The 56,715-nt window shown below is 60.4% G+C and carries 53 protein-coding genes (2 of these 53 cut by a window edge); 20 read left to right on the forward strand and 33 right to left on the reverse strand.

The window, feature by feature from the left end:
• Window positions 1-247: the 5' portion of a peptidoglycan editing factor PgeF gene (gene pgeF, locus AC0Z5Z_RS14520; protein WP_485611242.1), read on the reverse strand. Its footprint begins 476 nt before the window's first position; 247 of the gene's 723 nt are visible here — the first part of the coding sequence; its start codon is at window positions 245-247; its stop codon lies beyond the left edge, outside the window.
• Window positions 244-1,206 (reverse strand): 23S rRNA pseudouridine(1911/1915/1917) synthase RluD, encoded by a 963-nt coding sequence (gene rluD, locus AC0Z5Z_RS14525; protein WP_016773140.1) that lies wholly within the window; start codon window positions 1,204-1,206, stop codon window positions 244-246. Before rluD ends, pgeF begins: the two co-directional genes overlap by 4 nt.
• Window positions 1,207-1,357: 151 nt before the next feature.
• On the opposite strand from rluD, the gene AC0Z5Z_RS14530 reads away from it, so the two are divergent.
• The 4 genes from AC0Z5Z_RS14530 (at window position 1,358) to AC0Z5Z_RS14545 (ending at window position 5,655) form a co-directional block, all read left to right on the forward strand.
• Entirely contained in the window at window positions 1,358-2,374 is a 1,017-nt protein-coding gene (locus AC0Z5Z_RS14530; protein WP_056790462.1) for an outer membrane protein assembly factor BamD, read from the forward strand.
• 125 nt (window positions 2,375-2,499) lie between these two features.
• Entirely contained in the window at window positions 2,500-2,733 is a 234-nt protein-coding gene (locus AC0Z5Z_RS14535; RefSeq protein WP_016773138.1) for a PP0621 family protein, read from the forward strand.
• On the forward strand, window positions 2,723-4,312 hold the full coding sequence (locus AC0Z5Z_RS14540; RefSeq protein WP_305381549.1) for a sensor histidine kinase: 1,590 nt from the start codon (window positions 2,723-2,725) through the stop codon (window positions 4,310-4,312). Before AC0Z5Z_RS14535 ends, AC0Z5Z_RS14540 begins: the two co-directional genes overlap by 11 nt.
• Window positions 4,309-5,655: a sigma-54-dependent transcriptional regulator gene (locus AC0Z5Z_RS14545; RefSeq protein ID WP_375122703.1), complete on the forward strand. Its 1,347-nt coding sequence runs from the start codon at window positions 4,309-4,311 to the stop codon at window positions 5,653-5,655. The genes AC0Z5Z_RS14540 and AC0Z5Z_RS14545 overlap by 4 nt, the downstream gene beginning before the upstream one ends.
• Before the next feature lie 92 nt (window positions 5,656-5,747).
• On the opposite strand, the gene thiO is transcribed toward AC0Z5Z_RS14545, so the two are convergent.
• The 7 genes from thiO to AC0Z5Z_RS14580 are packed head-to-tail and all read right to left on the reverse strand — an operon-like array spanning window position 5,748 to window position 12,518.
• A complete protein-coding gene (gene thiO, locus AC0Z5Z_RS14550) occupies window positions 5,748-6,848 on the reverse strand; it encodes a glycine oxidase ThiO (protein WP_252878916.1) in 1,101 nt (366 codons plus the stop codon).
• A gap of 57 nt (window positions 6,849-6,905) precedes the next feature.
• Window positions 6,906-7,307, reverse strand: a complete 402-nt coding sequence (locus tag AC0Z5Z_RS14555) for a type IV pilin protein (RefSeq protein ID WP_375122704.1) — start codon at window positions 7,305-7,307, stop codon at window positions 6,906-6,908.
• A 15-nt stretch (window positions 7,308-7,322) separates the two neighbouring features.
• Window positions 7,323-10,412: a pilus assembly protein gene (locus AC0Z5Z_RS14560; protein WP_485611243.1), complete on the reverse strand. Its 3,090-nt coding sequence runs from the start codon at window positions 10,410-10,412 to the stop codon at window positions 7,323-7,325.
• On the reverse strand, window positions 10,399-10,878 hold the full coding sequence (locus AC0Z5Z_RS14565) for a pilus assembly PilX family protein (RefSeq protein ID WP_095181844.1): 480 nt from the start codon (window positions 10,876-10,878) through the stop codon (window positions 10,399-10,401). The genes AC0Z5Z_RS14560 and AC0Z5Z_RS14565 overlap by 14 nt, the downstream gene beginning before the upstream one ends.
• 10 nt (window positions 10,879-10,888) lie before the next feature.
• Window positions 10,889-11,602, reverse strand: a complete 714-nt coding sequence (locus AC0Z5Z_RS14570) for a PilW family protein (protein ID WP_056790483.1) — start codon at window positions 11,600-11,602, stop codon at window positions 10,889-10,891.
• Window positions 11,599-12,048, reverse strand: coding sequence for a type IV pilus modification protein PilV (pilV, locus tag AC0Z5Z_RS14575; protein WP_071173641.1), 450 nt, complete (start codon window positions 12,046-12,048; stop codon window positions 11,599-11,601). The genes AC0Z5Z_RS14570 and pilV overlap by 4 nt, the downstream gene beginning before the upstream one ends.
• On the reverse strand, window positions 12,045-12,518 hold the full coding sequence (locus AC0Z5Z_RS14580) for a GspH/FimT family pseudopilin (protein WP_041477800.1): 474 nt from the start codon (window positions 12,516-12,518) through the stop codon (window positions 12,045-12,047). The genes pilV and AC0Z5Z_RS14580 overlap by 4 nt, the downstream gene beginning before the upstream one ends.
• Window positions 12,519-12,648: 130 nt before the next feature.
• On the opposite strand from AC0Z5Z_RS14580, the gene AC0Z5Z_RS14585 reads away from it, so the two are divergent.
• Complete coding sequence (locus AC0Z5Z_RS14585) at window positions 12,649-13,218, forward strand: GspH/FimT family pseudopilin (protein WP_375122706.1); 570 nt, start codon at window positions 12,649-12,651, stop codon at window positions 13,216-13,218.
• Here the strand turns inward: AC0Z5Z_RS14585 and ispH are convergent.
• The 6 genes from ispH to murJ form a co-directional block, all read right to left on the reverse strand.
• Complete coding sequence (gene ispH / locus AC0Z5Z_RS14590) at window positions 13,175-14,119, reverse strand: 4-hydroxy-3-methylbut-2-enyl diphosphate reductase (RefSeq protein ID WP_016773129.1); 945 nt, start codon at window positions 14,117-14,119, stop codon at window positions 13,175-13,177. The genes AC0Z5Z_RS14585 and ispH overlap by 44 nt on opposite strands.
• A 206-nt stretch (window positions 14,120-14,325) precedes the next feature.
• Complete coding sequence (gene fkpB / locus AC0Z5Z_RS14595) at window positions 14,326-14,778, reverse strand: FKBP-type peptidyl-prolyl cis-trans isomerase (protein ID WP_122698534.1); 453 nt, start codon at window positions 14,776-14,778, stop codon at window positions 14,326-14,328.
• Window positions 14,771-15,283: a signal peptidase II gene (gene lspA, locus AC0Z5Z_RS14600; protein WP_323621407.1), complete on the reverse strand. Its 513-nt coding sequence runs from the start codon at window positions 15,281-15,283 to the stop codon at window positions 14,771-14,773. Before lspA ends, fkpB begins: the two co-directional genes overlap by 8 nt.
• On the reverse strand, window positions 15,276-18,107 hold the full coding sequence (ileS, locus tag AC0Z5Z_RS14605) for an isoleucine--tRNA ligase (protein ID WP_122693089.1): 2,832 nt from the start codon (window positions 18,105-18,107) through the stop codon (window positions 15,276-15,278). The genes lspA and ileS overlap by 8 nt, the downstream gene beginning before the upstream one ends.
• Before the next feature lie 13 nt (window positions 18,108-18,120).
• Entirely contained in the window at window positions 18,121-19,059 is a 939-nt protein-coding gene (gene ribF / locus AC0Z5Z_RS14610) for a bifunctional riboflavin kinase/FAD synthetase (protein ID WP_016773125.1), read from the reverse strand.
• 129 nt (window positions 19,060-19,188) lie between these two features.
• The gene (gene murJ, locus AC0Z5Z_RS14615; protein ID WP_485611244.1) at window positions 19,189-20,727 is read right to left on the reverse strand and encodes a murein biosynthesis integral membrane protein MurJ; all 1,539 of its coding nucleotides are present in this window, start codon (window positions 20,725-20,727) and stop codon (window positions 19,189-19,191) included.
• A 252-nt stretch (window positions 20,728-20,979) separates the two neighbouring features.
• On the opposite strand from murJ, the gene rpsT reads away from it, so the two are divergent.
• On the forward strand, window positions 20,980-21,252 hold the full coding sequence (rpsT, locus tag AC0Z5Z_RS14620) for a 30S ribosomal protein S20 (protein ID WP_003228351.1): 273 nt from the start codon (window positions 20,980-20,982) through the stop codon (window positions 21,250-21,252).
• Window positions 21,253-21,437: 185 nt separating this feature from the next.
• On the opposite strand, the gene AC0Z5Z_RS14625 is transcribed toward rpsT, so the two are convergent.
• The 5 genes from AC0Z5Z_RS14625 to rplU all read right to left on the reverse strand — a co-directional run bounded on the left by AC0Z5Z_RS14625 (window position 21,438) and on the right by rplU (window position 25,193).
• Window positions 21,438-21,905 (reverse strand): CreA family protein, encoded by a 468-nt coding sequence (locus AC0Z5Z_RS14625; RefSeq protein WP_041477794.1) that lies wholly within the window; start codon window positions 21,903-21,905, stop codon window positions 21,438-21,440.
• A gap of 10 nt (window positions 21,906-21,915) precedes the next feature.
• Entirely contained in the window at window positions 21,916-23,034 is a 1,119-nt protein-coding gene (gene proB, locus AC0Z5Z_RS14630; RefSeq protein ID WP_039761700.1) for a glutamate 5-kinase, read from the reverse strand.
• A 137-nt stretch (window positions 23,035-23,171) separates the two neighbouring features.
• Window positions 23,172-24,395, reverse strand: a complete 1,224-nt coding sequence (gene cgtA / locus AC0Z5Z_RS14635; RefSeq protein ID WP_016773122.1) for an Obg family GTPase CgtA — start codon at window positions 24,393-24,395, stop codon at window positions 23,172-23,174.
• A gap of 193 nt (window positions 24,396-24,588) precedes the next feature.
• Complete coding sequence (gene rpmA / locus AC0Z5Z_RS14640; protein ID WP_016773121.1) at window positions 24,589-24,846, reverse strand: 50S ribosomal protein L27; 258 nt, start codon at window positions 24,844-24,846, stop codon at window positions 24,589-24,591.
• 35 nt (window positions 24,847-24,881) lie between these two features.
• Complete coding sequence (rplU, locus tag AC0Z5Z_RS14645) at window positions 24,882-25,193, reverse strand: 50S ribosomal protein L21 (RefSeq protein ID WP_007924746.1); 312 nt, start codon at window positions 25,191-25,193, stop codon at window positions 24,882-24,884.
• Between the two features lie 241 nt (window positions 25,194-25,434).
• Here rplU and AC0Z5Z_RS14650 point away from each other — a divergent pair, with 241 nt between their 5' ends.
• The 3 genes from AC0Z5Z_RS14650 to AC0Z5Z_RS14660 all read left to right on the forward strand — a co-directional run bounded on the left by AC0Z5Z_RS14650 (window position 25,435) and on the right by AC0Z5Z_RS14660 (window position 27,388).
• The gene (locus AC0Z5Z_RS14650) at window positions 25,435-26,403 is read left to right on the forward strand and encodes a polyprenyl synthetase family protein (RefSeq protein WP_016773120.1); all 969 of its coding nucleotides are present in this window, start codon (window positions 25,435-25,437) and stop codon (window positions 26,401-26,403) included.
• 181 nt (window positions 26,404-26,584) lie between these two features.
• Window positions 26,585-26,926 (forward strand): zinc ribbon domain-containing protein YjdM, encoded by a 342-nt coding sequence (locus AC0Z5Z_RS14655; protein WP_016773119.1) that lies wholly within the window; start codon window positions 26,585-26,587, stop codon window positions 26,924-26,926.
• Window positions 26,927-27,130: 204 nt separating this feature from the next.
• Window positions 27,131-27,388 carry a PA4570 family protein gene (locus AC0Z5Z_RS14660; protein WP_016773118.1) on the forward strand — a complete coding sequence of 86 codons (258 nt, stop codon included), beginning with the start codon at window positions 27,131-27,133 and terminating at the stop codon, window positions 27,386-27,388.
• A 139-nt stretch (window positions 27,389-27,527) separates the two neighbouring features.
• On the opposite strand, the gene bamJ is transcribed toward AC0Z5Z_RS14660, so the two are convergent.
• The 3 genes from bamJ to AC0Z5Z_RS14675 all read right to left on the reverse strand — a co-directional run bounded on the left by bamJ (window position 27,528) and on the right by AC0Z5Z_RS14675 (window position 29,190).
• Entirely contained in the window at window positions 27,528-28,145 is a 618-nt protein-coding gene (bamJ, locus tag AC0Z5Z_RS14665) for a BamJ family beta-barrel-assembly machinery protein (RefSeq protein ID WP_039761705.1), read from the reverse strand.
• Window positions 28,146-28,265: 120 nt separating this feature from the next.
• Window positions 28,266-28,571 (reverse strand): DUF6482 family protein, encoded by a 306-nt coding sequence (locus AC0Z5Z_RS14670; protein WP_252878921.1) that lies wholly within the window; start codon window positions 28,569-28,571, stop codon window positions 28,266-28,268.
• 130 nt (window positions 28,572-28,701) lie between these two features.
• Window positions 28,702-29,190 carry a TIGR00645 family protein gene (locus AC0Z5Z_RS14675; protein WP_016773116.1) on the reverse strand — a complete coding sequence of 163 codons (489 nt, stop codon included), beginning with the start codon at window positions 29,188-29,190 and terminating at the stop codon, window positions 28,702-28,704.
• Between the two features lie 160 nt (window positions 29,191-29,350).
• Between AC0Z5Z_RS14675 and AC0Z5Z_RS14680 the strand changes: the two genes are divergently transcribed.
• Window positions 29,351-31,180, forward strand: coding sequence for a hypothetical protein (locus tag AC0Z5Z_RS14680; protein WP_485611245.1), 1,830 nt, complete (start codon window positions 29,351-29,353; stop codon window positions 31,178-31,180).
• Here AC0Z5Z_RS14680 and AC0Z5Z_RS14685 read toward each other — a convergent pair.
• Both AC0Z5Z_RS14685 and AC0Z5Z_RS14690 read right to left on the reverse strand, forming a co-directional pair.
• Window positions 31,177-31,497, reverse strand: a complete 321-nt coding sequence (locus tag AC0Z5Z_RS14685) for a PA4575 family protein (protein ID WP_016773114.1) — start codon at window positions 31,495-31,497, stop codon at window positions 31,177-31,179. The two genes, AC0Z5Z_RS14680 and AC0Z5Z_RS14685, sit on opposite strands and share 4 nt — an antisense overlap.
• Before the next feature lie 324 nt (window positions 31,498-31,821).
• Window positions 31,822-34,260 carry a Lon protease family protein gene (locus AC0Z5Z_RS14690; protein ID WP_016773113.1) on the reverse strand — a complete coding sequence of 813 codons (2,439 nt, stop codon included), beginning with the start codon at window positions 34,258-34,260 and terminating at the stop codon, window positions 31,822-31,824.
• Window positions 34,261-34,562: 302 nt separating this feature from the next.
• Here AC0Z5Z_RS14690 and AC0Z5Z_RS14695 point away from each other — a divergent pair, with 302 nt between their 5' ends.
• The 4 genes from AC0Z5Z_RS14695 to AC0Z5Z_RS14710 all read left to right on the forward strand — a co-directional run bounded on the left by AC0Z5Z_RS14695 (window position 34,563) and on the right by AC0Z5Z_RS14710 (window position 38,144).
• The gene (locus tag AC0Z5Z_RS14695; protein WP_016773112.1) at window positions 34,563-35,051 is read left to right on the forward strand and encodes a DUF3015 domain-containing protein; all 489 of its coding nucleotides are present in this window, start codon (window positions 34,563-34,565) and stop codon (window positions 35,049-35,051) included.
• Window positions 35,052-35,149: 98 nt separating this feature from the next.
• Window positions 35,150-37,003, forward strand: coding sequence for an Lnb N-terminal periplasmic domain-containing protein (locus AC0Z5Z_RS14700; protein ID WP_485611246.1), 1,854 nt, complete (start codon window positions 35,150-35,152; stop codon window positions 37,001-37,003).
• 219 nt (window positions 37,004-37,222) lie between these two features.
• Window positions 37,223-37,579, forward strand: coding sequence for a hypothetical protein (locus AC0Z5Z_RS14705; protein ID WP_252878923.1), 357 nt, complete (start codon window positions 37,223-37,225; stop codon window positions 37,577-37,579).
• Window positions 37,580-37,649: 70 nt separating this feature from the next.
• A complete protein-coding gene (locus AC0Z5Z_RS14710; RefSeq protein WP_056790514.1) occupies window positions 37,650-38,144 on the forward strand; it encodes a GreA/GreB family elongation factor in 495 nt (164 codons plus the stop codon).
• Here AC0Z5Z_RS14710 and gdhA read toward each other — a convergent pair.
• Complete coding sequence (gene gdhA, locus AC0Z5Z_RS14715) at window positions 38,141-39,478, reverse strand: NADP-specific glutamate dehydrogenase (protein WP_236168705.1); 1,338 nt, start codon at window positions 39,476-39,478, stop codon at window positions 38,141-38,143. The two genes, AC0Z5Z_RS14710 and gdhA, sit on opposite strands and share 4 nt — an antisense overlap.
• 349 nt (window positions 39,479-39,827) lie before the next feature.
• Window positions 39,828-41,492 (reverse strand): energy-dependent translational throttle protein EttA, encoded by a 1,665-nt coding sequence (gene ettA / locus AC0Z5Z_RS14720; RefSeq protein WP_016773108.1) that lies wholly within the window; start codon window positions 41,490-41,492, stop codon window positions 39,828-39,830.
• A gap of 287 nt (window positions 41,493-41,779) precedes the next feature.
• Between ettA and morA the strand changes: the two genes are divergently transcribed.
• The 5 genes from morA (at window position 41,780) to AC0Z5Z_RS14745 (ending at window position 50,237) form a co-directional block, all read left to right on the forward strand.
• Window positions 41,780-45,628 (forward strand): cyclic di-GMP receptor MorA, encoded by a 3,849-nt coding sequence (morA, locus tag AC0Z5Z_RS14725; protein WP_150742263.1) that lies wholly within the window; start codon window positions 41,780-41,782, stop codon window positions 45,626-45,628.
• A 231-nt stretch (window positions 45,629-45,859) separates the two neighbouring features.
• Window positions 45,860-47,113 carry a serine hydroxymethyltransferase gene (gene glyA / locus AC0Z5Z_RS14730; protein ID WP_041477786.1) on the forward strand — a complete coding sequence of 418 codons (1,254 nt, stop codon included), beginning with the start codon at window positions 45,860-45,862 and terminating at the stop codon, window positions 47,111-47,113.
• A 333-nt stretch (window positions 47,114-47,446) separates the two neighbouring features.
• Complete coding sequence (locus AC0Z5Z_RS14735; protein ID WP_150742265.1) at window positions 47,447-48,760, forward strand: C4-dicarboxylate transporter DctA; 1,314 nt, start codon at window positions 47,447-47,449, stop codon at window positions 48,758-48,760.
• Between the two features lie 49 nt (window positions 48,761-48,809).
• Window positions 48,810-49,514, forward strand: a complete 705-nt coding sequence (locus AC0Z5Z_RS14740; protein WP_016773102.1) for a FadR/GntR family transcriptional regulator — start codon at window positions 48,810-48,812, stop codon at window positions 49,512-49,514.
• Window positions 49,515-49,532: 18 nt separating this feature from the next.
• Window positions 49,533-50,237: a GntR family transcriptional regulator gene (locus AC0Z5Z_RS14745; RefSeq protein ID WP_485611247.1), complete on the forward strand. Its 705-nt coding sequence runs from the start codon at window positions 49,533-49,535 to the stop codon at window positions 50,235-50,237.
• Window positions 50,238-50,351: 114 nt separating this feature from the next.
• Here AC0Z5Z_RS14745 and yjiA read toward each other — a convergent pair whose 3' ends face one another.
• From yjiA to AC0Z5Z_RS14760, 3 genes are all read right to left on the reverse strand, one after another.
• Entirely contained in the window at window positions 50,352-51,329 is a 978-nt protein-coding gene (yjiA, locus tag AC0Z5Z_RS14750) for a GTPase (RefSeq protein WP_207808204.1), read from the reverse strand.
• 152 nt (window positions 51,330-51,481) lie between these two features.
• Complete coding sequence (locus tag AC0Z5Z_RS14755; protein ID WP_003228401.1) at window positions 51,482-51,679, reverse strand: YbdD/YjiX family protein; 198 nt, start codon at window positions 51,677-51,679, stop codon at window positions 51,482-51,484.
• A gap of 15 nt (window positions 51,680-51,694) precedes the next feature.
• Window positions 51,695-53,761 carry a carbon starvation CstA family protein gene (locus AC0Z5Z_RS14760; protein ID WP_041477781.1) on the reverse strand — a complete coding sequence of 689 codons (2,067 nt, stop codon included), beginning with the start codon at window positions 53,759-53,761 and terminating at the stop codon, window positions 51,695-51,697.
• Between the two features lie 159 nt (window positions 53,762-53,920).
• Between AC0Z5Z_RS14760 and AC0Z5Z_RS14765 the strand changes: the two genes are divergently transcribed.
• Window positions 53,921-54,289: a PilZ domain-containing protein gene (locus AC0Z5Z_RS14765; protein WP_041477779.1), complete on the forward strand. Its 369-nt coding sequence runs from the start codon at window positions 53,921-53,923 to the stop codon at window positions 54,287-54,289.
• A 99-nt stretch (window positions 54,290-54,388) separates the two neighbouring features.
• Here AC0Z5Z_RS14765 and radA read toward each other — a convergent pair whose 3' ends face one another.
• The 3 genes in view from radA to katB are tightly spaced (at most 60 nt apart) and all read right to left on the reverse strand, a layout consistent with a single transcriptional unit that may run on beyond the window.
• On the reverse strand, window positions 54,389-55,756 hold the full coding sequence (gene radA / locus AC0Z5Z_RS14770; RefSeq protein ID WP_007909773.1) for a DNA repair protein RadA: 1,368 nt from the start codon (window positions 55,754-55,756) through the stop codon (window positions 54,389-54,391).
• Between the two features lie 47 nt (window positions 55,757-55,803).
• The gene (locus tag AC0Z5Z_RS14775; RefSeq protein ID WP_460138355.1) at window positions 55,804-56,349 is read right to left on the reverse strand and encodes an ankyrin repeat domain-containing protein; all 546 of its coding nucleotides are present in this window, start codon (window positions 56,347-56,349) and stop codon (window positions 55,804-55,806) included.
• A gap of 60 nt (window positions 56,350-56,409) precedes the next feature.
• Window positions 56,410-56,715 carry the 3' portion of a catalase KatB gene (gene katB / locus AC0Z5Z_RS14780; RefSeq protein ID WP_485611248.1) on the reverse strand. It continues 1,236 nt past the right edge of the window, so only the last 306 of its 1,542 coding nucleotides appear in the window; its start codon lies off the right edge, out of view; it ends in the stop codon at window positions 56,410-56,412.

Genomic DNA, 56,715 nt, shown 5'->3' on the forward strand with positions numbered 1-56,715 from the left:
CAGTCGCAACGATGCCCGGATCAGCATGCGCAACGGTGATCCCGTGCACTTGCTGCAACCAGGCAGGCTGTATGGAGAAGTGTTCGGTCAGACGCCGACGGTTCTCGGCAACGTCCTGCGGACGATCATCGACATGATCGCCCAGATTCAGGCTGTCGAACGGCGCCTCGCTGACACCACCCTCGCGGGTGGTGACACAGGCCCTGACGCTGGCCGGCGCAGGCCAGTCCGGCGTCAGCCAGTTCATCCGACGAAGGCCTCGCGATCCTGCTTGAGCAGGGTCAGCAGCCAGACGAAATCTTCCGGCAGCGGCGATTCCCAGCTCATGCGCTCACCGCTCGTCGGGTGATCGAGTTCAAGGAAACGCGCGTGCAGCGCCTGACGCGGGAAGTGCTTGAGCGATTCCACCATGGTCGGGTTGGCCGCAGGCGGAATGCGGAAACGCCCGCCATACGCCGGATCGCCGACCAATGGGAAGTTGATGTGCGCCATGTGCACGCGGATCTGGTGGGTCCGACCGGTTTCCAGTTTCACCCGCACGTGGGTGTGCGAACGGAAACGCTCGAGCACGCGGTAATGGCTGACGGCAGGCTTGCCGCCTTCCATCACTGCCATGCGCTGGCGTTGCTGGCCGTGACGACCGATCGGCGCATTGATCTTGCCGCCGGCGGTGACCACGCCGATCACGATGCACTCGTAGATACGGCTGACGCTGCGGCTCTGCAATTGTGCGACCAGCTTGGTCTGCGCCTGAATGGTCTTGGCCACCACCATCAGACCGGTGGTGTCCTTGTCCAGACGATGCACGATACCGGCGCGCGGGACATTGATGATGTCCGGCACATGGTGCAACAAAGCGTTGAGCAGGGTGCCATCGGCGTGACCGGCGGCCGGGTGCACCACCAGGCCCGCAGGCTTGTTGATCACCAGGATGTCGTCGTCTTCATAGACGATGTCGAGCTCGATGTCCTGGGCGATCCACTCGCCCTGGGCTTCCTGCTCGGCAGTCAGCTCAAGGACGGCACCGCCATGCACAATGTCGCGCGGGCGGATCACCGCCCCGTCCACAGTCAGGCGACCTTCTTTGATCCAGGCGGAAAGGCGCGAGCGTGAGTGCTCAGCGAAGAGTTGGGCGGCGACTTGATCGAGGCGTTGGCCGCCCAATTCGGACGGCACCTCTGCGCGAAGTTCAATTTTATCGGACATGCTCGGACTGGGCGTCGGCACAGCCTTTGGTTTCGGCTGCGCGCTTGTGGTTAAATACGGCGTCTTTTGCCCCGAGGCTTTTCAACGGGGCGCTCATCATAACAGGACGGCCCCGCCCAAGACAGCGGCCGTCATAGGGACGCAAGCCGCCATGCAAGTGAAACACCTGCTGCTGATCGCCATCCTCGCATTGACCGCTGCTTGCTCATCGAAGGAAGTCGTAGACGAAAACCTCAGCGAAGCCGAGCTGTATCAGCAGGCTCAGACTGACCTGGACAACAACAGCTACACCAGCGCCACAGCCAAGCTGAAGGCTCTGGAGTCGCGTTATCCGTTCGGTCGCTACGCCGATCAGGCTCAGCTGGAGTTGATCTACGCCAACTACAAGAACGCCGAGCCGGAAGCTGCAAAGTCTGCCGCCGAGCGTTTCATTCGTTTGCATCCGCAGCATCCGAACGTGGATTACGCGTACTACCTCAAGGGTCTGACTTCGTTCGACCAGGACGTCGGCCTGCTGGCGCGCTTCCTGCCGCTTGACATGACCAAGCGTGACCCGGGCGCCGCCCGCGACTCGTACAACGAGTTCGCGCAGCTGACCAGCCGCTACCCGAACAGCCGCTACGCGCCGGACGCCAAGCAGCGCATGATCTATCTGCGCAACCTGTTGGCCGCCTACGAAATCCACGTCGCTGACTACTACCTGACCCGTCAGGCTTATGTAGCCGCTGCCAACCGTGGCAAGTACGTCGTGGAGAACTTCCAGGAAACCCCATCGGTCGGCGACGGCCTGGCGGTGATGACTGAAGCCTACCAGCGTCTGCACCTCGACGATCTGGCGGCCACCAGCCTGGAAACCCTGAAGCTCAACTACCCGGACCACCCGAGCCTGGAGGATGGCCAGTTCGTGCCACGCGTAGCCGAAGCTGACAACCGTTCGTTCCTGAGCAAGGCGACTCTGGGCCTGATCGAATCGCGTCCACCGCTGCCGCCGGGCGAAACCCGCGCCAACCAGGACGTGCAGAAGCAGTTCCAGGACGCGAAAGATGCGATCCCGAACGAGCTCAAGCCTAAAGACGAAAACGGCGACGTGATCGAAGAGCCAGAGCCGGAATCCAGCGACACCGACCGCTCGTGGTTCAGCTACATGACCTTCGGCGTGTTCGACTGATCACACCGGCTATGTGAAAAGGGAGATCTGCGGATCTCCCTTTTTTATTGCCGCGCTTTAATAGGCTGTGCGCTGATCGGGTCCTTGGCTAAACTGCCGGATCATCAGTCGAAAAGCCGCTCATCATGCTTCGTTTATTGTTCTGGATTGCCCTGATCTTCGCCGCCATCTGGCTCTGGCGCAAATTCAAGGCCCCCGCCTCGTCCACCCGATCGCCGCGCGAACAGGACGCGCCGCCGATGGTGCGTTGCGCCCACTGCGGGGTGCACCTGCCGCGCGACCGCGCGCTGGGCAACCAGCAACTGTGGTATTGCAGCCAGGCTCATCTCGAGCAAGGCCCGGGCGCCAGTGGTCGCTGAGGCCGTCAACGCCGACCAGAAACAGGCGCAGCGTCTGCTGCGCCTTTATCACCTGTACCGTTTAAGTGTCGGCATCACTCTGGTGTTGCTGATCTCCAGCAACATGGACAACCGCCTGCTGACGTCGGCCAACGACGATCTGCTGCGCGGTGGCAGCTGGCTGTACCTGATCATCAATATGCTGCTGGTGGTGTTCCTTGAAAACACCCGGCGCCCGGCGCAGTTGTTCACCCTGGCGCTTGTCGATGTGCTGCTGTTGTGCGGCCTGTTCTACGCGGCCGGCGGCGTGGCCAGTGCGCTGGGCAATTTGCTGGTGGTCTCGGTGGCGATCAGCAACACCCTGCTGCGCCGACGCATCGGCCTGCTGATTGCCGCCATTGCGGCGATCGGCATTGTCGGCCTGAGTTTTCTGCTGGGACTCAGCCGCCCCTTGAGCGCCAACGCGTACCTGCAAGCCGGCACCCTCGGCGCGCTGTGCTTCGCCGCCTCACTGCTGGTGCAAGGGCTGATTCGTCGCCTCGAAGTCAGCGAGAACCTGGCCGAACAACGCGCCAGCGAAGTGGTCAGCCTAGAGGCGTTGAACGCGTTGATCCTACAACGCATGCGCACGGGGATTCTGGTGCTCGACGAACAACGCCGGGTGCAACTGGCCAATCACAGTGCGCAGAGTCTGCTCGGCCATAGTCACCTGCAAGGTCATTTGATCGACGAATATTCGCCAGCACTCGTCGAGCGCCTGCAACTGTGGCGCAACAACCCGACCTTGCGCCCGCAGAGCCTGAAAATCCCCGGCAATGGCCTTGAGCTGCAACCCAGCTTCATCGCTCTCGAGCAGAGTCCGAACCAGCAGACACTGGTGTTTCTCGAAGACCTGGCGCAAATCACCCAACAAGCCCAGCAACTCAAGCTCGCTGCGCTCGGGCGTTTGACCGCCGGCATCTCCCATGAAATTCGCAATCCACTGGGCGCGATCAGTCATGCCGCGCAGCTGTTGGCCGAGTCCGAGGAACTCGATAGCGCAGATCGACGTCTGACGCAGATTATTCAAGACCACTCCCAGCGCATGAACCGAGTCATCGAAAACGTCCTGCAACTGTCCCGCCGCCAGCAAAGCGCGCCGCAACGGCTGGACCTCAAGCCGTGGCTGGAAGACTTCGTCGGCGAAACCCGCGAGCAGGCCACCGAACGCCAGCACATTCATCTGCGAATCAATTCCGGCGATTTCACCACACTGATGGACCCCAACCAGCTGCGGCAGATTCTCGACAATCTGATCCGCAACGCCTGGCGTCACAGTGCCCAACTGCACGAGCAGGCCGACGTCTGGCTGGCACTGTTCGTCGACCCCGACAGCCAATTGGCAGTGCTCGAAGTGCAGGACAACGGCCCCGGCGTGTCGGCCGATGAACAGGCGCATCTGTTTGAGCCGTTCTTCACTACGAGCAGTCAGGGCACCGGTCTTGGCCTTTATCTGTCCCGTGAGCTGTGCGAAAGCAACCAGGCACGCCTAGACTTCAAATCACGCCAAGGCGGCGGCTGCTTTTGCATCACTTTTGCTCACGGACGGAAACAAAGTTGAATACAAGCCCACGGCAAAAAATTCTAATCGTCGACGACGAACCGGATATCCGCGAGCTCCTGGAAATCACCCTGGGACGGATGAAACTCGAGACCTTCAGCGCACGCAATCTGGGCGAGGCTCAGGCGCTGTTGCAGCGCGAGCACTTTGACCTGTGCCTGACCGACATGCGCCTGCCCGACGGCACCGGGCTGGAGCTGGTGCAACACATTCAGCAACGCGATCCAAACCTGCCAGTGGCGATGATCACTGCGTACGGAAGCCTGGAAACGGCCATCAATGCATTGAAGGCCGGGGCGTTCGATTTCCTCACCAAACCGGTGGAGCTGCCGCGCCTGCGTGAACTGGTCAGCTCGGCGCTGCGCCTGCCGACAGCGGGCGGCTTGAGCACGGCAATCGAGCGACGCTTGCTGGGCGATTCGCCGCCGATGGCCAATCTGCGCAAGCAGATCGACAAGCTCGCACGCAGTCAGGCGCCGGTGTACATCAGTGGTGAATCCGGCAGCGGCAAAGAACTGGTCGCGCGTCTGATTCACGAACAAGGCCCGCGCGCCAGCCAGCCGTTTGTGCCGGTGAACTGCGGGGCAATTCCGTCGGAACTGATGGAAAGCGAATTTTTCGGCCACCGCAAAGGCAGCTTCACCGGTGCCGTCGAAGACAAGCCGGGGCTATTCCAGGCGGCCCATGGCGGCACTCTGTTTCTCGATGAAGTCGCCGACCTGCCGCTGTCGATGCAGGTAAAACTGCTGCGGGCGATTCAGGAAAAAGCCGTGCGCAGCGTCGGCGGCCAGCAAGAAACGGTGGTCGACGTACGCATCCTTTGCGCCACGCACAAAGACCTTGAAGCCGAAGTTTCGGCCGAACGCTTCCGCCAGGATCTGTATTACCGGCTCAACGTCATCGAACTGCGCGTGCCGTCCCTGCGCGAACGCCGCGACGACATCGAGGCGCTTGCCATGCACGTACTCAAGCGCCTGGCCAAAGACACCGGACAACCCGAAGCGCGCCTGCACCCGCAAGCGCTGGAGGCGCTGAAGAACTATCGCTTTCCCGGCAACGTGCGCGAACTGGAGAATGTTCTCGAACGCGCGCACACCTTGTGTGAAAACCGCACGATCGAAGCGCAGGATCTGCGTTTGAGCGAAGGCAATTGCACGGCGGATGGCGCGATGGCCGATCTGACGCAGGTCGACAATCTTGAGGATTATCTGGAGAGCGTCGAGAGGAAGCTGATTTTGCAGGCGCTGGAGGAAACCCGCTGGAACCGCACGGCGGCGGCGCAGCGGTTGAGTCTGTCGTTCAGGTCGATGCGTTATCGGCTGAAGAAATTGGGACTGGATTGAAGGCCCCTTCGCGAGCAGGCTCGCTCCCACATTTGGAATGAGTATTCCTGTGGGAGCGAGCCTGCTCGCGAAGGCGGTCTACCAGCCTCTGACTAAATCCGGCCCTCAGGCGCATACGGCGCCGGATCAATAATCGGCGCCCGCCCCAGCATCACGTCAGCAAACAACTGACACGACGCCGGCGCCAACACCAGCCCGTTGCGGTAATGCCCGCAGTTCAGCCACAACCCCTCGAACCCCGGCACCCGGCCAATAAAGGGAACCCCTTCCGGCGACCCCGGCCGCAGCCCGGCCCAGTGCCCGACCACTTCGGCGTCCGCCAGCGCCGGCAACAATTCGATCGCCGAGGCCTTGAGGCTTTGCAGCGCTAAATCGGTCGGGGTCTTGTCGTAACCTTCGTGCTCCAGCGTGCTGCCGATCAGAATGTGACCGTCGCGACGCGGGATCGCATAACGTCCCTTGGCCAGCACCATGCTCGGCAGGAAATCAGCCGCGCACTTGTAGAGAATCATCTGGCCTTTGACCGGTTCGACCGGCAGCGTCAGGTTCAGCGTCTTGAGCAGATCGCCGCTCCACGCCCCCGCCGTCAGCACAAACTCGTCGCCGCTCATCACCCCAGTGGAGGTTTGCACGCCAACCACGCGCTCGTCCTCGCGGACGAAACCACTGACTTCGCATTGCTCGTGAATCGTCACGTTCGGCAGCGCCAGCAGCGCGGCTTTCAGCGATTTGACCAGCCGTGGATTGCGCACGTTGGCGACATCGGCCATGTAGATCGCTCGGCTGAAACCGCTGCCGAGCACCGGCACCGCGTCATGTGCCGCCGAGATATCCACAGCCCGCAGCGGCCGATTTTCCCGCGCGGCCCAGGCCATGGCTGCGGCTTCATCGTCCAGATCCAACCAATACAGACCAGTGGTGTGCACTTCAGGATCAACCCCAGTGTCAGCAAACAAGCGCTCGCCGAGCTGTGGATAAAAATCCTGCGACCAATGCGCCAGCGCGGTGACTGCCGGACTGTAGCGCCACGGGTATAACGGCGAGACGATGCCGCCGCCAGCCCAGGACGATTCCTGGCCGACATTCGAGCGATCCAGCAGCACCACGCTGCGCACTTCGGAGGCGAGATTGTAGGCAGTGAGCAGGCCAATCACCCCGCCGCCGACAATCACCACTTGCTGTTGCCTGGTCATGTTTGATCCAACCGTAAAAAAGACAGTGGGCGCAAAAGGCGCCCGAAAAAGAATGCGTCAGCGGCCCCAGCAATCCTTGGCGGTCACTCCGGTGGTCGCGCTGTTCATGCTTCGCACGCCGGTGTTGGTCAGGGTGAAATCCCCGCACTTGTCGGTGGCCATGGCCGAGCCGGTTTTACGAATCGCGGTGAGCACAAAGGTCTGGTCGGTCAGCGTCGGGGTGATGGTGTAGAAATCATTGCCCGTGCTCAGTCCGGTGACGCCGGTGTAGACATTGTTGCGGGTGTAGAAGCGTTCGAGGGTCTGCGCCTGCTCCGAGAGCAGCGAGACCACTTCGGCGCGACGGCCCTTCTTCACGTATTCGTTATAGCTGGGGATACTGATGGTGAGGATGATCCCGATAATCGCGATGACGATCATGATCTCGATCAGGGTAAAACCTCGGCTGGTTCTGCGCATGCCTCAAATTCTCGCTTACTGGATTTGTCGCCACATGATACGACGGCTGCCGCCGCCACCCTTTTCCACAATGACCGTGACCGCGCCGCTGGTGTCAGTCGTGCCCTTGCGCTCGCCGTTAGCGGAGATGAAGTTCAGGGTCGGAATGCCGCCGGTAAAAATCACGCCGCTGGATATCGTATCGTTGCTGTCGACCAAACGGTCGCCGGTGGTGTCGATCACGGCGTAGTTGAGCATCTTACCGTTGAACGCATCGAGTTCGACCAACCTGCCCGTACCAAAACTCGAACAAGGGTCGGTGGTATCGACGCTGGCAGTGGTGAAAACAACTCGCCCCAATACAATACTGGCCTGATTGATCACGCGTTCACCGGTCAGCACGTTGTTATACACCAGCGGCAGATACCAGCCTTTCTCTGCCGGATACGTCGTTTCATTCTGGCTGGTGGTCAGAAACTGCCCGGAACTGCCGGAGAACGAGCCGGTAATCGCCTGTGCCTGCAAGCTGCTAACGGTGATTTGCCCTGAGCCTCCTTCCGCATCCCAGATCGAATAGAACGCCTGCAGATCCTTGTTGGTCTTGTCGGCAGTCTCGTTGAACTTGCCGGTGCCAAAGAACACTTGCTTGCCGCCCTGCGGATTATCCGCCAGCAGCGGTTGCGCGGTGATCGGCTGCGTTGCCCCGCCCGGGGCGGTGAACAATGGCTTGCCGGCAAACGCCACGCCCCAGCTTTCTGCCCCGGGTGCGCTCAAGTCGAATTTCCACATACGCCCCTTCAGGTCACCAGCGTAGGCAGCCTGCACTACGTTCGAGGAATTGACCCTGAGTTTTACCGAAGACAGACCGTTAGTGGTTTCCGTGCTGTCGATGACGATTTTCCTGATCAGCGAACCATCCAGCGCATCCAGCACATACAACGCTGCAACCCCCGAATTGCTGCCGTAACCATTGGCGATGAATGTCGCCCAGCGACCATTGGCCAAGCGTGCGACTTCCGGACGGGCGTAGGCGTAACCCAGATCATTGAAAGCATTCGACGCATTGGCCGTAGCCGGCGCACTGACTTCCCACAGTGCCTTGATCACGTTGCCTGCCGAGGCATCGAACAGTTGCAGCCCATAGAAGGTTTTGCCGCCGGCCCCCGTTCCGCCAATGGCCAGGGTTTTCCAGGTGGTACCGGCCTGCGCATCGAACACGCCGACCTGACCATCCACCAGAAATTTGTGGCTGACGCCGTTGATGTAGTTGGTGTCCGCGATCAGTCGCAGGGAAGGCAGCACGCTGGAGGGCATATAGGCATAACGGCGGGTGCCATTCGCCGAATTGATCACGTTGACGAAACCGTCGTTGGCGTTCACCACCAGACTGGTGTTCATGTTCGCAGCCTTGGTCGTCAGGTAGTTGGTGTAACTGCTGTCACCCGTCAGATCGGATGCGGTCTTGTCCGAAGGCGACGCGAGCACCAGCGGCGAATTGATGATGTCGCCCAGCAGCGCAGTGCGCACTTTGAGCCCGGCCCTGTTGGTCCCTTTGCTCCACTCCACCAGATCATTACCGTTGATTCCGGCGGGCAACCCCTGATTCAGCGTAGTCTGCTGCGCCGGGGAAAAGTTGAGGAGTGCCAGGGCAATAGGCGTGTTGCTCAAGGTGTTCCATGACTGGAAAGTCGGCGCTGTGGCAGAGGGCACGATGGTGGTGTCGGTCGACCATTGCGCCGCCGAGGTATTTACCGTGCCGGTCGAGGTAAAGCCGAACGACCTGATCGTGCCCCGCCAATCCTTGGGATCGTAAGTGGTCTGGTAAAAACTGCTGCCACTGCTCAAGGTGCTGCTGCTGGCGACGCCGGCACCACCGGAGCCGGCCTTGGAAGTGATATCGCTCAATGCCGACGATAACGCCGCATTGAGCCCGGAGCTGTCGGTCGCCTGGTAGTACCTGCCCTGCCCGTAACTGGCGGCGTCGGACAACATGTCGTTATCCGCCGCGAAACCCACGGTGTAGGTGTTCATGTTCTGCCGGGGAAAATCCACCGCGTTCCAGCTCTTGCCTGCTGCGTCAGTACCGGTCGAACGCATGTCGATGTCGAAGGCGAATTTGGCGATGTCATCCAGATAAAGCGTGTCGCCTTCACCGTCACCGTTGAGGTTGTCGCCATCGTTATTCACGCCATCCCAGTTCGGTAGCCGGCTGCCTCCCAGCGGATCGTTGGTCGGGAAGGTACGGTCATAGGTTGGCAAGCCATCGGTAATCACCACGCCGTAGTTTTTCTGGCAGCGGTATTGAATCGGACTGGTATAGCTCGCCGGTGTGCCGTTGTAGTAAGGCGCCAAGCCACGCATGTAGCGCGTGACTTCGTAGTAGCTCTCGGCCAACGGAGTGTTGGCCACGGCGTTCAAGCCGTTGATCGATGAAATCAGCGCGTTGTAGTTGGTGTCTGCCTGGGCCTGGGTGACGCTGCCCGCGACGGGTGACAAATCGGTGATCGAGCGGGCGATGAAACCGCCGTTGCCCGGGTTGCTGCTGGTCGCCGGATTGAATGTCGACAGGCCCATGCGCAAAGTGCGGTTGCTGCTCACCAGTGCGGTGGAAACGTTGCGCGCCACGTTCATCCGGTAATCGTTGGGAATCGCCCCCGTAGTGAAGTCGCGGGTGCCGGTGCTGTTGGCGAGGCTGACTATGTAGGAAATGTAATCGGCGGAATACCGAGTGCTCTCGTTGCCTACCGGGTCGGGGAGCTTGAGGCACAACGGCGCCACGCTGTTGTTGTAGAACGCATAGGCGCCTCCCGAGCACCCGGAAGTCGGCAGGCTCGATAGAAACACTGTGTCGCCAGTAATCTGCGGCGCATTGAGTGCAGAGCACAAGCCGAGGAAGGCATTGCACTGCCGGGCGGGAGTGCGGTTGACGTTCGGGTCGAATCCGGCGGCGTAGATGATGCTGTTCATACTCCCCGAGTCATCGATCAGCAGCATCACGTTGGGCGCCACCGCAGCCGCGCTCAGCAATGGCGAATCGGAAGGCGTGAAAGCCCAGGCCGGTGCCGCCAGGTAGCAACTCAGCAGCATGCCGATCAGCAGCGACAGGCCGCGCTCAATACTTCGCATAGACACTCTCCACCACGCTACGCGAATTGCCGGCGATGCCGACCGCAGTGACTCGATACAACGTCGCCGAAGTGTTACTCGGCACGTTCACCGCCGTCAGGGTCGTGCCGATGTTCTGCACGCCATAAAAGCCATTACCGGCGGCGATCCAGGTCACCCCGGAGGTCGAATTGAAGCCGGCCGAGCTGACCACTGACGACTCCGCCGGCGGCAGACATTGGGTCGTGCCGCTGCACACCGCCAACGAGTAACTGTCCAGCTGCACCGCACTTTCGCCGATACGCAACGCCGCTTCCGCAGCCTGAAACGATTGATTGCGCAGGCTTACGCTGCCGGCCATTTTCTCTTGCAGGTTGGCGCTCTGCATCGAGGACAAACCGATCAATGTGAGCAACAGCAGAAACACCAGGCTCACCAACAGGACCATGCCGCGCTGGGCCTGACGTTGTTGCAAGGAAATCCTCATCGCCGCCCCCTCATGGCAAGCGGTTGCGCAATGCCGCAACCACGTTGAAGGTTTGATTGCGCACCCGATTGTTCGGGTCGGTGAGGGTCAGGCTCAGGCGCACGCTGCGGATGCGCGCCGGATCGCCGGGGTTGCTGCTGTACGTTGAAGCTGCGACGTCGGTCGCGGAGCTGGCCAGACCGAATGTGACGTTGAAGGCGCTGACGTTGTTCACCAGCACTTGCTGCGCCGGATTGCCGCTGCCAGTGCCCATGAGGATCTGGTTATTGCTGAAGCTGTAGATCAGGCGCCGGATCGGGAACGCGATCTGCCCCGTGGTCGGGCTGCGCAATCCGCTGTAGGCGACCGCGCTGTTGCGACAATCGGAAATCACCGTCCAGGTCGGCGTTCCCCCGCCGCTGCCGACATCGGCGGTGACCATGGTCAGCTTGAGACTGGCGTTATCCCAGTTGATCGGGATGAGTTGCGCGGTGTTGAAATCCCCTGCAGAACTGGAGTCGACGATGGTGCCGAGGCAGCCGAACATGCCGACCATACGGATTTCCTGAATCATTTTGCTGAGAACGAAGCGCGCATCTTCCTGCATCGCTGCGGCGCTGTTCTGACTGACGTAAGTGTTTTTTGCGGCGATGAAAATCTGTACCACGCCGAGCACGACGATCAGCCCCAAAGCCAGGGCAATCAGCAGCTCAATCAGGCCGAAACCACGGCTGGCGTACTTCATGGTGTGGCCACCGGATCGACCGCCGCCCGGCTGCTCAGCACGAAACTGCGCTGTGCACTGGCAGCGTTCGCCGCGCGCGCATCGCTCCAGGTAATGGTGATGGTGTAGACCCGCTGATTGAGGGTGATGCTGCCCGTCGCGGTCGGGCCGCCGAAGTTGGCGATGTTGGTGGTGAAATCGTAGAGATCCTGATCCCGCGCATTACTCAGATTGCCCGAGGTCGGTGGCGTGACGGTGTAGTTGGCGCCGGAATTGGCGCGGATGCGATCCATCATGTCATAGGCGATGAAACTGGCCTGACTGGTCATCCGCGAACTGTCGGTGTACTTCAGCGCATTGAGCTGCACCGCCGCTGCGCCCAACAGCCCGACGGTAAGAATCAGCAACGCGACCAGCACTTCGATCAGCGTCATGCCCTCCTGTGCGTTTTTGCTCCCTGCCCTCATCCGCAATTTCCACCCAATTGAATGCGTCCGTTCAAACACACGTTCAGCGTCCTGCTTTGCGTGCCCAGCGTGTAACCGATGACCACCGCCGTCGACGGTGCCGCCAGACCGCCGAGATTGTTGAAATCCAGTGCGGTCACTCCTGAGGGTAGCGTCAGAGTCGCGCCACTGCTCATTGCTGGAACAACCCGCAACACATTGGCCGGATTGCCAGTACTGTCGTAGACCGCCAGCTCACCGGTCCAGACACTGCCGCCAGCGGTCGGACGCAGACGTGTCGTGACGCCGCGGTTGATTGCCTCGAGGCGAGCGAAATTGATTGCCCGCTGCAAGTCGCCGACTTCGGTATCCGCCTTGCTGCTCTGGATCGTACGGGTAAAGGCCGGCACCGCCAGCGTGATCAGTATCAGGAACACCGCAATGGCGACCAGCAACTCGACCAGCGTGAAACCTTTTGTACGAAGATCCATCGGTGCCCTCCGTTGCCGTCGGCTATACCTGCTTTTACACGCTAGAACATTCGCTCGGCACGCGCCGACTGATTTGCCCTGCGCGGCGCACGGATTGCGCTGCTCATACCATTCCACGGAGGGATTTTTCATGCCGCAACACGGTTTCAGCCTGATTGAACTGCTTATGGGACTGGCGATTGGCGCAATTGTTCTGCTGCTGGTCAGCCCGGTGTTCGCCGCGCTCAAGCAAGCGACTCAGCGCGACCACGCAGCGCAGTCGCTGCTCGAGGGCATCCGCCACGCTCGCACCCTGGCTATGACCCACAATCAAAGTGTGGTGATCCATGGCATTGACGGCGACTGGAGTCAGGGTTGGCGAATCATTCTGGATCTTAGCGGCAAGGGGCCGGAGGACAGCAGCAATCCGCTGCTGGTTGAACGCGCCAGTGAGGCGAAGGTGGCGATTGTCGGCAACTGGTGGGTGAGCCGCTACGTGCGGTTCAGTCATCTGGGACAGCCGCTGATGCCGGGACGGCGATTTCAGGCGGGGACAATACACGTCTGCTCGCCGCGCGAGCCGGTCAGCCAGCGGCAGATCGTGCTGGCGGCAACCGGTCGCGTGCGCCTGAACAGTCAGGAAACCGAGCAGGCGCTGTGCGACAAAGGCAGAAGCGTCAGATCGAACGGACGCGCAGCTCTTTCGGCATCGAGAACGTGATGTTCTCCTCACGGCCAGCCAGCTCGTCGGCACCAGTCGCGCCCCAGGCCTGCAATTGCTGGATCACGCCCCGGACCAGCACTTCCGGTGCGGAGGCGCCAGCGGTAATACCGATGCGCTCGACGCCGTCGAACCAGCTCTGTTGCAGGTCCTCGGCACCGTCGATCAGGTAGGCCGGAGTCGCCATGCGCTCAGCCAATTCGCGCAGGCGATTGGAGTTGGAGCTGTTCGGGCTGCCGACCACCAGTACCACGTCGCACTCGTCGGCCAGTTGCTTGACGGCGTCCTGGCGGTTTTGTGTGGCGTAGCAGATGTCGTCCTTGCGCGGGCCACCGATGGCCGGGAAGCGCGTGCGCAGGGCATCGATCACACGGCTGGTATCGTCCATCGACAAGGTTGTCTGAGTCACGAAAGCGAGTCTTTCCGGATCGCGCACTTGCAAAGCGGCCACGTCCTTTTCGTCTTCGACGAGGTAGATCGCGCCGCCATTGCTGGCGTCGTACTGGCCCATGGTGCCTTCGACTTCCGGGTGACCGGCGTGGCCGATCAGGATGCATTCACGACCGTCGCGGCTGTATTTGGCGACTTCGATGTGCACCTTGGTCACCAGCGGGCAGGTTGCATCGAAGACTTTCAGGCCACGACCTGCAGCTTCGTTGCGTACGGCTTGGGAAACACCGTGGGCGCTGAAGATGACGATCACGTCATCGGGCACCTGATCGAGCTCTTCGACGAAAATCGCGCCACGGCTGCGCAGGTCTTCGACGACGAACTTGTTGTGCACCACTTCATGACGCACATAGATCGGCGGCCCGAAGACTTCCAGGGCGCGGTTGACGATTTCGATCGCCCGGTCCACACCGGCGCAGAAGCCACGGGGGTTGGCGAGTTTGATTTGCATGCTGTGCCTCGTGTCTTGCGCGCGAAAACAATGGAAAACAGACTGTGGAGACCTGCTTGTTGTGGCGAGGGGAATCATCCCCGCTCGGCTGTGTAGCAGTCGCAGACCTTCAACGGACTTATCTCAGAATCCGTTGACTGGTCTGGGGGCGCTTCGCACCCCAGCGGGGATGAATCCCCTCGCCACAGAAGCTCACTCCTGCATTTTTAGATCGCTTTGACGGAAATGATTTCCACGTCAAAGGTCAGCGTCTTGCCGGCCAGCGGGTGGTTGAAGTCGACGGTCACTTGCGTGTCATCGAATTCCTTCACCACACCTGGCAATTCAGTATTGGCCGCATCGTTGAAGATCACCAGCAGACCCGGTGACAACTCCATGTCGTTGAACTGCGAACGCGGGATGGTCTGCACGTTCTGCGGGTTCGGCTGACCGAAAGCGTTTTCCGGCTCGACGGTCAGGGTGCGCTTGTCGCCGGCCTTGAAGCCGAACAGTGCGGCTTCGAAGCCCGGCAGCAGGTTGCCATCGCCGACCTTGAACGTCGCCGGGGCCTTGTCGAAGGTACTGTCGACGGTGTCACCGTTTTCCAGGCGCAAGGCAAAGTGCAGGGTGACTTCGGTGTTCTGGCCGATGCGTTGCTCAGTCGATAGCGGTTCAGTCATGAGCAGCCTCTTCGGTTTTCTTCGATTTGAACATGTCCAGTGCCAGCATGATCGCGCCAACGGTGATCGCGCTGTCGGCAATGTTGAACGCCGGGAAATACCAGCGGTTCTGCCAGTGCACCAGAATGAAGTCGATCACATGGCCCAGGGCAATGCGGTCATACAGGTTGCCCAGCGCGCCACCCAGCACCAGTGCCAGGGCGACGGCCAGCCAGGTTTCGTTGCGACCCAAACGCTTGAGCCAGACCACCAGCACGGCACTGACGACAATGGCGATCAGCGCAAACAGCCAGCGCTGCCAGCCCGAGCTGTCGGCGAGGAAGCTGAAAGCAGCGCCAGTGTTGTAGGCCAGCGTCCAGCTGAACAGATCGGGAATGATCACGATCTGCTGGAACATTTCGAGCCTGGCTTCGAAGTAGAACTTGCTGGCCTGGTCAATGACCAGGACCAGCAGGCTCAACCACAGCCAGCTCAGCCGTCCGAAACGGCCAATGGCATCAGGCATAGTGACGAACCTCGCCAGCACCGCTGATGTTGTCGACGCAACGACCGCAGATTTCCGGATGCTCCGGGTTCACGCCGACGTCTTCGCGGCAATGCCAGCACCGCGCGCATTTCGGGAACGCCGATTTGACGATCTTCAGTTTCAGACCGCTGACTTCGGTGGCCACTGCATCGGCCGGAGCCTGAACGAATGGCGCGACGCTGGCAGTCGAGGTGATCAGGACAAAGCGCAGCTCGTTGCTCAGCTTGGCCAGGTCGGCGCTCAGCGCCTCTTCGGCAAACAGCGTCACTTCGGCCTGCAGGTTGCCACCGACGGCTTTCGCCGCACGCTGGATTTCCATCTCTTTGTTGACCGCGACTTTCACTTCCATGATGCGATCCCAGTAGGCGCGACCCAGCTCGAAGCCTTCCGGCAGCTCGGTCAGGCCTTCGTACCAGGTGTTGAGCATGACCGACTCGTTACGCTCGCCCGGCAGGTATTGCCACAGCTCGTCGGCAGTGAAGGCGAGGATCGGCGCGATCCAGCGCACCAGCGCCTCGGAGATGTGGAACAGCGCGGTCTGGCACGAGCGACGGGCCTTGCTGTCGGCACCGGTGGTGTACTGGCGGTCCTTGATGATGTCGAGGTAGAAACCGCCCAGCTCCTGCACGCAGAAGTTGTGGATCTTCGAGTACACGTTCCAGAAACGGTATTCGCCGTAGTGCTCTTGCAACTCGCGTTGCAGCAACAGCGTACGATCCACCGCCCAGCGATCCAGCGCCAGCATGTCTTCGGCCGGCAGCAGGTCGGTGGCCGGGTTGAAACCGGTCAGGTTGGAAAGCAGGAAGCGCGCGGTGTTACGGATACGACGATAGGCATCGGCGCTGCGGGTCAGGATCTGATCCGACACAGCGATTTCGCCAGAGTAGTCGGTCGACGCGACCCAAAGACGCATGATGTCGGCGCCCAGCGTATCGTTGATCTTCTTCGGCTCAATCACGTTTTTCAGCGACTTGGACATCTTGCGGCCGGACTCGTCGACGGTGAAGCCATGCGTCAGCAGTTCGCGATACGGTGCGTGGTTGTCGATGGCGCAACCGGTCAGCAACGACGAGTGGAACCAGCCACGGTGCTGGTCGGAACCTTCCAGGTACAGGTCGGCACGCGGGCCGCTCTCGTGGCCCATCGGGTGCGAACCGCGCAGGACGTGCCAGTGCGTGGTGCCGGAGTCGAACCAGACGTCGAGGGTGTCGCTGATCTTGTCGTATTGCGGCGCTTCATCACCGAGCAGTTCGGCGGCGTCGAGTTTGAACCAGGCTTCGATGCCTTCGACTTCAACGCGTTTGGCGACTTCTTCCATCAGCTCGACGGTGCGTGGATGCAGCTCGCCGCTTTCCTTGTTGAGGAAGAACGGGATCGGCACGCCCCAGTTGCGCTGACGCGAGATGCACCAGTCCGGACGATTGGCGATCATCGAGTGCAGGCGCGCCTGGCCCCAGGCCGGAACGAACTTGGTGTCTTCGATGGCTTTGAGCGAGCGCACGCGCAGGGTGTCGCCGCTGGTTGGCTCCTTGTCCATGCCGATGAACCACTGCGCAGTAGCGCGGTAGATCAGCGGGGTCTTGTGGCGCCAGCAGTGCATGTAGCTGTGTTCGATGACGGTGGTGTGCATCAGCGCACCGACTTCGGTCAGTTTTTCGACGATGGCCGGGTTGGCCTTCCAGATGAACTGGCCGCCGAAGAATTCCAGCGACGGCACGTACACGCCGTTGCTCTGTACCGGGTTGAGGATGTCGTCGTTGACCATGCCGTATTTCTTGCAGGTCACGAAGTCGTCCACGCCATAGGCCGGGGCGGAGTGAACCACGCCGGTGCCTGCGCCCAGTTCGACGTAGTCAGCCAGGTACACCGGCGACAGACGATCGTAGAACGGGTGACGGAAGTTGATCAGCTCCAGCTCTTTACCGGTGGTGGTGGCGATGACCGAACCTTGCACGCCATAGCGCGCCAGGCAGGCTTCGACCAGCTCTTCAGCCAGCACCAGCAGCTTGTCGCCGATATCGACCAGGGCGTAGTTGAATTCCGGGTGCACGTTCAGCGCCTGGTTGGCCGGGATGGTCCACGGGGTGGTGGTCCAGATCACGATCGCAGCAGGTTTGCTCAGCGAGGCCAGACCGAAGGCCGCAGCCAGTTTGGCTTCGTCGGCGATCGGGAACGCAACGTCGATGGTCGAGGACTTCTTGTTCTCGTACTCGACTTCCGCTTCAGCCAGAGCCGAACCGCAATCGAAGCACCAGTTCACCGGCTTGAGGCCCTTGAAGACAAAACCACCCTTGACGATTTCGGCGAGGGCGCGGATTTCACCGGCCTCGTTCTTGAAATCCATGGTCTTGTACGGATTGGCGAAGTCGCCCAGCACGCCGAGACGGATGAACTCGGACTTCTGCCCTTCGATCTGCTCGGTGGCGTAGGCGCGGCACAGCTCGCGGGTCTTATCCGCGCCGAGGTTCTTGCCGTGGGTCACTTCCACCTTGTGCTCGATCGGCAAGCCGTGGCAATCCCAGCCCGGGACATACGGCGCGTCGAAACCCGACAGGGTTTTCGAGCGGATGATCATGTCCTTGAGAATCTTGTTCAGTGCGTGACCGATGTGGATCGTGCCGTTGGCGTACGGAGGGCCGTCGTGCAGGACGAACTTCGGACGATCCTTGCCAATCTCGCGCAACTTTCCGTACAGGCCAATACTGTCCCAGCGCTGCAGGATCTGCGGTTCGCGCTGTGGCAGGCCGGCCTTCATTGGGAAGGCGGTGTCCGGAAGGTTTAGCGTGGCTTTATAGTCGGTCATTTAAGGCTCTTCATTAGCGATGGGCGCTAGGTGCGGCTAGTGCACGGGCGGTGGCGACATCCGCATTGATCGCCGTTTTCAATGCCTCCAGAGAGGCGAAGCGCTGCTCTTCACGCAGCTTTTGGTGGAAAACCACCGTCAAACGCCGGTCATACAGATCGCCGGCAAAATCTAACAGATGGACCTCGAGGTGGGCTTTGCCATCTCCTTGCACCGTGGGGCGCACGCCGATATTGGCGACGCCGGGCCAGGTCTTGCCGTCGATGTCGACATTCACCAGATAGACCCCGGTGAACGGCACGCGACGACGCTTGAGTTGAATGTTGGCAGTGGGCGTGCCCAGTTGCCGGGCCAGTTTCTGCCCATGCAGCACGCGACCGGCGATGCGGTACGGACGGCCGAGCAAGCGTTCGGCCAAGGCAAAATCGGCCGCAGCCAAGGCGTTGCGCACCTGCGTGCTGCTGACGCGAATGCCGTCCAGCTCGACGGTTTGCGCCGCTTCGACGGTGAAACCGTGAACCTGCCCGGCCTGCATCAGAAAATCGAAATCGCCGAGGCGGTCGCAACCGAAACGGAAATCGTCACCGACCTCCAGATGCTGCACGCCAAGGCCATCGACCAGAATGGTATCGACGAATTCACTGGCGCTGAGCTTGCTCAGCCGCTGGTTGAAAGCCAGGCACAACACCCGGTCGACGCCTTCAGCGGCCAGCAATTGCAGCTTGTCGCGCAACCGCGCCAGACGTGCCGGTGCGGTGTCGGGGGCAAAGAACTCCCGTGGCTGCGGCTCGAAAATCACCACGCAGCTGGGTACGCCCAACTCAAGCGCACGCTCACGCAGCCGGGCCAGGATAGCCTGGTGACCACGGTGAACACCGTCAAAGTTGCCAATAGTGGCGACGCAGCCCCGATGCTGGGGGCGCAAGTTGTGGAGGCCTCGAACCAGCTGCATAACGCGCTTCTTGCTCATAAAGTGGTCGATTATAACCACACCCGACGGCCGACGACAGGCAACACCGTAACGCAAAGTGAACGAGCCGACAAAACCGCCGGCCCATGCCTGCTCATGAAGGCTGAAACCTCAGCTCAAGGCCTTGCGATTGAAGTCGCGCAGGCGGAAACCCAACAGCAACAACATACCGAAATAGGCCACCACGCCAGCAACCACCAGCGCGCCCAGGCGCAAGAAGCGCTCAAGCATATGGCCCTCATCCCAGGCGGGCATGAAATGCATGCCGGCCAGCAACACCGCCGACATCACGGTCACCGCAACGACCAGCTTGAAGCCGAATTTGCCCCAGCCCGGTTGCGGTTGATACATCTTTTGCTTGCGCAGTTGGTAGAACAGCAGCCCGGCGTTCAGGCAAGCACCGGCACTGATCGCCAAGGCAAGGCCGGCGTGGGCCAGCGGCCCGATCAGCGCCAGGTTGAACAACTGCGTGCAGACCAGCGTGAAAATTGCGATTTTCACCGGGGTGCGAATGTTCTGTTGCGCATAAAAGCCCGGCGCCAGCACTTTGATCACGATAATCCCGAGCAGGCCGACCGAATAGGCAATCAGTGCACGCTGGGTCATCTCGGCATCAAAGCCACTGAACTGACCGTACTGGAACAACGAAACAGTCAGCGGCTCGGCAAGAATCCCCAGTGCCAGCGCGCACGGCAACACCAGCACAAAGCACAGGCGCAGCCCCCAATCGAGGATCCGCGAGTATTCGTGGCGATCCTTGCTGGCGTAGGTCTTGGCCAGCGTTGGCAGAAGAATCGTGCCGAGCGCCACGCCCAATACGCCCGACGGCAATTCCATCAAGCGGTCGGCGTAATACATCCACGACACCGAACCTGCGACCAGAAACGAGGCGAAGATGGTGTTGATGATCAGCGAAATCTGACTGACCGACACGCCGAGAATCGCCGGCAGCATCTGCTTCATCACCCGCCACACGCCGCTGTCGCGCAGGTTCAGGCGTGGTAGCACGAGCATGCCGATCTTTTTCAGGTGCGGCAGCTGATACAGCAACTGCGCCAGACCACCTACCAGCACCGCCCAGCCGAGAGCCATGACCGGCGGATCGAAATACGGCGTGAGGAACAGCGAAAACACGATCATGCTGACGTTGAGCAGAGTCGGTACGAAGGCCGGCACCGAGAAGCGGTTCCAGGTATTCAGAATCGCGCCGGCCAGCGACGACAGCGAGATCAGCAATATATAAGGAAAGGTCACCCGCAACAGATCGGAGGTGAGCTGGAATTTTTCCGGGGTATCGGTAAAACCGGGCGCCGTGGCCCAGATCACCCAGGGGGCGGCGATCATGCCCAGTGCAGTCACAACCGCCAACACCAGCGTCAACAGGCCCGATACATAGGCAATGAAGGTGCGCGTCGCCTCTTCGCCATGCTGGCTTTTATATTCGGCCAGGATCGGCACGAACGCCTGGGAGAAAGCCCCTTCGGCAAAGATGCGCCGCAGCAGGTTGGGCAGTTTGAAAGCAATAAAGAAGGCATCCGTGGCCATCCCGGCGCCGAATGTCCGCGCGATCAGCGTGTCACGAACAAAACCCAGAATCCGGGAAAGCATCGTGATAGAGCTGACGGCGGCCAACGATTTGAGCAGATTCATTGAGAGAGTTTGTGCCTGTCGATAAACAGCAGGCGAACAATGCGCCTACTTGTGCGATACTCCGCGCCGCAACAGCACAGAGCCAAAGCTCGCGAGTTTACAGGTCAAGCGCCGGAAATAAATATCCCGCCTCTTTATACCTACCACTTAGCGGAACGATTCAAGTGCCCTTGACAAGACAAGTCTTCATCGGCATGATTCGCGGCCTATTTTGTTTGCTATTTCCTAAAAAGTCTTTCGAGGAGCTCGACGGTGGCCAACTCACCTTCCGCCAAAAAACGTGCAAAACAGGCTGAGAAGCGTCGCAGCCACAACGCCAGCCTGCGTTCCATGGTTCGTACCTACATCAAGAATGTAGTTAAGGCCATCGACGCAAAAGACGCTGAAAAAGCTCAAGCTGCATACGTTCTGGCTGTGCCAGTTATCGACCGTATGGCCGATAAAGGCATCATCCACAAGAACAAGGCTGCTCGTCATAAGAGCCGTCTGAATGGCCACGTCAAAGCGCTGAAAGAAGCCGCTTAATCGACGTAGTCATTAAAAAACCGACCTCAGGGTCGGTTTTTTATTGCCTGTGATTTAACAAGCTACAGGCAAAAAAACTGTGGGAGCGAGCCCGCTTGCGAATGCGATCTGCCAGTTGATATTTCTATCGACCGACATGACCTCTTCGCGAGCAGGCTCGCCCCCACAGTTCGGATTGGTGGCGCTTATTGCTGGACCGGCACCCACGGCAGGATCGGGATGGCCGTGACCGCATTCTGCGGACTACCCTCGATCAAGCGATCGCTGTAGACCAGATACACCAGCGTGTTGCGCTTCTTGTCGAGGAAACGCACCACCTGCATGGTCTTGAACACCAGCGAGGTGCGCTCCTTGAACACCTCGTCGCCGTCCTTCAACTCACCCTTGAACTTGATCGGCCCGACCTGACGACAGGCAATCGAGGCTTCGGCACGATCCTCGGCCAGACCCAGACCACCCTTCACTCCGCCGGTCTTGGCGCGAGACAGGTAGCAGGTCACGCCCTCGACTTTCGGATCGTCGAAGGCCTCGACCACGATCCGGTCATTCGGCCCGACAAACTTGAACACCGTCGACACCTGACCGATTTCCTCGGCCGAGACCAGCAATGGCATGGCCATCAGCAGGCCCAACAATCCTTTCGCTACACGCATCGAATTTTCCTTAGACCAGAATCAGGTTGTCACGGTGAACCAGTTCCGGCTCCGCCATGTAACCGAGCAAACCGACAATCGCATCCGACGACTGACCGATGATTTTTTGCGCTTCCAGAGCGCTGTAATTGGCCAGACCCCGAGCGATCTCCCGACCGTCCGGCGCCACACAGACGACCATCTCACCGCGACGGAAACTGCCCTGAACCAGTTTCACCCCCACCGGCAGCAGACTTTTGTTGCCCTTGGACAACGCCGACACCGCCCCCTCATCCAGCACGAGAGTGCCACGGGTTTGCAGATGACCGGCCAGCCACTGCTTGCGCGCCGCGAGCATGCCACGCTCCGGCGATAGCAGCGTGCCAATGCGCTCGCCCGCCTTCAGGCGATCGAGCACACGCTCAAGCCGCCCGCCGACGATGATGGTGTGCGCACCGGAACGCGCTGCCAGGCGTGCCGCACGCAACTTGGTCTGCATGCCGCCGCGCCCCAGCGCACCACCGGTACCGCCTGCAACCGCATCGAGCGTCGGATCATCGGCGCGCGCTTCATAAATCAGCTGCGCATCGGGATTGTTGCGCGGATCAGCGTCGAACATGCCGTCGCGATCAGTGAGGATCACCAGCAGATCGGCCTCGACCAGATTGGCCACCAGCGCCGCCAGCGTGTCGTTGTCGCCGAAACGGATTTCATCGGTGACCACAGTGTCGTTTTCGTTGATCACCGGAATGACTTTCAGCTCGACCAGTGCACGCAAGGTGCTTCGGGCATTGAGGTAGCGCTTGCGGTCGGACAGGTCGTCGTGGGTCAGGAGAATCTGTGCAGTGTGCCGGCCATGCTCGGCGAAGCTCGACTCCCACGCCTGCACCAACCCCATCTGACCGATTGCAGCGGCCGCCTGGAGCTCGTGCATGGCACTGGGTCGTGCGGTCCAGCCCAAGCGACTCATGCCGGCCGCTACCGCCCCGGAGGACACCAGCACCAGCTCGACGCCCGCCTCATGCAGCGCCACCATCTGCTCGACCCAGACACTCATTGCCGCGCGATCCAGCCCTTTGCCGTCAGCTGTCAGCAAAGCGCTGCCGATCTTCACGACCCAACGCTGCGCACCTGTCACCTTGCTCCGCATCATCTTCAACCTTAGCTTGAGGGCAGCGCGACCTGGCACTGCCCGTGACGTTAATCGTGGCGATTGCTGACCAACGATCGATTTCCGGATACTAAAACGCCGCTCGATTGAGCGGCGTTCAAGTTTATCGCAACGGATCAGTCACGCACGTAAATGATTTCCGGACCGTCTTCGTCATCCACATCTTCTTCGTCCCAGTCATCGTCGCCGATGTCATGGACCGACTTCACGCCACTGCGACGCAGGGCACGCTTGTCGTCCAGCGCCTGCAACTGCGCACGGGCTTCGTCTTCGATGCGCTGATCGAGATCGGCCAGCTCTTCCTTGTACGCAGGGTCTGCGGCGAGGCGATCGGCACGGTCTTCCATGTAACGCATGATGTCGTGGCACAGACGCTCGGTACCGATCTTGGCGATGGCCGAGATCACGTACACCGGACCAGTCCATTCCAGGCGATCGACGATTTCCTTGACGCGAGCATCGTGCTCTTCTTCAAGGATCTGATCGCACTTGTTCAGCACCAGCCAGCGATCACGCTCGGCCAGCGACGGGCTGAACTTGATCAGCTCGTTGACGATCACTTCAGCTGCGTCCGGAGCACTGGAATCATCCAGCGGCGCCATGTCGACGAGGTGCAGCAGCAGACGCGTACGCGCCAGGTGCTTGAGGAAGCGAATACCCAGGCCGGCACCATCGGAAGCGCCTTCGATCAAGCCCGGAATGTCGGCAATGACGAAGCTTTTCCAGCGATCGACGCTGACCACACCCAGGTTCGGCACCAGTGTGGTGAACGGGTAGTCGGCGACTTTCGGCTTGGCGGCCGAGACCGAACGGATAAAGGTACTTTTACCGGCGTTCGGCAAGCCCAGCAGACCGACGTCGGCCAGCACTTTCATTTCCAGTTTCAGGTCACGCTGCTCGCCCGGCTTGCCTGGCGTAGTCTGACGCGGCGCACGGTTGGTACTGGATTTGAAACGGGTGTTGCCCAGACCGTGCCAGCCGCCCTGGACTACCATCAGTTTCTGACCAGCCTTGGTCAGGTCGCCGATGACTTCCTGGGTGGCGGAGTCGATCACGGTAGTGCCGACCGGCACGCGCAGGATCAGGTCTTCGCCCTTCTTGCCGGTGCAGTCGGTGCTGCCACCGTTGGAGCCACGCTCGGCATCGAAGTGACGGGTGTAACGGTAGTCGACCAGGGTATTGAGGTTTTCGTCGGCCATCATGTAGATAGAACCGCCGTCACCGCCATCACCGCCGTTCGGGCCGCCGTTTTCAATGAATTTTTCCCGGCGGAAACTCATGGCACCGTTGCCACCGTCACCGGCCTTTACGCGAATCGATACTTCATCAACAAACTTCATAACCAACGCCTCTCGCCGTACGGACGAGCCGAAAAACAATCAAGACATAAGACTCTTGCAAAAATGAGCGCAGCGACCCCAAGACACGACCTGCATCGCACGCCGACAGCCCATACAAACAGCTTTGCAAGAGACTCACCCCACAAACGAAAAAGCCCCGTCGCAAGACAGGGCTTCTCCAGCGATCTCGCGATTAAGCCGCGATTACGCTCACGTAACGACGACCGAAGGCGCCCTTTACTTCGAACTTGATCACGCCTTCGATTTTAGCGAAGAGAGTGTGATCCTTGCCCATGCCAACGCCGTAGCCAGCGTGGAATTGGGTGCCGCGCTGACGCACGATGATGTTGCCGGCCTTGATGACCTGGCCGCCATACATCTTCACGCCAAGGCGTTTGGCTTCTGAGTCGCGACCGTTACGGGTACTACCACCAGCTTTTTTGTGTGCCATGAGTTCAATTCTCCTAGTGAGGAATTAGGCTGTAATTAAGCCTGAATACCGGTGATTTTGATCTCGGTGAACCACTGGCGGTGGCCCATACGCTTCATGTGGTGCTTACGGCGACGGAACTTGATGATGCGGACTTTATCGTGACGACCTTGGGAGATCACTTCAGCCTTGACGGTTGCGCCAGCAACAACTGGTGCGCCGATGTTCACGTCGTCGCCATTGGCGACCAGCAGAACGCGATCAAAAGTCACGGATTCGCCAGTAGCGATTTCCAGTTTTTCGATCTTCAGGTATTCACCTTCAGCGACCTTGTATTGCTTACCGCCGGTAACGATTACTGCGTACATGGTATTTCTCCGATAATCCTGCTCACCCAGCTCTTTATAAGAAGAGGTATTGGCTGGCATGGCTGCATGGGGCTGGAACGGCCCAAGTGCAATTGCGTAAGGCAGGTGCTGCCCAGGAAGTTCAGGGTGCGCGATTGTACGCAAGCAATCTGCCTCGCGCAAGTGGCCGTCCATCGCGCCTTGACAGGTCTGGACGGGGGTCCTAGCATGCCGCGCAACCCTTCTGGAGCGACTCTCGCTGATGCAACCCCAAGCTTTCTACCGCGCGGTGGCGGACGATTTTAGCGCCGTCGACGGCATCATCAAGAAGCAGCTGACGTCTCGAGTGCCGCTGGTATCGAAAATCGGCGATTACATCACGTCGGCCGGCGGCAAACGCCTGCGTCCTTTATTAGTGTTGCTGTGTGGCAAGGCCCTGGGTCGCGAAGGCGACGACATGCGCCTGCTGGCCGCCACCATCGAATTCCTGCACACCGCGACCTTGCTGCATGACGACGTCGTCGACATGTCCGGCATGCGCCGTGGCCGCTCGACCGCCAACGCCATGTGGGGCAATGCCCCGAGCGTGCTGGTCGGCGACTTCCTGTATTCGCGCTCGTTCGAAATGATGGTCGAACTGGGCTCGATGCCGGTGATGAAGATTCTCTCCCAGGCCACGCGCATCATCGCTGAAGGCGAAGTGTTGCAGCTGTCCAAGGTGCGTGACGCCAGCACCAGCGAAGAAACCTACATGGAAGTCATCCGCGGCAAGACCGCAATGCTCTTCGAAGCGTCGACCCACAGCGCCGCCGCCCTGGCTGGTGCGACCGCCGAGCAGAGCGAAGCCCTGCGCACGTTCGGCGATCACCTGGGTGTGGCGTTCCAGCTGGTTGATGACTTGCTCGACTATAAAGGCGACGCGGAAACCCTGGGCAAGAACGTCGGCGACGATCTGGCCGAAGGCAAACCGACCCTGCCGCTGATCTACACCATGCGCGAAGGTACGGCCGAGCAGGCGGCACTGGTGCGTCAGGCGATCCAGAAAGGCGGGATCGAAGACCTGGAAAGCATCCGCATCGCCGTCGAAGCGTCCGGCTCGCTGGAGTACACCGCGCAACTGGCCCGCGATTACGTGGCCCGCGCGATCAAGTGCCTGGAGGCGCTGCCGGCCAGCGAATACCGCGATGCGCTGGTGGAACTGAGCGAGTTCGCGGTCGCCCGCACGCACTGATTCATCCCCTGTGGGAGCGAGCCTGCTCGCGAAAGCAATCTGCCAATCGACTCAATGTTGACTGACACAGCGCTTTCGCGAGCAGGCTCGCTCCCACAGTTGTTTCTGCGCTATGCCCTCCTCCGCGTAAAACCCTATACAATGTGCGCCCTTTAGTCCTCCTGATACCCAAGGAACCTTAGTGAGCACGTTGCCACCCTGCCCGAAATGCAATTCCGAGTATACCTACGAAGACGGCACCCAACTGGTCTGCCCCGAGTGCGCCCACGAGTGGTCTGCCAGCGGCGAAGCCGAAGTGGCGGCCGATGATGCCGTGAAGAAAGATTCGGTCGGCAACGTCCTGCAGGACGGCGACACCATCACCGTGATCAAGGACCTCAAGGTCAAAGGCACGTCGCTGGTGGTCAAGGTCGGCACCAAGGTCAAGAACATCCGCCTGTGCGACGGCGATCATGACATCGACTGCAAGATCGACGGCATCGGCCCGATGAAGCTCAAATCCGAGTTCGTCAGAAAAGTCTGAGCCTTGCGTCAGCCATCCCGCGCCAGTCGTGGGATGGAGCTTTGCCCTCCCCGCTCCAGCTCAATGAATTCGCGCATGGCCATCAGCCAGCCATTTTGACCTGACACAACCTTTACCCGGAAAAATCCACGATCCGCCAATAGGCACTTGCTATTTAATGAATAAGAATTATTCTCATTGAAACCTTTCAAGGAGATGAGACCCATGACTTATTTGATCGACGCCTGGCTGGATCGCCCACACCCGTACCTCAGAATCCTCCATCGAGAAACCGGCGAAGTCTGTGCGGTGCTTGAAGAAGAAGCCTTGCATGAGCTGCAGGATCAAGGTGATCTGGACGTCAGCAGCCTCAACTCCAGCGAGCCGCTGGTGCTCAAGGAGCTGGTGCGCAATCTGTTCCTGTTCTGCTATGCCCGGGCGTTGCGCCCGACCAATGAGCTGCACAACAAGATCGAAATATGAGCAGCATTAAAAAAACCTGTGGGAGCGAGCTTGCTCGCGAAAGCGATAAATCAGTCAACGAATGAGTCGACTGAAAAACCGCCTTCGCGAGCGAGCTCGCTCCCACATTTTTTAGCCCGCCATCTAGGCAGGCTCGGTATTACAGAACGTCCAGCAGCTCGACGTCGAATACCAGAACGCTGTGCGGCGGGATGCTGCCCACGCCTTGTGCGCCGTAAGCCAGTTCGCTCGGCACGTACAGGCGCCATTTGCTGCCGGCATTCATCAGTTGCAGGGCTTCGGTCCAGCCAGCGATCACGCCGCCAACCGGGAATTCTGCAGGCTGGCCGCGCTCGTAGGAGCTGTCGAACACAGTGCCGTCGATCAGGGTGCCGTGGTAATGCGTACGTACCTGGTCTTCACGGGTCGGCTTGGCGCCTTCGCCCTGAGTCAGCACTTCGAATTGCAGGCCGGAGGCCAGAGTGGTGATGCCGTCACGCTTGGCGTTTTCGGCGAGGAAGGCCAGGCCTTCGCCAGCCGCGGCTTCAGCCTTGGCCGCTGCTTCGGCTTGCATGATCTCGCGGATCACCTTGAAGCTGGCGGACATTTCTTCCTGGCCAACACGGCTTGGCTTGCCGGCGAAAGCGTCGGTCAGACCGGCCAGGATCGCGTCCAGGCTGACACCCGGTGGCGGGTTGTCGCGCAGCTGGTCGCCGAGTTGACGGCCGATACCGTAGCTGACGCGGGTTTCGTCGGTGGACAGATTTACTTCGGACATGACACTGCTCCGCTGTGCGGACGGCCACAGGACTTGCCGTGCGTGCACAGCGCGTCCCGGCGCGCCCGGAACCAAAAGGGCGAGCAGACTAGCACAGATACCCCGGACTTGGGGCCGGGGCTACAGGGCCGAACGCCAGGCGAGCGGCACTTTCAGGCTTTCATCGAGGTCACCGACCAGACCACACATTTCGTCATGGACCGAGGTGTGCACAAGATTGAAGGGCAGTACCGGAAAGGCATGCAGCAGATCCCGCGCGTGCTCCACTGACCGCAGCGTCAGCATGTTGCCCTTGAGATCGCTCAACGGATACGCCGCCCCATGCATCCTCGCTTCCAACAGGTAAATGCCGCCTTCCATGGAGATCAGGTTCAACTCGTCGATCTTCCTGGCAACAGCAAACGCGTTCAACTCTTGCAGGTTCATGGAAGCACCTCACACGTGGCGAATCGCACCGTTACAGGGATAGGCCGGTGCGCTTGAAAGCACAAGCCACAAACGAAACCGCCCGTCTGTTTCGCAACAGACGGGCGGTTTTTTTGCCTTGATCGGCTGATCAGTGCTTGGTGACCTTGTCCAGGTAACCCATGGCAAACGCGGACACCACAAACGTCATGTGAATGATCACGTACCACATCAGATGCTCGGGATCGACGTTCTTGGCATCCATGAAGATGCGCAGCAGGTGGATCGAAGAAATCGCCACGATCGACGCCGCGACTTTCATCTTCAGCGACGACGAGTCCATGGTGCCCAGCCAGCTGAGCTTCTCTTTGCCTTCGTCGATGTCCAGTTGCGAGACGAAGTTCTCGTAACCGGAAATCATCACCATTACCAGCAGACCACCCACCAGCGCCATGTCGATCAGCGACAGCAGCACCAGAATCAGGTCCGATTCGGCCATGGCGAAGACATTGGGCAGGATATGGATGATTTCCTGGAAGAACTTCAATGCCAGCGCCAGCAGACCGAGGGACAGGCCGATGTAGATCGGCGCCAGCAGCCAGCGGGTGGCGTACATTGCATTTTCGATAAAGCGTTCCATTGACTCTCACACAAGGGGCTGGAAATGGCGGCGAGTATAACAGCCCGCTGTGACAGCCAGAAACCGCCGGAAAATCCGCCACCTGCGTGTGTGTGACAAAGTTTTTCTGCTAGTGTCCAAAGCATTGACAGCCCAATGACAGTGGACAGGATGCGTGGAAATGGATGTGCGATCAGCCTTGACGACTGCCGGAATCTGCCTCGCCTTGCTCATCGGCGGTTGCTCGCCCGGCGATGAAAAACAAGTCGCCAACCTTGACGAAAAGACCGCCACCTTCGAACAGTCCCTGGACACGATCAGCGATCCCAAGCTCAAGGACGCCATCACCGAACTCGGCGGTTCGCTGCTGTTGCTCGAACGCGCCCGACTCAAGCTCGACGACATCACCCCGCATACCGAATACGGCGCAGACGCCCTCGCCGTGCTCAAGCACTACCCTACCCCGCAGGCGCTGGTCGATACGTTCATCAACGGCCTGTTCGTGCTGCACAAGGACGCCAGCTCGGATTACCTGACCGATCTGCAACCGGTATTCCCGTTCAACCTGAACATTCCCGGCGGTTTTCTGTTTCCGCACGGCATCGAATGGCATTCGGTGACGCTGAGCAACAAACGGGTGATCGCCTGGCAGCCGGAGTGGTCGGAGACCGACCCCGGCATTCAGCTCAGCCCGTCCAGCTCCAACGTGACCAACCCCGATGACCTGACGGTGACCTACCCGTTCATCGATGGCCTCAACGTCGACAAAAAAAACCTGCCACAACCGGTCAGCCTGCAAGGCCAGGTCGAGGTCATCGCGCCGCGTCGCTTGTACAGTTTCGACCTGACGCAGAAAGACGTCGGCCAAACCCGCAGCAACGACAACCTCAGCGTCAAACTGCTCAGGCTGGAAAAAAACTACGCCGAGGTCGAAGTCAGCAACAGCCTGCCGCTCGCGGCAGAAGTCGCCGAAACCCGGATCAATCCGCTGATCGTCCAGGCCCGCGACGCCAGTGGCCAATACCTGGTGCGCGCCGGTTCGATCAACGAAAGCCCGGAGCAGGTCGAGTTTTACCAGAAGCAACTGACGCAGTTACAGAAGCAGAAGAGCTGGAGCGACACCCTGGAAAAACAGCTCAGCGACGAACAGCAAGCCTTCGAGAAAGAACACCCGCGCCGCTACAACAAGGTGTATTTCCACGGCCCGATCGACACACTGGAAGTCAGTGTGCTCGACTTCTCCTCGGCAACAGTGACGCGCAAATCCCTGGACCTGCCGGTGCGCACCTTCAATCCGCACACCACGGCCAAAGCCGTGCAGGCGCTGGACCTGCCAGTTGTGGTGTATGACGATCTCGCCGCCAACTGGCTCAAAGGCGCGGACCTGACCGAGGAACAATTGAAGGCCGGCGTGCGCATTCATCAATCGGTGGAAGAGCCGAGCGCGGCGCGTATCGAGTTTTCCCACCGCCGCACCTTCAATGACGAATTGCTTGGCGACCAACTCAATCCCGGCGTCAGCCCGGTGACTTTCTTCACGGAAAAGCGCGGCGGCAAACTCGACGAGCCGATCGAACTGCCGCCCGAGGCGTATCAGGTCGATCCGCTGCAAGCGACGATTACATATGATCTGAACCTGTTTCCGGAAACCCCGGCGATTGCCGTGGGTTCGATGCCGTTGTTTCTGGCGACTGTGGTCAAGCAATCCTACGACGCGCAGTCATTGCCCAAAGGCCTGGCGATCAAGGACAACACGCTGGTGGTCGACCTGAAAACCTTCCCGGCCAACGAATGGCGTTTCTTCGTCAAGGACGACAGTGGCCACTACCTCAAGCAGATTCTTTCGGTCAGCCACGACGCCAGTGCAGAAGGCCCGGCGCTACTCGGCGTGCACTATTTTTACGGTCGCCCGACTCGCGTGGAAACCTATCAGCGCACCGACCTCGCCACCGTGCAATACGGTTTTGAGGTCAAGCTCGACAAGGCGCAGGTCGACCAGTCAGCACCTTAACCGTTGAGGCTGCGCCCACGGCCGCCGTTGATCTGCCGCAACTGCGCTTGCAGATGCAGGCTCCAGATCTGCGGATCATCGGCCAGTTCGTAACCATGCAAGGTCAGGCTTTCAACGATGGTGTCGAGAATCGACTCGGCCGCGACCGGGCCGTGAAAAGGGCCTTGGGCTTTGATCGCGGAAGGTTGTTCGCCGGCCATGCCGGCCGCGAAGAGCAGCGTCCACATGCCGTTGTCGCCGGCCAACGGCTTGACGGCGCATTCGATCCGGGTCACCAGACCTAGGCATTGACGGGTGAGACAGAGGTTGCGCGACATGGCGGCGACCCTCGGTAAAGCCGGTATTCAGCCCCCATGGGAGGACTGGCTCGATCCAGTGATACTGTCGATATCCTTGACCTGAGAATAGAAGAAAAGTGTCCCGCGCAAGCCAAATGGAACCAGAAGGCGCCGAATGGTCATTGTGTGAATATTGGCGCCAGACTCGTGACACATTCCCCGAAGATCCCCGCAGAAATCAATCTGGAAAAGCATTGTGGGAGCGAGCCTGCTCGCGAAGACGATGGATCAGCCAACTCATTCGTCGATTGATACAGCGCTTTCGCGAGCAGGCTCGCTCCCACAGGGTCTGGCGTGAACTGATCAGGCCGGTTTGGCTTCGGCGAGAGCCTCCTGCGCCAGCTCCTTCTCGGCCTCTTTCAAGTCCTCTTCGCTGATCATCTCGGCGATATCGCGCAGGCGCTCGACCACTCGGGCATTGATGCTGCCTTCGGGGAATTCGCCATCGGCGTTCGGCTCTCCGGCCGGCTCGCCCACCAGCAGGCTCAGCGCCTCATCGGCCTGACGCACCGCATACACGTGGAACTGGCCGGCGCGCACGGCGGCGAGGACTTTCTCATCGAGCATCAGCGTGGCGACGTTGGCCTGGGGAATGATCGCGCCCTGCTCGCCGGTCAGACCGCGTGCTTCGCAGAGGCGGAAGAAGCCTTCGATCTTCTCGTTGACCCCGCCGACCGCCTGCACTTCGCCAAACTGGTTGATCGAACCGGTGATGGCAAAACATTGCTTGAGCGGGGTTTTCGACAGTGCCGAAATCAGCGTGCACGCCTCGCCCAGCGATGCACTGTCGCCGTCGACGTAACCGTACGACTGCTCGAGCGCAATGCTTGCCGAAATCGCCAGCGGGAATTCCTGGGCGTAACGGCTGCCCAGATAACCGGTGAGGATCATCACGCCTTTGGAGTGAATCGGCTGGCCGAGGTTGACCTCACGTTCGATGTCGACGATACCGCTGCCGCCCGGATAGACCGTGGCGGAAATCCGCGCCGGCACGCCGAACGCCGAATCACCGACCTCCAGCACCGTCAGCCCGTTGCACTTGCCGACTGCTGCACCGTCAGTGTCGATGAGGATGATTCCGGCGAGCATGTCGTCGAGAATCCGCGCCGAGACCCGCCCGGTGCGGGTGGCCTTGGCTTTCAGGGCGCGTTCGATATGGCCGGCGTCGGTCATTTCATCGCCGGCCAGATGGCGAATGAAATCCGCCTCGCTGACCAGTTGGAACAGATCGCCAATGCGCGCCGACAAGCGCCCCTGATGCTCGGCCAGCCGTGCGCTGTAGGTCGCCAATCGTGCCACCGCATCGGCGGTCAACGGCGCCATGCCTTCTTCCGAAGTACGCGTCTTCAGGAGCTGGGCGAACTGCTCGAGGCTTTCGTCGACCATCGGGATGTCTTCGTCGAAGTCGACCAGAACGCGGAACATCTCCTGGAAGTCCGGATCGAGATCCTGCAGCGTGTAATACAGCTGCCGCGCACCAATGATGATGACTTTGACCTGCAGCGGAATGTGCTGCGGATTCAGGGTCATGGTGGCGAAGCGGCCCATCTCGCCCAGCGGCGATTCCATTTTCAGTTTGCGCGATTGCAGGGCGCGTTTGAGCGCATCCCACACGAACGGCTCGCTGAGCATTTTTTCCGCTTCAAGAATCAGGAAACCGCCGTTGGCGCGGTGCAGCGCACCCGGACGCAACTGCCGGTAAGTGGTGTAGAGCGCACCCTGATCGGTGGTGTACTCGATGCGGCCGAACAGGTTTTCGTAGGTCGGATGTGGCTCGAATACCACCGGTGCACCGCCGCTGGCCGGATGCCCGACCACCAGGCTTGGTGCGTATTGTTCTTCCAGCAACTTGCGCGCGACGGCGTCGGTCTTGCTGTCGTCGACCAGTTGCTCGACCACGGTTTTCAGCAGGTAGACCTGCATCGCTTGCAGGTAACCGCAGACCCCGGCGTTCTCCGCGTACTTCTCCGACAGCGGCGCCAGCAACGGCTGCAAGGCCAGGGTGATGGTTTCTTCATTGAGGTGGCGCAGTTGATTGTTCGACTCGCGCTTCCACTGCGGCAGGCTGGCGAGTTCTTCGTTCAGGCGCTCTTCGAGGCCGGAAATGTCATCGTGAAAACGCTCGCGCTCGGCCTCCGGCAACTGCGCGAATTCGGCTTCGTCCAGGGCCTTGCCGTCGAGCATCGGCGTGAAGGCGATATTGCTGCTGTCGCGGTACAGGGCGACGTCTTTTTCCAGGGCCAGCCGCTCGATGATGTCCAGCGCCTTGTCGTAGCGCTGGTTGAAGGCGCGGTCGATGGCGCTTTTTTTCTGCTGATAGGACGGGTGTTCGAAAACTGCCGGAAAAGTCGCCAGCAAGTTGTCGATCAGGCCGTTGATGTCACCGATGAACGAGGCCGCCGTGCCCGATGGCAGCTCCAGTGCACGTGGTTCGCGCGGTTCATCGAAGTTGTTGACGTAGACCCAGTCCGCCGGGGTCTGCAGGCGCTTGCCTTCGGCTTTCAGGTAGCGTTTGACGAACGAGAAACGGCCGGTGCCGGGCTCGCCCATGACGAATACGTTGTAACCGGGGCGTGGCATCGCCACACCGAACTGCAAGGCTTCGACCGCGCGTTCCTGGCCGAGCACACCGCGAAAGGGCTCCAGATCATTGGTGCTAGTGAAGCTGAACTGTTCAGCGGAAAACGGACGAGTCAGCGCTTCGGGCGCAAGACGCAGGCTGGCAGCAACAGGATCAGGCATCGGGCTTCCTTAACAATCAGGCGGGGCAGGTAGCGGCATTCTGGCGCTGCCCGTGCCCCACTGGCAAGGCGCGCCACATGACAAAGCATAGACAAGCGCGCGGCCGGCCGACGCATCCCGATAAATCAGAGGTTTATTCCAAATATTTTGCAAAAAATCACGGAACCGCTGGAACGTGCCTAAACTCCAAACTGCGCGGCTGGAACTAATACCGGCCCACTGACACTTTCGGTTCTGTCCTCGGGCAGAGCGCGAAGGGCCAGAACCCTGTCCATTGGTATGCACATAAAGAGAACAAAGCTATGAAACGGATTCTTCTCGGTACTCTCTTCACCGCTGTATCCATCAACGCAATGGCGCAAGCCCCGGGCGGCCCGGATTGCGGTTGGGGCAACATGCTGTTCGAAGGTCAGCGTGGCACCCCGGCGCACTTCCTTGCTTCCACCACCAACGGCACTTCCGGTAACGCCACGTTCGGTATGACTTCCGGCACCAACGGTTGCTCGACCAACGCATCGCTGACCTACGGCGGCAAATCATGGTTCGCCATGAATGGCATGATGAACGAGCTGTCCGAAGACATGGCCAAAGGCAATGGCGAAGCGCTGACCACTTATGCCGTGGTCCTGGGCGTAGCACCGGAAGATCGTGCGCACTTCGCGCAAGTGACCCACGAGCACTTCCAGCAGATCTTCAGCAAAGCTGACGTGACCGCTGAAGACGTGCATACCAACACCCTGGCAGTACTGAAATCGGACCCACGTCTGGCCAAGTACGCAACTCAGGCTTAAGCTCGACCTCGCCCGCTTCCTTCGGGAAGCGGGTTTTGTTTTTTTTTGGCCCGCCCCTCTTTGGGTCTTTTATTTCTTTCCTGTTCAAGTTGCCGACTATGCTCAAACGCCTTGCCTGGCTGGCGCTCTGTGTCTGCGCCCCGCTGTCCGCCGCGCCTCACATCGATCCTCAACGTTTGCAGCAACTGGCCAACGACCGCTTCTGGATTTCCCTCGGTCATTACGAAACCGCCAAACTCGGCGGCTGGCGCAGCTATGTCAGCGACAAGAAGTTCTTTCTCGCGCCCGACGGCAACGAGCATCCGGACCGCGAACTGGCCGCCACCGTGCAGGCGCTGTACGCCCCGGCCAGCCTCGGCGAGCAACACGCACAATGCGTATACCCCGCGCGCGCACGCTGGCTGAAAGCGCAGCTCAATCTCACCGACCTGCCAGCGCCCGAATGCGCCGAATACAAGCAATGGTTCAAGGACGTCTCGCCGCACAGCGCGGTGATGATCTTCCCGGCGGCGTATCTCAACAGCCCTTCGTCGATGTTCGGCCACACCCTGCTGCGCATCGATCAGGCGGATGTGCAGGCCGACAAGACTTCACTGCTCAGCTACGCGATCAACTTCGGTGCCTACATCGAAGGCTCGGACAACAGCATTCTGTATGCCTGGAAAGGCTTGATGGGCGGCTACCCGGGGCTGTTTGCGCTGGTGCCGTATCAGGAAAAACTCTCGGAATACCGCAGCCTGGAAAACCGCGACCTGTGGGAATACCGCCTCAACCTGACTCAGGAAGAAACCGCACGCATGGTCGAACATGTGTGGGAGCTCAAGCAGATCCAGTTCGACTACTTCTTCTTCGACGAAAACTGCTCGTATCGTTTGCTGGAACTGCTGCAAGTGGCGCGACCGAGCCTGCGCCTGACCGAACAATTCCCGCTGACCGCGATCCCGACCGACACTGTCAAAGCGGTGAAAGAGGCCGGGCTGGTCGAACACATCGAATATCGCCCGTCCCGCGAACGTGAACTGCTCAGCCGCGCGGAGCCGTTGAGCGATGATGAACAGCAATGGGTGCTGAAAGTCAGCGCCGATCAAAAAGTCCTGCAAGAGTCAACGTTCAAAGCCCTGCCGCGCGCACGTCAGGCGTTGATCGTCGACGCCGCCTATCGTCTGGAGCGCTACCGCGCCAACGGTCAGGAGCGCGACCCGCAACGAGCGCAGCGCAGTTTCGAACTGCTGCGGGCGATCAACAAGAACCCGGCGCCGGAGCTGGAAATTCCGCAACCCGGTCTGCCCGAAGATGGCCACGAGTCCCGCACCTGGCAGGCCGGCCTCGGTACGCGAGGCGATCGCGCCTTTGGCGAATATGGCCTGCGCATGGCTTATCACGACCTCAATGACAACGCCGAAAGCTTTCCTCTCGGGGCGCAGATCGAGATCCTGCAACTGAAGCTGCGCCAGTACGAAGGCAATGACTGGCAGTTACAGCAACTGGATCTGGCCACCATTCGTTCGCTGACACCGCGCAACGAGCTGCTGCAACCGCTGTCGTGGCAAGTCACCGGTGGCCTTGAGCGCGTGCCGGGCAAGCATGATGACGAGACGCTGGTCAGCCATGTCAACGGTGGCGGCGGCGGCACGTGGCAGTTGGGCGAAGACGTGCTCGGCTTCGCGCTGGGCACGGTACGCGTGGAACACAACAATGACTTCGCCGAGTTTGTTTCCCCGGCTGGTGGCTTCAATACCGGCGTGCTATGGAAAAACCCGCTGGGCAATCTGAGCCTGGAGGCCAAGGGCGACTACTTCTTCAACGGCGAAGTGCGCCGTAGCCTGAGCCTGAATCAGCAGTGGGAGCTGTCGCGCAACCTCGGTTTGCGCCTGAGCGCGCAACGCGAATTCAGCCAGCTCGCCAGCCCGGAAACAGAAGTCATGCTTGAAGTGAAGTGGTATCACTACTGATCCCGAGCCTGTGTAAATCTCCCTGTGGGAGCGAGCCTGCTCGCGAAAGCGGTGGGTCAGTCAATAGCAGTGTTGCCTGACAAGACGCCTTCGCGAGCAGGCTCGCTCCCACAGGGGCCTTGTGGTGTGCAATGGATTTTTCACAGGCCTTCGACAGCCGCCTCATGAATCCCCTTCTAGACTTTCCTTATGAGCCGAGTATCGGCGCGGGAGAGTGCGATGTGGCGGTGCGTGGGATTGTTGGGCGTTGTATTGGCGCTGGGCGGTTGCCAGACCACCCATGAAGACTTGATCGCCAAAGGCTATCCACCGGCCTTCGCCGACGGTTTCGATGACGGTTGCGTCAGCGGTCGCCAGGCTGCCGGCTCGATCAGCGGCGAGTTTCGCAAGAACGTGCCGCGCTATCTCAAGGACCAGCAATACGCCGACGGCTGGGTCGACGGCTTCCGCCAATGCCAGGCGATGCTGGAAAACAGGGATCGCGAGCAATATCGCAGCGAACATTGGGATGAACGCGAACGTGCCTGGCAGCAGCAGAAGGACCAGGACGTCGGGCGGGCTTATCGCTCGCAATAGGTCGCTTGCAGACATCCGTTGAAACCAAATGCCGGCAACCATGGCCCAAATCCTTTAACAGGAGGACTTCATGAGTCGCGCATTCGTCAACGAAGACAACGCCGCCGCGCAGGCCGATCAGCCGGTCGAACGTCAGGTCAGCACGCAGCCCAACTACGTCACCCCGCAAGGTCTGGCGCAGTTGCAGGCGAAGGTCACCGAGCTGCAAAGCCTGCACGCCGAGCAAACGGCCAAGGGCGAGCAGGCCGACAAGCAACGTCTGGCCGATCTGCAACGGGATCTGCGCTATTTCACTCAACGCCTGAGCAGCGCCCAAGTCGCAGTCGCTGCGACCTCCACCGACAAGGTCCAAATCGGTAGCTGGGTGACTTTTGCCGATGAACACGACACTGAACACCGCGTGCAACTGGTCGGCGAGGATCAGGCCGACGCCAGTCAGGGCCTGATCAACTGGGACTCACCGCTGGGCCGGGCTTTGCTTGGCGCCCGGCTCAACGATGAAGTGCTATGGCAGCGGCCTGCCGGCGACCAACTGATCGAAGTGATCCGCATCGAACCGGCTTAAACCACGCCTTGCGCCAACATCGCATCGGCGACTTTGACGAAGCCGGCAATGTTCGCGCCTTTGACGTAATTGATCTGACCGTTGTCTTCGCCGTAATGCACGCAGGCGTGGTGGATCGATTGCATGATCGCGTGCAGCTTGCTGTCCACCTCGCCCGCCGTCCACAGCAGGCGCATGGCGTTCTGCGACATTTCCAGACCGCTGACGGCAACACCGCCCGCATTCGACGCCTTGCCCGGTGCGAACAGAATACCGGCCTCGATAAAGATATCCACAGCCTCCAGCGTGGTCGGCATGTTCGCGCCTTCAGCCACACAGACGCAGCCATTGCGCAGCAGCGTGCGCGCGGCCTCGGCATCAAGTTCGTTCTGTGTCGCGCAGGGCAGCGCGATATCGCACGGCAGCGACCACGGATGTTGGCCGGCGCGGAATTCCAGACCATGGGCGTTCGCCAGTTCGCTGATGCGCCCGCGTTTGATGTTCTTCAGCTCCAGCAGCGCCAGCCACTGTGCTTCGCTCAAGCCTGCCTCGCAGTACAGCGTGCCTTCGGAGTCGGACAGGGAAATCACTTTGCCGCCCAGGTCCATCACTTTGCGCGCCGCGTACTGAGCAACGTTGCCGGAACCGGAAATCGCCACGCGCTTGCCTTCCACGCCCTGCCCGCGGCGCTTGAGCATCTCCTCGGCGAAGTACACGCAGCCGAAACCGGTGGCTTCCGGGCGAATCAGGCTGCCGCCGTAGGTCATGCCCTTGCCGGTGAGGACGCTGGTGAACTGGTTGCTCAGGCGCTTGTACTGGCCAAAGAGGAAACCGATCTCCCGCGCACCGACACCGATATCACCGGCCGGCACGTCAACGTCGGCGCCGATGTGGCGGTACAACTCGCTCATGAACGCTTGGCAGAAACGCATGACCTCGGCGTCGCTCTTGCCCTTCGGATCGAAGTCGGAACCGCCCTTGCCGCCGCCCATGGGCAGGGAGGTCAGCGAGTTCTTGAAGGTCTGCTCGAAGGCGAGGAATTTCAGCACGCCGAGGTTCACCGATGGATGGAAGCGCAGGCCGCCCTTGTAAGGGCCGATGGCGCTGTTCATCTGGATACGGAAGCCGCGATTGACCTGGACCTTGCCCTGATCGTCGACCCACGACACGCGAAACACCACCGCGCGCTCGGGCTCGCAGATGCGCTCGAGAATGCCTGAAGTCAGGTAATGCGGATTGGCTTCAAGGAACGGCCACAGACTGCGCAGGACTTCTTCGACAGCCTGGTGGAATTCAGGTTGATCCGGGTCGCGTTTTTTCAGGCGCGCAAGGAAGGATTCGACGGATTCGATCATGGGCAAAGTCTCGGCAAATTTATTGTCGTTGGAGGAGATTGGGCCGGACTGTAACAAACGAATTGCGCACAGGAACAGAGCAAAATGTCGCAGTTATGAAATTAAATGGTGTACAGGATATAAATCCGAGGGGTATTTGATCCGTTTTTGCACCTGAGTGGGGAGCACAGATCCAAGACTTGCACCAACAGTTACACCGTATTCGCGAGCAGGCTCGCTCCCACATTTGGAATGCGTTACCCCTGTGGGAGCGAGCCTGCTCGCGAAAGCCGCAACTCGGTTTATCAGGAAAAACCCAGGGCAAAAAAAACGGAGCCCGAAGGCTCCGCTCTTGTGCAACCAACCCGAATCAGGCCAGTTTCTTGTGACGTACCCGGTGAGGCTGGGCCGCTGCTTCGCCGAGGCGTTTTTTGCGGTCGGCTTCGTACTCGGTGTAGTTGCCTTCGAAGAACACCGCTTGCGAGTCGTCTTCATACGCCAGGATGTGCGTGGCGACACGGTCAAGGAACCACCGATCGTGGGAGATCACAATGGCGGCGCCCGGGAAGTCCAGCAGGGCTTCTTCCAGCGAACGCAGGGTTTCCACGTCGAGGTCGTTGGACGGTTCGTCGAGCAGCAGGACGTTGCCGCCCTCCTTCAGGGTCAGCGCCAGGTGCAGACGACCGCGCTCACCGCCGGACAGATCCTTGACGAACTTCTGCTGATCGCCGCCCTTGAAGTTGAAGCGGCCGACGTAAGTGCGCGACGGGATCTCGTAGTTGCCGATGCGGATCTGGTCGGAACCGTCGGAAATCTGCTGGAACACGGTCTTGCTGCCGTCGAGGTCTTCGCGGCTCTGGTCGACGCAGGCCAATTGCACGGTTTCGCCGATTTCGATGCTGCCCGAATCCGGGGTTTCCTTGCCCATCAGCATGCGGAACAGCGTCGACTTACCGGCACCGTTACCACCGATCACGCCGACAATGGCGCCTTTCGGCATGGAGAACGACAGGTTGTCGATCAGCACGCGATCGCCGTAGCCCTTGGTGACGTTCTTGAACTCGATGACCTTGTCGCCCAGGCGTGGACCGGCCGGGATGTAGATCTCGTTGGTCTCGCTGCGCTTCTGGAATTCCTGCGATTGCATTTCTTCGAAGCGTTGCAGGCGTGCCTTGGATTTCGACTGGCGGGCCTTGGCGCCTTTGCGCACCCACTCCAGTTCTTCTTTCATGGCTTTTTCGTGAGCCGACTGCTGCTTTGATTCCTGGGCCAGACGATCGGACTTGGCTTCGAGCCAGCCCGAATAGTTGCCCTCGTAAGGAATGCCCGCGCCGCGGTCGAGTTCCAGAATCCAGCCGGCGACGTTGTCGAGGAAGTAACGGTCGTGCGTGATCGCGACCACGGTGCCCGGGAAGTCGTGGAGGAAATGCTCCAGCCACGCCACCGAATCGGCATCCAGGTGGTTGGTCGGTTCGTCGAGCAGCAGCATGTCCGGCGCGGACAGCAGCAGACGGCACAGGGCGACACGGCGCTTTTCACCACCGGACAGGTGTTCGACTTTCGCGTCCCAGGCCGGCAGACGCAGTGCATCGGCAGCAACTTCCAGCTGGCGCTCGAGGTTGTGGCCGTCGCTGGCCTGCAGGATCGCTTCGAGCTTGGCCTGTTCAGCAGCAAGCTTGTCGAAGTCGGCATCCGGGTCGGCGTAGGCCGCGTAGACCTCGTCCAGACGCGCTTGCGCATCCTTGATCACGCTGACCGCTTCCTCGACCACTTCACGTACGGTCTTGGCAGGGTCGAGCTGCGGCTCTTGCGGCAGGTAACCGATGTTCAGGTCCGGCATCGGACGGGCTTCGCCTTCGAACTCGGTGTCGACGCCAGCCATGATTTTCAGCAGCGTGGATTTACCCGAACCGTTGAGGCCGAGCACGCCGATCTTGGCGCCGGGGAAGAAGGACAGCGAAATGTTCTTGAGGATTTCCCGCTTCGGCGGAACAACTTTGCCCAGCCGATGCATGGTGAAGACGTATTGAGCCATGGAGAACCTTGGGTCAGTGACAGATGAATGATTGGAGCGCAGGCGATGCCTGGCCAGACTGTGCGCGTCGTTCACTTGATCGCAATCAATGCGTGCGCGCTGGAAAAAGTCTGATTGTAGGGGCTGGAACGCCCCCGGTCTAACCGGCAAAGCTACCTTAATGCCGGAAGGCAGTCCAGCCGAGAGGGGCTGGCACTTCGCCACAACTCAAGGCATGCTAGCCGCCCTTCGGGCGTCCGGCTTATAGTGCACGTCGCGCCAGTCCAGCCAAATCGCAGGATCACAGCTTGACCAATGTCACTCCGCCAGCCTCTGTGAGCAGCACCCCACCGGCGCCCGGCTCGCCCCTGCGCGGGACATTGAAGGGTGCGCTGGCCACCCTCGTGCTGTTATTGCTCGCGTTGCTGTTCTGGCAACTGCTCGATCAATTGCGTGAAACCCAGAAGAATCAGCGCCAGTACACCATCGACTACACCGCCGACCTCGCCGCCCAGGTCAGCCTGAACATGGCGCTGAATGCGCAAATCGCCCTCAATCTGCTACCGATCGTCGAACAACCGCAAACCGCCGACGAACAGCAGATACTCCTGCGCAAGTTGCAGCGTTCGCTGCCGGATCTGCGCAGCATGGCCCTGCTTTCTCCCTCCGGCCGCATCATCAGCGACAGCGCCACCGACAGTTCCGACGCCGATTACCTGACCGAACTGGTGCGTCGCAGTCGCGCTCAGGCGCATTATTTCAGCAATGCCGATGACGGCTCGGTGGTGCACCTGCTGTTGCATCAGGCCAGCGGCAGCAGTCGCGGTTACTGGGCCTTGCGCCTGACGCCAACCTTCTTCGACTCGCTGACCAAACAGGACGCCACCGCCCTGCGCCCGTTGTGGCTGGTGGAAAACCGCCTCAATCACCAGATCATCAGCCGCGAAGCGGGGCTGCCCTCGGCCAAGGCTGGCGGGCTGACGCCTGACGATGTCGCCAACACCGTGCTGACCGTGCCGCTGAGCAGCAGCGACTGGCAACTGCGCGGGCTGTTCGACCGCCAGCGCGTACTGGAAGAATTGCTGCCGGCGTTCATCGGCAAATGCCTGCTCGGCCTGGCGTTCTCGATGTTGCCGGTGATCGCCCTGTTGAACATGCGTCGGCGCCAGCGCCAGGTGCATGAAGGCCGGCGGCGTTATCAGGATATTTTCGAAGGCACCGGCGTGGCCTTGTGCGTGCTTGACCTGTCCGGCCTCAAGCAGATGTTCGACAAGGCGCAGATCCAGACCAGCGACCAGCTCAAGGCCTGGCTCGACCAACCGCAGCAGCGCCAGCAGTTGCTCGCGGAAATGCGCGTCACCGAAGTCAATCAGGTCGCCCTGCAACTGCTCGATGTGCACTCCTGCGACGATGCCTGGCAACTGCTGATCGACGGCCAGCGCCATCCGCAGTGCGCGATCGGTCAGCAGATCCTCGACGCCGTGCTGCAGCAGCAGAAGCAGCTGGAACTGGAAATCAAACTGCCCAACAGCAATGGCCGCGACCAGCACCTGTGGATGGTCCTGCGCTTGCCGAGCGAGCAGCACGACTATAAAGCGGTGATCCTCAGCATCAACGACATCACCAGCCGCAAGCTGATCGAACTGTCGTTGCTGGAGCGCGAAGGTTTCTGGTCGGACGTGGTGCGCACCGTGCCGGATCATCTGTATGTGCAGGACGTGATCAGCCAGCGGATGATTTTCAGCAACCACCACCTCGGCCAGACCCTGGGCTACAACCGCACTGAACTGCATCAGATGGGCGAATACTTCTGGGAAATCCTTCTGCATCCGGAAGACGCCGATTATTACCATCGTTCCCGGCAGTTGCAGCGTCACGCCGGTTACAGCCAGTTGTTGCAATGCCAATTGCGCTTCCGCCATCGCGACGGCAAGTGGCGGCGCTTTGACATTCGTGAACAGGCACTGGCGCGGGACAAGCACGATCAGGTCACGCGGATCATCGGCGTCGCCAAGGACATCACCGAACAGATCGAGGCCAGCGAATCGCTGCGTGACAGCGAGCAGCGCTACCGCATGCTCGCCGAGAGCATCAGCGACGTGATTTTCTCCACCGACAGCAAGCTCTCGCTGAACTACGTCAGCCCGTCGGTGCAGGCCGTGCTTGGCTACAACGCCGAATGGATCTTCCAGAACGGCTGGCAATCGATCATCGCCAATCCCGGGCAACTGAACGGCATTCATGTGCTGATGGACCGCGTCAGCAAGGCGCTGGACAAGCCCGAGCAACTGGCATTGCTGCGCAGTCAGGTGCAAACGCAACTGTTCCTCTTCGATTGCCTGCGTGCCGATGGCCGCAAGATTCCGATCGAACTGCGCCTGGTGCTGGTGTGGGACGAACACGGCGCGTTCGAAGGCGTGCTCGGCGTTGGCCGCGATATCAGCCAGCAGCGCCGTGCCGAAAAAGATTTGCGCATGGCCGCCACGGTATTCGAGCACTCTACCTCGGCGATCCTGATCACCGACCCGGCCGGTTATATCGTTCAGGCCAACGAAGCGTTCAGCCGGGTCAGCGGCTACAGCGTCGGCGAAGTGCTCGACCAGTTGCCGAACATGCTCACCGTCGACGAGCAGCAGGACGCACACTTGCGCTACGTGCTCAAGCAGTTGCACGAGCACAGCACCTGGGAAGGCGAAGTATGGATGAAGCGCCGTAACGGCGAGCATTACCCGGCGTGGGTCGGCATCACTGCCGTGCTCGACGACGAGGGCGATCTGGCCAGCTACGTGTGTTTCTTCAGCGACATCAGCGAGCGCAAGGCCAGCGAGCAGCGCATTCACCGCCTCGCCTATTACGACGCCCTCACCCACCTGCCCAACCGCACGCTGTTCCAGGATCGTCTGCACACCGCGCTGCAAGCGGCCGAACGGCAGAAGTCGTGGGTGGTGCTGATGTTCCTCGACCTCGACCGTTTCAAACCGATCAACGACTCCTTGGGCCACGCCGCCGGCGACCGCATGCTCAAGGACATGGCCACGCGCCTGCTGGCCTGCGTCGATGACGATGACACCGTGGCGCGCATGGGCGGCGACGAATTCACCTTGCTGCTGCAGCATCGCTCCAACCGCGAACTGGCGCTGAACCGGGCAATTCATGTCGCTGAGCAGATTCTCGCCAGCCTGGTGCGGCCGTTCGTGCTCGAGGGCCGCGAGTTCTTCGTCACCGCCAGTATCGGCATCGCCCTGAGTCCGCAGGACGGCAACGAACTCAGCCAGTTGATGAAGAACGCCGACACGGCGATGTACCACGCCAAGGAACGCGGCAAGAACAACTTCCAGTTCTATCAGGCCGACATGAACGCCAGTGCGCTGGAGCGTCTGGAACTGGAAAGCGATCTGCGCCATGCGCTGGAGCAGAACGAATTCGTCCTGTATTACCAGCCGCAGTTCAGTGGCGACGGCAAGCGCCTGACCGGCGCCGAAGCGCTGCTGCGCTGGCGCCATCCGCGTCGTGGGCTGGTGCCGCCGGGTGATTTCATTCCGGTGCTGGAAGAGCTCGGCCTGGTGGTGGACGTTGGCGACTGGGTCATCAGCGAGGCCTGTCGACAGCTGAAAACCTGGCACCAGCAACGGGTGCGGGTGCCGAAGGTCTCGGTGAATATTTCCGCACGGCAGTTCTCCGATGGCCAGTTGGGCACGCGAATCGCGACGATCCTGCGCGAAACCGGCCTGCCGCCGGCGTGTCTGGAGCTGGAACTGACCGAAAGCATCCTGATGCGCGAAGTCAGCGAGGCGATGCAGATTCTTGCCGGGCTGAAGAACCTCGGCCTGAGCATCGCAGTCGATGACTTCGGCACCGGTTATTCATCGCTCAACTACCTCAAGCAATTCCCGATCGACGTGCTGAAGATCGACCGTACTTTCGTCGACGGCCTGCCGTCCGGCGAACAGGACGCGCAGATCGCCCGGGCGATCATCGCCATGGCCCACAGCCTGAACCTGGCGGTGATCGCCGAGGGCGTGGAAACCCACGAGCAACTGGACTTCCTGCGTGAGCATGGTTGCGATGAGGTGCAGGGCTATCTGTTCGGCCGGCCGATGCCGGCGGGACGGTTTGAAGCGCAGTTCTGTAACGATGCGCTGTTCATGTTCGACTGAACATCTGCGGCGCGCCCTTCGCGAGCAGGCTCGCTCCCACAGGGGAATGCATTGCAGCAGGGGAATGCATCTCAAATGTGGGAGCGAGCCTGCTCGCGAAGGGGCCGGCAAAAGCACCGCACATCTGTCATGAACGCCACTTGTCTGCGACATGACGTCGTTTCATATGTCATCCAAAAGCGGTTGGGTTAGAATGCCCCCCTTTTCTGCCCCCGATCCTTGAGGACCGCCATGTTCAGCCGTGATTTGACTATTGCCAAGTACGACGCCGACCTTTTTGCCGCCATGGAGCAAGAAGCTCAGCGTCAGGAAGAACACATTGAGCTGATCGCTTCGGAAAACTACACCAGCCCAGCGGTGATGGAAGCTCAAGGCTCGGTCCTGACCAACAAGTACGCCGAAGGCTATCCGGGCAAGCGTTACTACGGTGGTTGCGAATACGTGGACGTGGTTGAACAACTGGCCATCGACCGTGCCAAGGAACTGTTCGGTGCTGATTACGCCAACGTTCAGCCGCACGCCGGTTCCCAAGCCAACGCCGCTGTTTACCTGGCTCTGCTGCAAGGTGGCGACACCATTCTGGGCATGAGCCTGGCCCATGGCGGTCACCTGACCCACGGCGCCAGCGTTTCCTCCTCGGGCAAGCTGTACAACGCCGTTCAATACGGTATCGATGCCAACGGCCTGATCGACTACGACGAAGTCGAGCGCCTGGCGGTCGAGCACAAGCCGAAAATGATCGTTGCCGGTTTCTCGGCCTACTCGCAGATCCTCGACTTCCCGCGCTTCCGCGAGATCGCTGACAAGGTTGGCGCCTACCTGTTCGTCGACATGGCTCACGTCGCCGGTCTGGTTGCCGCTGGTGTCTACCCGAACCCGGTGCCGTTCGCCGACGTCGTGACCACCACCACGCACAAGACCCTGCGCGGTCCACGTGGCGGTCTGATCCTGGCCAAAGCGAACGCCGAGATCGAGAAGAAGCTCAACTCCGCAGTGTTCCCGGGCGCCCAGGGTGGCCCGCTGGAGCACGTGATCGCGGCCAAGGCGATCTGCTTCAAGGAAGCGCTGCAGCCTGAGTTCAAGGCTTACCAGCAACAAGTGGTGAAGAACGCCAAGGCCATGGCCGAAGTGTTCATCGCGCGCGGTTTCGACGTGGTTTCGGGCGGTACTGAAAACCACCTGTTCCTGCTGTCGCTGATCAAGCAGGACATCTCCGGTAAAGACGCCGACGCCGCTCTGGGCAAAGCGTTCATCACCGTGAACAAGAACTCCGTGCCTAACGATCCACGCTCGCCGTTCGTCACCTCCGGCCTGCGCTTCGGTACTCCGGCTGTGACCACTCGCGGTTTCAAAGAGGCTGAGTGCAAAGAGCTGGCCGGCTGGATCTGCGACATCCTGGCTGACCTGAACAACGAAGCGGTGATCGACGCCGTTCGCGAGAAAGTCAAAGCCATCTGCAAGAAACTGCCGGTGTACGGCGCTTAAATGCGACGTTAAACCCGCAGTATGGAAAACCGGCCAAGTGATTGGCCGGTTTTTTTTCGCCTGCAATTCACCTGTAGGAGCTGCCGAAGGCTGCGATCTTTTGATCTGGATTTTATAAACAAGATCAAAAGATCGCAGCCTTCGGCAGCTCCTACGCGGCTTTGGCCGCTGGTCAGACCGGTCATGCCAATTTCATGCTTTCCCCTTGTAATCAGGAAAAAACCAAGCCTAGACTGCGCCTGCACTGGACATACCGGTAAGACCACAATAATTAAGTCCTGCATCCGATGCGCAACGCGTGCGGCAGCCAGGACACCGACCCAGGATCCTCCCATGCTCAGATGGTGCTCGCGTTCAATCTTCCTTCAAGTGGTTCTCGGACTGATGCTCGGCATCGTCTGCGGGCTGACCCTTCCTGAATACTCCGCTCAGCTCAAACCGCTCGGCGATGGCTTCATCAAACTGATCAAGATGCTGATTGGCCTGATCGTGTTCTGCGTGGTGGTCAGCGGCATCAGCGGCGCGGGCGATCTGAAGAAGGTCGGGCGCATCGGCCTCAAGTCGGTGATCTACTTCGAAGTGCTGACCACCATCGCCTTGGTGATCGGTCTGGTGTTCGCCTTCAGCACCGGCATTGGCAGCGGCGCGAACATTCATCTGGAGCAGCTCTCCAGCGCCGACATGGGCGACCTCGCCGAGCGCAGCCAGCACATGCACACCACCACGCAATTTCTGATGGACCTGATCCCGACCTCGGTGATCGGTGCCTTCGCTGACAACAATATCTTGCAAGTGCTGCTGTTCTCGGTGCTGTTCGGCAGTGCACTGAATCTGGTTGGCGAAGCGGCTTCCGGGATTTCGCGGCTGATCAACGAACTCAGCCACGTGATCTTCCGCATCATGGGCATGATCGTCCGGCTGGCGCCGATCGGCGTATTCGGCGCCATCGCCTTCACCACCAGCAAATACGGTCTCGACTCGCTGCAGCACCTGGGCAGTCTGGTCGGTCTGTTCTACCTGACCTGCATCGCCTTCGTCGCGCTGATCCTCGGTCTGGTGATGCGCGTCTCCGGCCTGCGCATGTGGCCGCTGCTCAAGTACCTGCGGGAAGAACTGCTGATCGTCATGGGCACCGCCTCTTCCGACGCCGTGCTGCCGCAGATCATGCGCAAGCTCGAACACCTCGGTATCGGCAGCTCGACGGTCGGTCTGGTGATCCCGACCGGGTACTCGTTCAACCTCGACGGTTTCTCGATTTACCTGACCCTGGCCATCGTGTTCATCGCCAATGCCACCGGCACACCGCTGGCGATGACCGACTTGCTGACCATTCTGCTGGTGTCGCTGATTACCTCCAAAGGCGCCCACGGCATTCCCGGTTCGGCGCTGGTGATTCTCGCCGCGACGCTGACGGCGATCCCGGCGATTCCCGTGGTCGGCCTGGTGCTGGTGTTGGCCGTGGACTGGTTCATGGGCATCGGCCGCGCGCTGACCAATCTGATCGGCAACTGCGTCGCCACCGTGGCCATCGCCCGCTGGGAAAAGGACATCGACGTGCAGCGCGCGAACAAGGTGCTCAACGGCGAGCAGGGCTATAACTTTCAACCGCGAAAAACCGTCGCTCCGGCGGCGGCCAAAGAATTCTGAATGAGTGCCGTGCCAGCCAATGCGCAGGCACGGCGCAGGGAGCCAATACGTGATTACAACTTCAACCGTCGTCAATTCAGTGGTGGAGAAACTCCGCGCCGCGTTGGCCCGAGGCCAGTGGCGCTCCGGCGACATGCTGCCGGGCCAGCGTGAACTGGCCGAACAGCTGGGCATCAGCCGGCCGAGCCTGCGCGAAGCGGTGATCGTGCTGGAAACACTCGGCCTGGTGCGCTCGATGCCGGGCAAAGGCGTGGTCGTCCTCGATGCGCAACTCAGCGACAGCCAGAGCCACGACAGCGCAGTCGCCGGGGCGAGCCTGGAAGATGTGCTGCAACTGCGCTACACCCTCGAGCCGTTCATTGTCGGGCTGGTTGCGCAATCGATCAGCAGCAAGGAGGTCGGCCAGTTGCGCCTGACCCTGATGGACATGCGCGAAGCCCTCGAGGCCGGTGACAGTGAAGCCGGGGTCAGCGCCTACATCGCCTTTCACGAAGAACTGTTCACGCTGACCTCGAACCCGATTTTCCAGAGCGTGGTGCAGCAGACCAGCAACGCGCTCAAGCAAAGTGCCGAAGTGTTGCGCAATTCACCGGAACATCTGGCCGAACGCCTGGAAGAAAACGAAGCCGTGGTCCGCGCGATCCGCAGCAAGAACAGCGCTCAGGCCAGCGCCGAAATGCGTCGGCACATTCTGCGCGAAGGCCAGCGCATGGGCGTTGAGCTGAACATCCCGGACGACAACCTGCCCACCTGATTTGCCAGGAGAACGGCCATGAACAGTTTTGCTTCAGCCTCGCATGCCGATTCGACCGCCCTGCCCGTCTCTCGCCTGCGCATGCCGGTGGAGGAGTTGTATCCGCGACTGTTCGACGCGATTCTCGAGCAGCGTATCGATGAAGACAGCCGGTTCACCGAGGACAGTCTGCAAGCGATGTTCGGCGCCGGCCGCGCCGATGTACGGCGGGTGCTGACGCAGTTGTCCCATGAGCAGATCGTGGTATTGCGCGCCAATCATCGACCACGAGTGGCCGCGCCTGATCGGGAGCTGATCCGGCAGACCTTGCATGCGCGACGGCTGGCTGAGAACACCTTGGTGCGGTTGGCCTGTCAGCGTCCGCAGCCAGACGATTTGAAATGCTTGCGCACGTTGATAGAGCGCGAGAAGCGCGCCATCGAGCAGGATCGGCGCGGGGCGGCGATTCGGTTATCGGGGGAGTTTCATTTGCAGTTGGCACGGATGGCGGGAAATCTGCCGTTGGCGCATTTTCTGCGCAGTCTGGTGCCGTTGACGTCGTTGGCGATTGCGCGGAGTCGGTGCCCGACGCGCAGCTGTTGCGCGTGGCAGGAGCATTTGGCGTTGGTTGAGGTTGTGGAGCGAGGTGATGCTGCTAAGGCAGAGGGGCTGATGAATCGGCATCTGGATCATCTTGAGCAGACACTGCTGGGTTCAGATCTTGAGCATTGTGCTGTCGGTTAGACCGCCTTCGCGAGCAGGCTCGCTCCCACAGTGGATTGCATTCCTTCTGACAGAATGCGTTCTACTGTGGGAGCGAGCCTGCTCGCGAAGAGGCCCGTTGAGCTATTGAAATTATCAGGCTTGTTGCGCTGCAACCCTGGCAAACCCCGCCCGAATCTTCTCTTCCGGCAAGTCATCGGCGATAAACACGATCACACTCTCGCGCGTTTCGCCCTCGGCCCATTCAGTGTCCCAGTCGAAACCATAGAGTTTCAGCACACCCTGAAACACCAGGCGCCGATCTTCGCCAGCAATGTTCAGCACGCCTTTGTAGCGCAGCAATTGCTTGCCGTGCTCTTCCAGCAACTCGTTCATGAACTCGCTGAGCTGATCGATATCCAGCGCCTGATCGGTGCGCAGCACCAGGCTGGAGATGCGATCGATCGACGGCGCCTTGCTCACCGGACGCAAGCTCAAACCGCCGCCCAGGTCAGCATTGAGGTTGAAACCACGCACATCCAGCAGTTCAGCCAGATCGATGTTGCCATGCTCGACCACGCGGATCGGCGCGCGGCGGTTGATTCGCGTAAGGCGCTCGCTCAGCGCGGTGAACGTCGGCTCATCGACCAGATCGGTCTTGCTTACCAGCAGACGATCGGCGAAACCGATCTGCGCCTGGGCGATGGTCTGAGTCAGGTGCACGTCGGCGTGGGCGGCGTCGACCAGGGTGATGATGCCGTCGAGCAGGTAACGCTCGCGCAGCTCTTCGTCGATGAAAAAGGTCTGCGCCACCGGTGCCGGATCGGCGAGACCGGTGCACTCGATCACCAGACGATCGAAGGCGATCTCGCCGCTGTCCAGGCGCTCGAGCAGCAAGTACAGCGCCTTGGTCAGATCGGTGTGAATGGTGCAGCAGACGCAGCCGTTGGCCAGGGTCATGACCTGCACCGGCTCGTCACCCAGCAACTGAGTGTCGATGCCGGCGTCGCTGAATTCGTTTTCAATCACGGCGATTTTCAGGCCGTGCTCGGCTTTCAATAAATGACGCAGCAAAGTGGTCTTGCCGGCGCCGAGGAAACCGCTGAGGACCGTTACCGGAATGGGAGAAGACAAAACCCGATCTCCTGAAAAGAATACAAAAACAACTGTGGGAGCGAGCCTGCTCGCGAAAGCGGTGTGTCAGTCAAATCCTTCATCAACTGACACTCCGTATTCGCGAGCAGGCTCGCTCCCACAGGGGATTACCTCAACCGCAGGCTGTCAGCTCAACAGCACTTCGGCCCACCCTTGCCACCGTAACGGGCTTCCTGACGTTCGCGAAAGAACATCTCGTAGCTCATCACCGGTTTGTCCGGGTGTTTGGTTTGCATATGCTCGACGTAGGTGTCGTAGTCGGGCATGCCGACCATCAGGCGCGCGGCCTGACCGAGGTATTTACCGAGGCGACTCAGGTCATTGAACATGCTGCAATCCTCTGGTTACGCATCCGGCAGGGCCTGGAATGGCGATTCTTTATCCGTACGCTCTTTTTTGCCCCAGGCGGCGATGCCGACCTTGAGCGCATAGAACAGGATGCTGAACACCACGAACAGGAACAGCGCGGTGAGTGTGGCGTTGGTGTAGGCGTTGAAGATCACGTGCTGCATCTGCTCGACGCTTTTCGCCGGCGCCAGCACCTGACCGTTGGCCAGCGCATCGCTGTACTTCTTGGCCAGGGACAGGAAGCCGATCGCCGGGTTGGCGTCGAACAGCTTGATGAAGCCAGCAGTGGTGGTGCAGATCAACAGCCAGGTGGCCGGCAACAGGGTGACCCAGATGTAGCGCTGGCGCTTCATCTTGATCAGGACCACGGTGCCGAGCATCAGCGCGATACCGGCGAGCATCTGGTTGGAGATGCCGAACAATGGCCACAGGGTGTTGATGCCGCCCAGTGGATCGATCACGCCCTGATACAGCAACCAGCCCCACATCGCCACACAACCGGCGGTGGCGATCAGGTTGGCGGTCCAGGATTCGGTGCGTTTCAGCGCCGGTACGAAGGAGCCGAGCAGATCCTGCAGCATGAAACGCCCGGCACGGGTACCGGCGTCCACAGCGGTGAGGATGAACAGCGCTTCGAACAGGATCGCGAAGTGGTACCAGAACGCCATGGTGTTTTCACCCGGCAGGACACTGTGCAGGATCTGCGCAATACCGACCGCCAGGGTCGGCGCACCGCCAGCACGGGCCAGAATGGTGGTTTCACCGATGTCGTGGGCCACGGCTTGCAGCGCCTCCGGCGTGATCGCGAAGCCCCAGCTGGTGACCATTTGCGCCACTGACGCGGCATCACTGCCGACCACGGCGGCCGGGCTGTTCATGGCGAAGTACACGCCTGGCTCGATCACCGAAGCGGCAACCATGGCCATGATCGCCACGAACGATTCCATCAGCATGCCGCCGTAACCGATGTAGCGGGCGTTGGTTTCGTTATCCAGCAGCTTCGGCGTGGTGCCCGATGAGATCAACGCGTGGAAACCCGATACCGCACCGCAAGCGATGGTGATGAACAGGAACGGGAACAGACCGCCCTTCCACACCGGGCCGGTGCCGTCGACGAACTGGGTCAGTGCCGGCATTTTCAGCTCGGGCATGGTCACCAGAATACCGATCGCCAGGGCGACGATGGTGCCGATCTTGAGGAAGGTCGACAGGTAGTCACGTGGTGCCAGAATCAGCCAGACCGGCAGCGACGCGGCGACAAAACCGTAACCGACCAGCATCCAGGTAATCTGCACACCGGTGAAAGTGAAGGCTTTGGCCCATACCGGATCGGCAGCAATCTGCCCGCCCAGCCAGATCGAGCCGAGCAGCAGCAACACACCGACCACGGAGATCTCGCCGATGCGGCCCGGGCGGATGTAGCGCATGTAGATGCCCATGAACATCGCGATCGGGATGGTCGCCATCACGGTGAAGATGCCCCACGGGCTCTCGGCGAGGGCCTTGACCACGATCAGCGCCAGCACCGCGAGGATGATGATCATGATCAGGAAGCAGCCGAACAGTGCGATGGTCCCGGGAATCCGGCCCATCTCTTCACGCACCATGTCGCCCAGGGAACGGCCGTTGCGTCGGGTCGACATGAACAGGACCATGAAGTCCTGCACCGCGCCCGCCAGCACCACACCGGCAATCAGCCAGAGTGTGCCGGGCAGATACCCCATCTGCGCCGCCAGCACCGGACCGACTAGTGGCCCCGCGCCAGCGATGGCCGCGAAGTGGTGACCGAAAAGAATGTGTTTGTTGGTCGGCACGTAGTCCAGACCATCGTTGTTGAGCACGGCGGGGGTGGCCCGACGCGGATCCAGTTGCATCACGTTGTTGGCGATGAACAGACTGTAGTAACGGTACGCAACCAGATAAATGGCCACGGCAGCGACCACAATCCACAAGGCGTTGATCGCCTCGCCGCGGCGCAATGCCACTACGCCAAGGGCGCACGCTCCTACGATTGCCAGCACGAGCCAGGGTAAGTGGCGCAGCAGGCTATTATTATTTTTCATTTTATTATTCCAGCCAGGGTGGACAAGAAAGACAGCCACCCCGAGTTTAGCGCTTACGGCGCCAAAGGCCATACCCCGACATAGGTCTAGACGCTTGAGCGATTGGCTGGCGCCCGCATTCGCGGTCTATAGTCAGCGAACCTTCATGAGGATTGCGCCATGAGCGAGCACCCCGCCAATCGACGTCGTTTCAAACGTATTGCGTTCGATGCCCGAACCGAGCTGAAACAGGGCGAGTACATCTGGCCGGTCAAACTGATCGACCTGTCTCTCAAGGGCCTGCTGATCGAGCGACCGGAGCCGTGGCTCGGGGATAAAGAGCAGGACTTCCTAGTCGACATTCATCTGAGCGAAGACGTCGATATAGAAATGGACGTGCATCTGGCCCACGAGGAAAACGGCCACTTGGGGTTCATCTGCCGGCACATCAGCCTGGAATCGATCCAGCGCCTGCGCCGGTTGATCGAACTGAATCTGGCGGATGAGGCAGAACTGGAGCGCGAACTGGGTGCGCTGATCGAAATCTGACTTGCCCCCTGTAGGAGCTGCCGAAGGCTGCGATCTTTTGATTTTGTTTCAAGATCAAAAGATCGCAGCCTTCGGCAGCTCCTACACAGGGGATTGTGGTTACTCGAAGAGTGCGTCGAGGGCCTGTTCCAGACGCGTCACGGCGATGATCTGCAAGCCGGGAGGCGATTCCTTCGGAGCATTACCCTTCGGCACGATGGCGCGTTTGAAACCGTGCTTGGCCGCTTCTTTCAGCCGCTCCTGCCCGCTCGGCACCGGGCGCACTTCGCCAGACAGGCCGACTTCGCCGAACACCAGCAGATCATGCGGTAACGGCCGATTGCGCAAACTCGACATCACCGCCGCCATCAACGCCAGATCCGACGCTGTCTCCAGCACCTTCACGCCACCGACCACGTTGAGGAAGACGTCCTGATCGTGGGTCGGAATCCCGCCGTGGCGGTGCAACACCGCGAGTAACATAGCCAATCGGTTCTGATCCAGGCCCAGCGTCACCCGACGCGGGTTGGCCAGATGGCTGTCGTCGACCAGCGCCTGCACTTCCACCAGCATCGGTCGGGTGCCTTCCCACGTCGCCATGACCACACTGCCCGGGACTTCTTCCTGAGCGCGGGTAAGAAAAATCGCCGATGGGTTGGAGACTTCTTTCAGGCCCTTGTCGGTCATGCCGAACACGCCCAATTCGTTGACCGCGCCAAAACGGTTCTTCACCGCACGCAGCAGACGCAGACGACCATCGGATTCACCTTCGAAATACAGCACGGTATCGACCATGTGTTCCAGAACACGCGGACCGGCCAAGGCGCCCTCTTTGGTGACGTGGCCGACGAGGAAGATCGCCGTGCCGCTCTGCTTGGCGTAACGCACCAGCAGCGCCGCACTTTCACGCACCTGCGACACGCCGCCCGGCGCCGATTGCAGCTGTTCGGTGAAGATGGTCTGGATCGAGTCGATCACCATGACCTTGGGCTTTTCCTGGCGAGCGGTGGCGATGATGGTTTCGATGCAGGTTTCGGTCATCACCCGCAGTTGATCCTGCGGCAGGCCGAGACGGCGGGCGCGCATCGCCACCTGCTGCTGGGATTCCTCACCAGTGACGTACAGCGCCGGCATGCTTTTGGCCAGATTGCACAGGGTTTGCAACAGAATGGTCGATTTGCCGATCCCCGGATCACCGCCGATCAGCACAACCGAGCCATCGACCAGACCACCGCCGAGCACGCGATCGAGCTCACCGGAGGCGGTGGAAAAACGTGGAATCTCTTCGATGCTGACTTCGGCGAGCGTCTTGATCTGTGCCTGCTGCCCTGCCCAACCGGTGCGCCCGGTGGGTGCCGTGGCGCCGCCGCTTTCGATCATGGTTTCGGTCAGGGTGTTCCAGGCACCGCACTCGCCGCACTGCCCGGCCCACTTGGGAAAGGTTGCGCCGCACTCGGTGCAGCCGTACATGCGCTTGGCCTTGGCCATCAGAACCCCCGGAACAAAAGACGCGATGATAACGCAGCCACCGCCGATCAGCGCGGCGCAGCGGTACGGATTTCGCCGCTGGCCAGACGTGCGGCGCTGTTGCCCAGCGGATCCTCGGCATTGAGGTCGGCGCCCTTGGCTTTCAACGCATCAAGCAATTCCAGACGCTTGAACAGCCCGGCGTACATCGCCGCTGTCTGTCCGGCGCCGTTACGCTGGTCGGGGCTGCAATCGCTGGCCATCAGGCGTCGGGCGATCTGTAATTCACCTTTGAATATCGCGCCCATCAGCGCCGTGTTACCGCGTTGATCCTGAGCGCAGGCGTCCGCGCCCGCTGCCAACAGTCGCTCAACCGCCGGCGCCTGACCGTGATAGGCCGCCAGAATCAGCGCGGTGTAACCCTTGCTGTCGCGGGTATCGAGGGAATAGCCAGACTCGATAAAGGTCTCGAGCATCGGCACATCACCCCGGCGGGCGGCGTCGAAGTAGTAATCCTGCAACTGCGCCTTGATCGCTTCGGGGCTCTGCTCGACCGGGGTTGCCCACGCAGTAAGCGACAGGCACCCGGCCAGGCACAAAAGAAAAATACGCATCGGGCTCTCTCCTTGAACGCACGCGAGGCCGCACTGGCCCTCGCGTGCGCCGCATCGCTATCAGTCGGTCAATTTCGCCGCCAATGCTTTCACGCGGTTGAGGTCGCCCTTGGCCACTTCGGTCACACCGCTGCCGTACTCAGGGTCGGCCTTGTACAGGAACGACAGGATGATGTGCTTGCTCTCGTCATCGGTGGTGGCCAGCGAGCCGCCGAAGCTGTCGATCAGGTCGCGGCGTTCCTGCTTGCTGTACGAGCGATACAGATCACCGGCCTGCTTGAAGTTCTGCTCACGCTGGATCTTCGCCTGCTGCGTGCTGCCCGACAGCGCCGACTGGCTGTAACGCGCCGCTGGCGTTTCTTCACG

Source organism: Pseudomonas sp. 1L-E-NC-VB-C3 (assembly GCF_057291535.1).

Bases quoted from the DNA above. Each gene is read 5' to 3' on its own strand.
- rluD (WP_016773140.1), bottom strand. From the start codon at position 1,206: ATGTCCGATAAAATTGAACTTCGCGCAGAGGTGCCGTCCGAATTGGGC.
- AC0Z5Z_RS14530 (WP_056790462.1), top strand. From the start codon at position 1,358: ATGCAAGTGAAACACCTGCTGCTGATCGCCATCCTCGCATTGACCGCT.
- AC0Z5Z_RS14535 (WP_016773138.1), top strand. From the start codon at position 2,500: ATGCTTCGTTTATTGTTCTGGATTGCCCTGATCTTCGCCGCCATCTGG.
- thiO (WP_252878916.1), bottom strand. From the start codon at position 6,848: ATGACCAGGCAACAGCAAGTGGTGATTGTCGGCGGCGGGGTGATTGGC.
- AC0Z5Z_RS14555 (WP_375122704.1), bottom strand. From the start codon at position 7,307: ATGCGCAGAACCAGCCGAGGTTTTACCCTGATCGAGATCATGATCGTC.
- AC0Z5Z_RS14560 (WP_485611243.1), bottom strand. From the start codon at position 10,412: ATGCGAAGTATTGAGCGCGGCCTGTCGCTGCTGATCGGCATGCTGCTG.
- AC0Z5Z_RS14565 (WP_095181844.1), bottom strand. From the start codon at position 10,878: ATGAGGATTTCCTTGCAACAACGTCAGGCCCAGCGCGGCATGGTCCTG.
- AC0Z5Z_RS14570 (WP_056790483.1), bottom strand. From the start codon at position 11,602: ATGAAGTACGCCAGCCGTGGTTTCGGCCTGATTGAGCTGCTGATTGCC.
- pilV (WP_071173641.1), bottom strand. From the start codon at position 12,048: ATGAGGGCAGGGAGCAAAAACGCACAGGAGGGCATGACGCTGATCGAA.
- AC0Z5Z_RS14580 (WP_041477800.1), bottom strand. From the start codon at position 12,518: ATGGATCTTCGTACAAAAGGTTTCACGCTGGTCGAGTTGCTGGTCGCC.
- AC0Z5Z_RS14585 (WP_375122706.1), top strand. From the start codon at position 12,649: ATGCCGCAACACGGTTTCAGCCTGATTGAACTGCTTATGGGACTGGCG.
- ispH (WP_016773129.1), bottom strand. From the start codon at position 14,119: ATGCAAATCAAACTCGCCAACCCCCGTGGCTTCTGCGCCGGTGTGGAC.
- fkpB (WP_122698534.1), bottom strand. From the start codon at position 14,778: ATGACTGAACCGCTATCGACTGAGCAACGCATCGGCCAGAACACCGAA.
- lspA (WP_323621407.1), bottom strand. From the start codon at position 15,283: ATGCCTGATGCCATTGGCCGTTTCGGACGGCTGAGCTGGCTGTGGTTG.
- ileS (WP_122693089.1), bottom strand. From the start codon at position 18,107: ATGACCGACTATAAAGCCACGCTAAACCTTCCGGACACCGCCTTCCCA.
- ribF (WP_016773125.1), bottom strand. From the start codon at position 19,059: ATGCAGCTGGTTCGAGGCCTCCACAACTTGCGCCCCCAGCATCGGGGC.
- murJ (WP_485611244.1), bottom strand. From the start codon at position 20,727: ATGAATCTGCTCAAATCGTTGGCCGCCGTCAGCTCTATCACGATGCTT.
- AC0Z5Z_RS14625 (WP_041477794.1), bottom strand. From the start codon at position 21,905: ATGCGTGTAGCGAAAGGATTGTTGGGCCTGCTGATGGCCATGCCATTG.
- proB (WP_039761700.1), bottom strand. From the start codon at position 23,034: ATGCGGAGCAAGGTGACAGGTGCGCAGCGTTGGGTCGTGAAGATCGGC.
- cgtA (WP_016773122.1), bottom strand. From the start codon at position 24,395: ATGAAGTTTGTTGATGAAGTATCGATTCGCGTAAAGGCCGGTGACGGT.
- rpmA (WP_016773121.1), bottom strand. From the start codon at position 24,846: ATGGCACACAAAAAAGCTGGTGGTAGTACCCGTAACGGTCGCGACTCA.
- rplU (WP_007924746.1), bottom strand. From the start codon at position 25,193: ATGTACGCAGTAATCGTTACCGGCGGTAAGCAATACAAGGTCGCTGAA.
- AC0Z5Z_RS14650 (WP_016773120.1), top strand. From the start codon at position 25,435: ATGCAACCCCAAGCTTTCTACCGCGCGGTGGCGGACGATTTTAGCGCC.
- AC0Z5Z_RS14660 (WP_016773118.1), top strand. From the start codon at position 27,131: ATGACTTATTTGATCGACGCCTGGCTGGATCGCCCACACCCGTACCTC.
- bamJ (WP_039761705.1), bottom strand. From the start codon at position 28,145: ATGTCCGAAGTAAATCTGTCCACCGACGAAACCCGCGTCAGCTACGGT.
- AC0Z5Z_RS14670 (WP_252878921.1), bottom strand. From the start codon at position 28,571: ATGAACCTGCAAGAGTTGAACGCGTTTGCTGTTGCCAGGAAGATCGAC.
- AC0Z5Z_RS14675 (WP_016773116.1), bottom strand. From the start codon at position 29,190: ATGGAACGCTTTATCGAAAATGCAATGTACGCCACCCGCTGGCTGCTG.
- AC0Z5Z_RS14680 (WP_485611245.1), top strand. From the start codon at position 29,351: ATGGATGTGCGATCAGCCTTGACGACTGCCGGAATCTGCCTCGCCTTG.
- AC0Z5Z_RS14685 (WP_016773114.1), bottom strand. From the start codon at position 31,497: ATGTCGCGCAACCTCTGTCTCACCCGTCAATGCCTAGGTCTGGTGACC.
- AC0Z5Z_RS14690 (WP_016773113.1), bottom strand. From the start codon at position 34,260: ATGCCTGATCCTGTTGCTGCCAGCCTGCGTCTTGCGCCCGAAGCGCTG.
- AC0Z5Z_RS14695 (WP_016773112.1), top strand. From the start codon at position 34,563: ATGAAACGGATTCTTCTCGGTACTCTCTTCACCGCTGTATCCATCAAC.
- AC0Z5Z_RS14700 (WP_485611246.1), top strand. From the start codon at position 35,150: ATGCTCAAACGCCTTGCCTGGCTGGCGCTCTGTGTCTGCGCCCCGCTG.
- AC0Z5Z_RS14705 (WP_252878923.1), top strand. From the start codon at position 37,223: ATGTGGCGGTGCGTGGGATTGTTGGGCGTTGTATTGGCGCTGGGCGGT.
- AC0Z5Z_RS14710 (WP_056790514.1), top strand. From the start codon at position 37,650: ATGAGTCGCGCATTCGTCAACGAAGACAACGCCGCCGCGCAGGCCGAT.
- gdhA (WP_236168705.1), bottom strand. From the start codon at position 39,478: ATGATCGAATCCGTCGAATCCTTCCTTGCGCGCCTGAAAAAACGCGAC.
- ettA (WP_016773108.1), bottom strand. From the start codon at position 41,492: ATGGCTCAATACGTCTTCACCATGCATCGGCTGGGCAAAGTTGTTCCG.
- glyA (WP_041477786.1), top strand. From the start codon at position 45,860: ATGTTCAGCCGTGATTTGACTATTGCCAAGTACGACGCCGACCTTTTT.
- AC0Z5Z_RS14735 (WP_150742265.1), top strand. From the start codon at position 47,447: ATGCTCAGATGGTGCTCGCGTTCAATCTTCCTTCAAGTGGTTCTCGGA.
- AC0Z5Z_RS14745 (WP_485611247.1), top strand. From the start codon at position 49,533: ATGAACAGTTTTGCTTCAGCCTCGCATGCCGATTCGACCGCCCTGCCC.
- AC0Z5Z_RS14755 (WP_003228401.1), bottom strand. From the start codon at position 51,679: ATGTTCAATGACCTGAGTCGCCTCGGTAAATACCTCGGTCAGGCCGCG.
- AC0Z5Z_RS14760 (WP_041477781.1), bottom strand. From the start codon at position 53,761: ATGAAAAATAATAATAGCCTGCTGCGCCACTTACCCTGGCTCGTGCTG.
- AC0Z5Z_RS14765 (WP_041477779.1), top strand. From the start codon at position 53,921: ATGAGCGAGCACCCCGCCAATCGACGTCGTTTCAAACGTATTGCGTTC.
- radA (WP_007909773.1), bottom strand. From the start codon at position 55,756: ATGGCCAAGGCCAAGCGCATGTACGGCTGCACCGAGTGCGGCGCAACC.
- AC0Z5Z_RS14775 (WP_460138355.1), bottom strand. From the start codon at position 56,349: ATGCGTATTTTTCTTTTGTGCCTGGCCGGGTGCCTGTCGCTTACTGCG.